The organism is Mesorhizobium sp. P2_B5, assembly GCF_056404775.1.
This window is the reverse complement of the sequence record NZ_JBFUDJ010000001.1, coordinates 610612-664565: the sequence shown is the minus strand read 5'-3', so window position 1 is coordinate 664565 and position 53954 is coordinate 610612. Positions and strand designations below refer to the sequence as shown.

Here is a 53954-nt window from a genome sequence, read left to right as displayed (position 1 = left end):
ACGGGTCTGCGGAAAACCTCCTCCGCTGCGCCCTGCCGTATCCATGCGCAGCCACCACAAGGGCGGCATGCAACAGCGAAACGTCAACCATTGGTCCCTGCCTTACCGACTGCGCAGCGAAAGCTGGTGGCTGGTCGATCCGCCGCGGCCGGAGACCCGCCATCGCCCGGAGGCAAGCCTGCTCCCCTTTATACCCAAGCATCCGCCCGTCGGCCGGATCCAGCCCACCAGGAAAGTCCGCGCATGACATCGTTCGTCAGCTTTTGCAGCCGCTTCGGCATTGCCGTCCTGCTCGTCGCGCTGGCGGATTTTCTCTTTTACGCCCAGCCTGCCGGCATTACCGTCCTTTTGTTCGCCATCGTGACTGCCGGCGCGGTTGTCGCCGTGCATCCCGCTGCCCTCAATTCCCCAATGCCGTGGCTCAAGCCGGCCTGCCTGTTGGTCGCGCTGCTGCCGCTGGCTGAAAATGTCAGCGCGCTGTCGGTCTCGGTCGCGCTCGTGGCCATGGTGGTGTTTGCATTGTCGCTGGCCGGGCGGTTGCAACACCGCATCGCCCGCATTGCCGGCCAGATCGCGCTGTTCCTGCTGGCGGTGCCACTGCGGTTCATCCGGGATTTCATCCGCTGGCGCAAGACGGCGCGTCGCTTCGGCCGGCGCCGGATCCGGTTCGCGTCCATCGCGGTCTGGGTGATGCCGCTGACGCTAGGCGCCGTCTTCCTCACGCTGTTCGGCGCCGCCAATCCGGTCATCGACTACTGGCTGTCGCTGATCGACCTGATGAAGCTCCTCGATCTCATCCAGCTGGCGCGGATTGCCTTCTGGCTGGTCGTGCTCGCCTGCGTCTGGGCCTTGCTGCGGCCACGTCTGCCGCGCTTCCGGCGTCTTATCCCGCGGCCGAGGCAGAACCTTGCCGGCGCCCAGCCGGCGGCCAAATCGGAGCGGCATGTCGTCGAGGATATCGTCTTCGGCAAAGGCGCCATCTTGCGCGCGCTGATCGTCTTCAACGCCCTGTTTGCGCTGCAGACCGGGCTCGACGCCGCCTATCTCTGGGGTGGGGTCGCCCTTCCCGATGGCATGAGCTATGCCGCCTATGCGCATCGCGGTGCCTATCCGCTAATCGTCACCGCGCTGCTCGCCGCCGGCTTCGTGCTGGCGGCGCTGCGGCCGGGCAGCGAAACATCAAGCGATCCGCTGATCCGCCGGCTGGTCTATGCCTGGGTGGCGCAGAACATCATGCTGGTCATCTCGTCAATCCTGCGGCTCGACCTCTATATCGGCGTCTATGCGCTGACCTACTGGCGCATCGCCGCTTTCGTATGGATGGGGCTGGTGGCATCAGGGCTTGCGCTGATCATCGCCCGCATTGCTCTCAGAAAATCCAACGAATGGCTGTTCTCGGCCAATCTTCTGACGTTATCGGCGACGCTTTATGCCTGCTGCTTCATCAACTTCGCCGCAATGATCGCCAACTTCAATGTCGACCACTCGCTTGAAATGTCTGGCTCCGGCACCCCGCTCGATGCCGAGTATCTGCGCTCATTCGGCGCCGTCGCCCTGCCGGCACTGGACCGCTATTACATGCATCAGACCGGACATCTGACCACCTGGGTGGTCGACCTGCAGACGGCCGACGACTATATCGCCGAACAGAAGAAGTGGCGCGCCTGGAGCTTTCGCGCCTGGAGGCTCGTGCAGGTTCTCGACAAAAGAGGCCCGCTCGTGCTTCCTCCACCTCAGCAACCTACCCAACCCTCGCAACCTTCAGTGCCGGACCGCTAGATTCATGCCGCATCAGATCCTGGTCGCCGACGACGATCCGCACATACGCGAGATCATCTGCTTTGCACTGGAAAAGGCCGGCATGAAGACTCAAGGTGTGTCTGACGGCGCGGCCGCCCTGCAGGCGATCGAACGCCGCGAGCCCGATCTCGTCGTGCTCGACATCGGCATGCCTGAGATGGACGGGCTGGAGGTCTGCCGGCGGCTCAGGCAACGCTCGGACGTGCCGGTGCTGTTCCTGTCGGCGCGTGACGAGGAAATCGACCGCATCCTCGGGCTCGAAATGGGCGGCGACGACTATGTGACGAAGCCGTTCAGCCCGCGCGAACTGGTGGCGCGTGTCAATGTCATTTTGCGCCGCGCCCGCGCCGTGCCGGAGCCGGCCGACGACAGGGCCTTTGCGCATGGCAAGCTCAGCCTGACACCGGCCAGCCATGGCGCCAGTTTCGACGGCAAGGCACTGGCGCTGACGGCGATCGAATTCTCGATCCTGAAAGGCTTCCTGGCACGGCCGGCGCATGTGCTGGGCCGCGACCTGGTGGTGGCCAGCGCCTATGCCGCCAACATCCATGTCGCCGACCGCACCGTCGACAGCCATATCCGCAACATCCGCGCCAAGCTGGCGGCGGCGGGCTGTCTCGACGCCATCGAGACCGTGCATGGTGTCGGCTTTCGGCTTGGCCGATGCGGCGCCTGAGCGACGCCAAATGGATCGGCACCAAATGGCGGCCAAGGCTGGCCACGGTGGTTCTCGCCATCCTCATCATGGTGCTGGCGCTGCCGCTGGTCGGCCTGTTTTTCTTCCGGCTTTATGAAAACCAGCTGATCCGCCAGACCGAGGGCGAGCTGATCGCGCAGGGCGCCGTCCTCGCCGCCATCTATGCGCAGGATGTCCGCGACGCCGGCATTTCTCCGGACAAGCTCGGCGCGCCGGTTGAGGCAGAGAGCGACGATGCCAGCCGCGGCGACGACTCCCCCTACCAGCCGATCGAGCCGAGTCTCGATCTCGCCTCCGACTATCTTCTGCCCACCCGGCCCGCCGGCATCGCGGCCGCCACCGATCCGGTCTTTGCGGCGATAGGGGCGCGGTTGTCGGGCATTCTCGACACGACGCAAAAGACCACGCTGGCCGGCTTCCGGCTGCTCGATCCCAAGGGCGTCGTCATTGCCGGGCGCGATGAGGTCGGCCTGTCGCTCGGCGGTGTCGAGGAGGTGCGGACAGCATTGTCCGGCCACTATGCCAGCGTTCTGAGACAACGAATCCCCGACCAGCCACCGCCGCCGCTCTATTCGGTCAGCCGCGGCACCAAAGTCCGCGTCTTCGTTGCCATGCCGATTGCAGTCGATGGCCGGGTTGCCGGCGTGATCTATCTGTCGCGGACGCCGAACAACATCGTCAAACACCTCTATGGCGAGCGCGGCAAGGTGACGCTGGCGGCCATCGCCATGCTTTGCGGCACGCTGCTGATCGCGCTGGTCTTCCTGCGCACCGTCAGCCGGCCGATCTACGCGCTGATGGAGCGAACAAGGCGCATTGCCGCTGGTGACCGTGATGCGATCCGGCCGCTCGACCACCACGGCACGCGCGAAATGGCCGAACTGTCCGCCGCTTTCCTCGACATGGCTGAAAAGCTGCAGGCGCGCTCCGACAGCATCCAGACCTTTGCCACTCATGTCTCGCACGAGCTCAAATCACCCCTGACGGCGATCCAGGGCGCGGCCGAGCTGTTGCGCGATTCCGGCGATGCGATGGACGCCGCCGAGCGCAAGCGGTTTTCCGGCAACATCGTCAACGATGCCGGAAGGCTCAATCTGCTGGTGCGGCGCCTGCTCGACCTGGCGCGCGCCGAAAACCTGGCGCCGAGCGGCGAAAGCACATCGCTCGATGCAGCGCTGGCGCTGCTGCCGGTGGACGGCAGGCTGGCGGTCAACGTCGAGGCGGGTGGCGCGATAGGTCTGCGCATCTCGGCCGAGAATGCGGCGATCGTCCTTGCCAACCTGATCGACAATTCGGCGAGGCATGGCGCGACGCGGGTTGTGCTGGCTGCGGCAGCCGCCGAAGACAAAGTGACGGTTACCGTCAGCGACGACGGCGCCGGCATTTCGCCGAGCAACAGGGCTCGCATTTTCGAGCCATTCTTCACCACGCGGCGCGAATCCGGCGGCACCGGCATGGGCCTCGGCATCGTGCTGGCCCTCCTGAAAGCGCATGATGGCACGATCGCGCTGGTTGACTCCGGGCGCGGCACGCGCTTCGAGATTTCCTTGCCGGCCGCGTAAGGCCAGCGGATTGGAGAACAAGAGTGCGCTACGACATCGTCATCATCGGCGGGGCCATCGTCGGCTCCTCGGTCGCCTACTATCTGCGCGAGGAAGGCTTTTCCGGTTCGATCGCGCTGGTCGAGCGCGATCCGCAATTCGCCCATGCGGCGACGACGCTGTCCATGGCCTCGATCCGTCAGCAATTCTCGATCCCGGAAAACATCCGGCTGTCGCAGTTCACGCTTACCCTGTTCCGGCGGCTGAAGGAGACCTTCGGCACTGATGCCGATATCGGCTTTCGCGAGGGCGGCTATCTGATCCTGGCCGGCGAGGCCGGGCTGCCGATCCTGAAGGCCAATCACGAGGCGCAGATCGCCGAGGGCGCCGATATTCTGCTCGAGGACGCCGACCAGCTGGCAAAGCGCTTTTCCTGGCTGTCGACGGAAGGCATCAGCGCCGGCGCCTTCGGCCGCACCGGCGAGGGCTGGTTCGACGCGCATGCCATGCTGACGCTGTTCCGCAAGGCGTTGCGCGACAAGAAGGTCGATTTCATCGCCGCCGATGTTACCGGTATCGAGCGGCAGGGTGGCCGCGTCACCGGCGTTACGCTCGACAATGGCGAAAAACTCGAGGCCGGCATCGTCGTCAACGCCGCCGGTCCAAACGCCGGCAAGGTCGCCGCTCTTGCCGGGCTCACGCTGCCCGTCGAGCCGCGCAAGCGCAACGTCTTTGTGTTCGAGGCGCGCGAAAAATATACCGACATGCCACTGCTGGTCGACCCTTCAGGCATCTATGTCAGGCCGGAAGGCTCGGTCTATCTCACCGGCGGTGCCGAGCCGGAAGAGGGCGGCGGCCCGGCCGACCCCAGGGATTTCAATGTCGATTGGCCGCTGTTCGAAGAGGTGATCTGGCCGGTGCTGGCGACGCGCATCCCCGCCTTCGAAGCGATCAAGGCGACACGCGCCTGGGCCGGCCATTACGACTACAACACGCTCGACCAGAACGCGGTGATCGGCCCACATCCCGAGGTCGGCAATTTCATCTTCGCCAACGGTTTTTCGGGCCACGGCCTGCAACAGGCGCCGGCGGTCGGCAAAGCGCTGGCGGAGCTGCTGGTGCATGGCGGCTACCGGACGGTGGATTGCTCGGCATTCGGGTACAGCCGCGTGGCCGAGGGACGGGCATTTCGGGAATTGAATGTGATTTGAGCGGCCTCTTTTCATAAGCGTGAGAGGGCAAAACGCGCTTTCATGCCGCCGGCTCCCCAGTCTCGACATAGGCCTGCAGCCACCCCAGCACCCGGCCCCAATCCTCGGCATGTTCAGCCGCCGCGTCGGTCAACCCGGCAAAGCCGCCATGGCAGATGGTGAGACGTGTGCCTCCGGCTATCGGTTCCAGCAAGTAGGCAACCGTCGTTTGCCGCCGGCCAAGTGTCGGATGGTCCCAGTCATAGGCCCGCGTCTGCACGATCCGGCGCGGCGCCTGGATCTCGAGGAACTCGCCGCCGGCGGGATGGTCCTCGCCAGCAATGGTCCTGGCGATGACTTGCCACCGGCCGCCGACGCGCAAGTCGGCCGTCCAATCGACCATCCGGTAGCTTTCGCAAGAGCCCCACCAGCGCTCGACTTCATCCGTAATCAGCGCGTGGAAGACGCGCTCCGGTGGCGCGACGATCTCGGCGCTTGCCATGATCGTCTCGCCATTGGTCATGCTTTGCGCCACCACTGGGCCGTGCATCATGGCAACCTCCCTACGCGATTGTTTCGTTATCGAAACGAGTTAAGCCGCCTTTGATGCCGGGCGCGACAGGCCCTTGCCGGTTTCGAGCAGGCTCTTCAGGCTCGACAGCACCAGCGGCCAGCCATTGCCGACATGTTCCAGAAGACGGTGCGGACCGTCCGCAGCATGGGTGACGGCGAGCTTCATCATGTCGCCTTCCTGTTCGATGACGAAGGTGCAATGCGTGTAACCATCGGCCTTCACGGCCGGCATGAACTCATTGCGCCATTTGATGACCAGGCGCCTTGGCGGATCGACATCGACAATCTCGCCGCTGTCGGTGACGCGGCCGTCGGGATAGACCATCTTCCATGCCGAGCCTTTCTTCCAGTCGCTCTGCATCTGGGCGCCGAGGAAATATTGCAGGTGGAATTCCGGTTCGGTCAGCGCCTCCCAGAGCTTCTCGGGCGTGGTGCGGATATAGGTCACATAGACGAAGGCATTGCTCATGGCTCTTCCCTTTCGAGGCGCTTCTTCAAGTCGCTGAGGGCGGTCAGCCGTCCTCGTTCGAATTTGCCGATCCAGCGTTCGGCGATCTCGCTGATGGGAACGGGATTCAGGTAGTGCTGCTTTTCACGTCCGTTGCGGACGGTGGTGACGAGGTTCGCCTCTTCCAGGATCGCCAGATGCTTGGTCACAGCCTGGCGTGTCATATCCGTCCGCTCGCACAGCGCGTTCAGCGTCTGCCCATTCCTGTGATGGAGGCTATCCAGCAATTGCCGGCGTGTCGGGTCGGCGAAGGCGCGAAAGACGGCATCCATGCTCATTCATTTAATATGCAACCAAATGGTTGCATGTCAAGAGGCGATGTCACAGCGAAGCGACCGCCTCGCTTGGGTTGGCTGGCGTCACCGCTTGCGCGAGAACCAGAAGGCGTCGGGCATGCGCATCATGCCGATGCGCTCATAGAAGCCGACGGCGTCGGGCATCGAGATCAGGCTGATGGCGACCGACGTGCCAAGCTGCCGGCGGGCCTCGTCCATCAGGCCCTTGCCGATGCCAAGCCCTTGCGCCGATCGGGATACGGCAAGCTCGGAAATGTAACACACCCAGGAAAAGTCGGTGATGGCCCTGATAACGCCAATCAGTGGTCGGCCTTCGACATTGAGCCGCGCTGTCAGCACCAGGTTCGCGCCTGAAAGCATCGCCTGCAGCCGCGCGTCATCTTCGACAGGCCGCGTGTCGCCGAGCCCGGATTCCACCAGCACGCGGCGAAACTCGGCAATGCCGAGTTCCGGCTCGCGGGCATAAAGGACGTGGGAATTCTCGCTCATGGCAGCCAGACTGCACCAGCGGCCAACGATTTCGAAGCCGTTTTTCCAGGGTTTCAGTTTTGACGTGTGGCATGATACAGCCGTCGCGGCGGCCCGTAGCTCAGGGGAAGAGCGCCAGCCACGTGCTGGAGGCCCCCGGTCGAGACGGGGCGGGTCCGCCGCCAGCATCGCGCACGAACAGTTGCCTTTTATTTGCCAGCGCCTTTGTGTAAACGGTGCGTCAGCAATCCCCGCAACAAGAATACGGGCAAAAGCCATGGACAAATTCACCAAGCTCACCGGCGTCGCCGCCCCCATGCCGATCGTCAATGTCGACACCGACATGATCATCCCCAAGGATTATCTCAAGACGATCAAGCGCACCGGGCTCGGCAGCGGGCTGTTCGCCGAAATGCGCTACAAGGATGACGGCTCGGAAAACCCGGATTTCGTGCTCAACAAGCCGGCCTACCGCAAGGCGCAGATCCTGGTCGCCGGCGATAATTTCGGCTGCGGTTCGAGCCGTGAACACGCGCCGTGGGCGCTGCTCGATTTCGGCATACGCTGCGTCATCTCGACCTCGTTCGCCGACATTTTCTACAACAACTGCTTCAAGAACGGCATTTTGCCGATCACCGTCAGCCCGGAAGATCTGGACAAGCTGATGGACGACGCTTCGCGCGGCTCCAATGCGACGGTGTCGGTCGACCTCGAGGCCAAGGAAATCCGCGGTCCGGATGGTGGCGTGGTCAAATTCGACCTCGACGACTTCAAGCGCCACTGCCTGCTCAACGGTCTCGACGATATCGGCCTGACCATGGAAAAGGCTGGCGCCATCGCCTCGTTCGAGAAGAAGAACGCCGCCGAGCGCCCCTGGGCCTGAGCAGTATGATTTAACCCGACCGTCAAAGGCCGGGTTCGTGGCGGCTGAACGGAGGGGACAGTCATGACACGTTCGCTTCTTGCCGGCGCCTGCGTGTTGGCGTGGATGCTGATGCCGGTGGCTGGCGCGCATGCACAAACCGACACGGTGCTGGTGCCGGCTGAAGATCCGTCCGGCGAGGCCGCCGACCCGGGCGCGTCGAGCAATACGGCCCTGGCCGGCGATGACAGCCAAGGGCCGATCCCGTTCGAGGGTGGGCAGCTGACCATCACCCAGCAGGAAGAGTATGGCGAGAAGGTGCTGGCCTATGACGGCAAGCAGCTGGCCAGCAACTACGACGTGTTCTTCGACAAGGTGGTCAAGGTCGGCGCCGTCAACGTGGCGCTGGTCAATGTCGGCGATGGCGGCAACCAGTGCGGCCCGGCCACGGTGATCGTCTGGAAGCCAGAGGGCGGCGAGATCCAGAGCCTTACTGTCGAGCAGGACGAATGCGGCGCTCCGCCGGCGGCGGTGGCCGATAATGCGATCTATTTCGTGCCCTATCTGTTGCCGGGCGCTGAGCAGCAGGCGCTGCAATGGTCGCCCAGCGAAGGGCTGACGATTTCAGGCGACCTGACATATGCGCCCGAGCCCGGCACCGACTGGAAAGATGTCGATCCGTCCAAGTGCCAGAACATCATCGACGCCTTCCACAACGAGGCCGTCTACAAGGCGGCGAAGACGCTGCTTGGCGACACCATGCCCGACATGGCGACCAGCCTGCTGGTCGGCGGCGGCACCGAAAAGACGGCGTCCGGCGCCTTCTATGCCAGCGGCTGCGTGCCGCATGATTGCGGCGGCAGCGATGGTTTCATGGCCGTCGATCCGGTCAAGCAGACGCTCTACTTCGCCCGCCGCGGCGACGATGGCCAGCCGCAGGCGTGGCCGGACGTGAAGACCTGGCCGGCGGATATCAAGGAAGCGTTTGACAAGGCGCAGGGGAACTAGGCGAGCGAGAGACCGCCGCGACTTCGTCATCCACGGGCGGAGCGACGCGCAGCGGAGCGCAGACCCGAGGATCCATGCCGTGACAGTTGCCGTAGAGTGCAACGTTGCAGAATTCTTCACCGTGGCAACGCACAGACGTCCCGGCATGGATCCTATGGTCTGCGCCGCGTCGCTTCGCTCCTTGCTTCGCCATAGGATGACGAAGCTGCGGAGGATTCGGCCAATCTCCGAAGTTGTGCATTACCTTCGTGACAACACTTCGCTCGGCTTGGCCCACGACCGGTTCGGCTCTCCTCTGCTAAACGAGCGCCTACGATTGCAAGGAGGCCCCCATGCGCAACCTCATCTCAACCGGTTCGCCCTTCGAAAAGACCGCCGGCTATTCGCGTGCGGTGGTGCAAGGCGACTGGTGTTTCGTGTCGGGAACCACCGGCTACGATTATGCGACGATGACCATGCCGGAGACGGTCGAGGCGCAGACGCGCAATTGTCTCGCCACCATCGCCAAGGCGCTTCGGGACGGCGGCTTCGAGATGGCCGATGTGGTGCGGGCGCATTATTACATCACCGACCAGGCCTTCGTGGATGTCGTCTTCCCGATCCTCGGCGAGGCATTCGGCGACATCCGCCCGGCGGCGACGATGATCGTGTGCCAGCTCAACAAGCCTGAGATGAAGATCGAGATCGAAGTCACGGCGCTGCGGCACACGGCATGAGGAGGCCAAAGCCATGACGGTCCGGCGCATCGTCGCCAATATCGGGACGCAGGACGCGGCAGCGGCGAAACGCTTCTATCAGGACGTGCTTGGCCTCGATGTGCTGATGGATCAGGGCTGGATCGTCACCTACGGTTCCGACGAACGGATGCAGGTGCAGATCAGCTTCATGGCTCAAGGCGGCTCGGGCACGCCGGTGCCGGACCTCTCCATTGAGGTCGATGATGTCGACGCGGCGCTCGACGCCATGAAGGCCGCCGGCTTCGCCATATCATACGGCCCGGCCGACGAGCCCTGGGGTGTGCGGCGCTTTTATGTGCGCGATCCGTTCGGCAGATTGGTCAATATTCTCTCGCATCGGTGATTGCGCTTCCAGGCTTGCATGCAGCCCGCTTGGCGTTTAGCAAGGCCGCGGTTTCTCCAAACAGTATCGGGACGGTTCTGATGGCTTCGAAAAATCTTCTCCTGCTCGCCGGCGACGGTATCGGCCCCGAGGCGATGGCCGAGGTGAAGAAGCTGATTGCGGCCATGAACGCCAAGCTGGGCAGCGGTTTTATCACCGATGAAGGCCTGGTCGGCGGCTGCGCCTACGATGCGCATGGCGCGGCGATTTCCGATGCCGACATGGCAAAGGCGATGGCGGCGGATGCCGTGCTGTTCGGCGCCGTCGGCGGACCGAAATGGGACAAGGTGCCTTATGAGGTGCGCCCCGAGGCCGGGCTTTTGCGGCTGCGCAAGGACATGGAGCTGTTCGCCAATCTGCGCCCGGCCATCTGCTATCCGGCGCTTGCCGCCTCGTCTTCGCTGAAGCAGGAGGTGGTCGAAGGCCTCGACATCCTGATCGTGCGCGAGCTCACCGGCGGCGTCTATTTCGGCGAGCCGAAGCAGATCATCGATCTCGGCAACGGCCAGAAGCGCGGCATCGACACCCAGGTCTACGACACGTTCGAGATCGAGCGCATTTCGGGTGTCGCCTTCGAGCTGGCGCGCACCCGCAAGAACCACGTCACGTCGATGGAAAAGCGCAACGTGATGAAATCCGGCGTGCTGTGGAACGAGGTCGTCACCCAGACCCACAAGGCCAGATACGTCGACGTCAAGCTCGACCACATGCTGGCTGATGCCGGCGGCATGCAGCTGGTGCGCTGGCCAAAACAATTCGACGTCATCGTCACCGACAATCTGTTCGGCGACATGCTGTCCGACATTGCCGCCATGCTGACGGGCTCGATCGGCATGCTGCCGTCGGCCTCGCTCGGCGCGCCTGACGTGAAGACCAAGAAGCGCAAGGCGCTGTACGAGCCGGTGCACGGTTCGGCGCCCGATATTGCCGGCCAGGGCATCGCCAACCCGATCGCCATGATCGCGTCTTTCGCCATGTGCCTGCGCTATTCCTTCGGGATGGTCGCCGAGGCAGACAAGCTCGAAGGCGCAATCGCTGCCGTGCTCGACGACGGCCTGCGCACCAAGGACATACTGTCCGAAGGCATGACCGAGGTCGGTACGGTCGAGATGGGCGATGCGATTATCGCCAAGTTCCTTGGCTGATCCGATGGCGGTCGACGTCCGCTGGGCGACGACCGACGACGCCGAAGCGCTTGCGACCGTACTTTGCGAGATGGCGACGCACTACCGGCAGGCGCCGCTCGATCATGGCCGGGCAAAGGCCACGGCGCGTAAATGGCTCGGCGATGAAAGCCCGGCCTATCCGCATTTCGCGCTTGCCTTCGCCGACGGCAAGGTTGCGGGCCTCGCCTCGGTAGCGATCGCCCATCCCGGCATCGATCTCGAACGACTGATGTTCCTGAAAGACCTGTTTGTGCGCGAGGATGCCCGCAACGCCGGCACCGGACGGGCGCTGCTCAGCTTTCTCGCCGGCCATTGCCTCAGGGAAGGAATCGGCCGCATAGACCTGACCACCGAAGACTGGAACGAGGGCGCGTTGCGTTTCTACGACCGGCTCGGCGCCGAACGGCACGGGCAGAAGGTGTTTCTCAGGCTGTCCGGTGATGCGCTAAGAAGAACTCTCTAAACTCTGACACCCTGCGGCACAGGCCCCCACTGGTTTTCGTGGCCCTGGGTCGGGATCAGTCCGAACACGATGATGGCCAGGGTGCCGAAGGTCGGCACGAGAATCAGCAGGACGAGCCAGCCGGTGAGGCCGATATCGTGCAGCCGGCGGACAATGAGGCCGAGCCAGGGCAGGAACGTCGCCAGCACAAACAGGCCCCAGACGCCGACCATCACGATCGGCCCGTTGCCGTCATTGAAATTGCCTATCGTCTGGTCGGTGAGGGCGCCGACCAGACCGACCAGGATGAAGCTGACGGTCCAGAATAGGCAGTAGGCCCAGAATTCCTTGCGGCGGGCGCGCTCGGCGAAGTTGATGTAGTTGCGCGTCACGCCCCGCCAGAAATAACCCGGCAGTCCGCTATCGTGGACCGCGCCACCTTCAGCCAGGCGGCCGAAATGCTGCGGCTGCGGCGCGGCTGAAGCGGCGGCGGGCTTGGGTGGCGCGGTGCTTGCCGCTGGAGCTGCGGTCGCCGCCGCGGCGGCCTGGGCACGGATTGAGAAAACGTCGCGCGCCTGGCCGCTGGCCGGCAGGAACTCGACCACCGCGCCCTTGGCAATCACCGTATCGCGGCGCAGATCCTCGCGCGCGAATGTATAGCGGTTGCCGTCGGCTCCGGTGATGAACCCGAAGCCTTGGGCCTCGTCATAGTGAAGAACTTCGCCGCGCATTTAGCCCACCCCCGTGTTGGGATAGACTGTTCAAAGTTGCGAAGGACTGCAAGGGGGTGGCTTCGCCTGTTCAGCGATGGCGCTGCCCCTCACCTGCCTGCCGGCATCCTCTCCCCGTAAACGGGGCGAGGGACGCTGTCATCGGTGATTTCGCCAATCGCCAGCGGTGCAAGGAGGGTGCCATGGCTGCAGCCAGCCCCTTCTCCCCGTCACTATACGGGGAGAAGTGCCCGGCAGGGCGATGAGGGGCGGCGCCGGCTTTCTGTAGTTGACGCCACGGCCCCTGCCCGTCTGGCTCCCGAGAGACTACTCCGGCCGCTTCTTCGGCTTCTTGTTCTTCGGCGGTCCAGCCTTGTCGAATTTCGGTTTGCCGGCCCACGGCTTTGCGTCGCCGGCGGGGCGCTTCTCGAATTTCGGCTTGTGCGCAGTTTGCGGCGCCTCGAACGGGCGCTTGCCGCGATGCGGCTTCTTGTCGGGCTTGGGCGCCTGGTAGCCGGCGCGCGACAGGTCGGGCGTGCCGTCCAGGCGCTTCACAACGATGTTGCCCTGCAGCTTTTTGTCAGGGCCGATGGCGGCGAGGAAGCGGTCGGCCCAATCGGCCGCAATCTGCACGAAGGTTTCTTCCTGCTGCATCTTGATGGCGCCGATTTCGCGCTTGGAGATGTTGCCGGTGCGGCACAGCATCGGGATCAGCCAGCGCGGCTCGGCGTTCTGCCGCCGTCCGATCGACAGCGAGAACCATACGCTGTCCCCGAAATCGTCGCGACGGCTGGGCGCCTCATCCCGGCGTTCGAACTTTTCGCCCGACGGTTTTTCACGCGATGGCGTGAACGGCGCTACGTCCATGAGATCCTCGGGCGCCGAGCGGCTGGCGCGGCACTGGCGCACGAAAGCGGCTGCCACCTGTTCGGCGCCGTGCTTGGCCAGAAGCGCGTCGATGAAGCCGCGCTCGTCATCGGCCACCGGCTCGTCGAAAGCCGGATCGGCAAGGATCCGCTCGTCGTCGCGCTTGATGACGTCGTCGGCCGAGGGCGGGCTCGCCCAAGTCGCCTTAAGCCCGGCATTCTGCAGCAGCCGCTCGGTGCGCTTGCGGGCGCCGTTGGGCACGATCAGCGCGCTGACGCCCTTGCGTCCGGCACGACCGGTGCGGCCGCTGCGGTGCAGCAGCGTTTCCGGATTGGTCGGCAAATCCGCGTGGATGACCAGTTCGAGATTGGGCAGGTCGATGCCGCGCGCGGCGACATCCGTTGCGATGCAGACCTTGGCGCGGCCGTCGCGCATCGCCTGCAGCGCATGGCTGCGCTCATTCTGGCTGAGCTCACCCGACAGCGCCACGACGGAAAAATTGCGGTTGTTGAAGCGCGCGGTCAGATGGTTGACGGCGGCGCGGGTGTTGCAGAACACCAGCGCGTTCTTCGCCTCGTAGAAGCGCAGCACATTGATGATGGCGTTCTCGCGGTCGGGGTAGGCGACATTCAGCGCCCGGTACTCGATGTCGAGATGCTGCTTTTCCTCGCCTCCGGCCGAGATGCGCACGGCATCGCGCTGATAGCCCTGCGCCAGCGTGGCGATCGAGCGCGGCACGGTGGCCGAAAACATCAGCGTGCGGCGCTGGGCAGGTGCTGCGTCGAGGATGAATTCGAGGTCTTCGCGAAAGCCGAGATCGAGCATCTCGTCGGCTTCGTCCAGCACCACGGCCTTCAGCGCCGACATGTCGAGCGAATTGCGGGTGATGTGGTCGCGCAGCCGGCCGGGCGTGCCGACGACGATATGGGCACCACGCTCCAGCACGCGCCGTTCGGAGCGCATATCCATGCCGCCGACGCAGGAAGCGACAGTCGCGCCGGTCGGCGCGTAGAGCCATTGCAGCTCGCGCGTGACTTGCAAGGCCAGCTCGCGGGTCGGCGCCACCGCCAATGCCAAAGGCACGCCAGCCGGGCCAAAGCGCTCGGCGCCTCCAAGCAGCGTCGGCGCCAATGCCAGGCCGAAGGCGACGGTCTTGCCGGATCCGGTCTGCGCCGACACCAGCGCGTCAGCCTCGCCGAGCTCGAGCACCGCCTTCTGCACCGGCGTCAGCTCGACATAGCCACGTTTTTCCAGCGCCTCTGCCAGCGCAGGAACGATACCTTCGAAATTGGACATGTTACTCTTTCGGAATTCGGATTCTGTATGCCCGGCAATGGGTCATCCGTCGGCGAGCGCCATCAGCGCCACAAGCCCAACGATCTTGGCCGTTCGTACTTCTTGCCGCCGCCAATGTACAGGGCACGCAAGTGCCTCGCTGCAATTGACTCCTGACGCAAACCGCGTAAAAGCCGGCATCGAACGGGATCATTTCGATGCGCGGCCTTCTGATGGCGCTTCTTGCATTCGACTTCCCCGGCTACAATCATCTGGCCGGGCGCGTTCGCGCGTCTTACCGTTCAACCAAAACCGCATTCTGGGCCGATAAAACTGGCAAAACCACCACCAAAACGGTGTGATTCCCTTGGCCTAACCACCCTCTCCCGGGTCCGGCCCGGGGGACGGAACCCGCATTGGCCGGCGGGTTTTCTCCAAAAACCAAGCGGAGAGGGACAGGAGATTTCGAATGAGTTTCAAGGTTGCAGTAGTCGGCGCCACGGGCAATGTGGGCCGCGAAATGCTCAACATACTGGAAGAGCGCGGCTTTCCGGTAAGCGAAGTCGTGGCACTGGCCTCGCGGCGCAGCCAAGGCACCGAGGTGTCGTTCGGCGACCGGACGCTGAAGGTCAAGACGCTCGACCAGTATGATTTTTCCGACACCGACATCTGCATCATGTCGGCCGGCGGCAATGTCTCCAAGGAATGGTCGCCGAAGATCGGCAAGCAGGGCTGCGTCGTCATCGATAATTCGTCGGCGTTCCGCTACGATCAGGACGTGCCGCTGATCGTGCCGGAAGTGAACCCGGACGCGATCTCGCTGTTTTCGCGCAAGAACATCATCGCCAACCCGAACTGCTCGACGGCGCAGCTGGTCGTGGCGCTGAAGCCGCTGCATGACTTCGCCACCATCAAGCGCGTCGTCGTCGCCACCTACCAGTCGGTGTCGGGCGCCGGCAAGGAAGGCATGGACGAGCTGTTCACGCAGACGCGCGCGGTGTTCGTCGCCGACCAGGTCGACGTCAAGAAGTTCACCAAGCGCATCGCCTTCAACGTCATTCCGCATATCGACGTCTTCCTCGACGACGGTTTCACCAAGGAAGAGTGGAAGATGGTCGCCGAGACCAAGAAGATGCTCGATCCCAAGATCAAGCTGACGGCGACCTGCGTGCGCGTGCCGGTGTTCATCGGCCATTCGGAAGCGGTCAACATCGAGTTCGAAAAGCCGATCACCGCCGACGAGGCGCGCGACATCCTGCGCGAAGCGCCGGGATGCCAGGTCTTGGACAAGCGCGAGGACGGCGGCTACATCACGCCGCTGGAATCGGCCGGCGAGGACGCCACCTTCATCTCGCGCATCCGCGAGGATTCGACCATCGACAACGGCCTGTCGATGTGGATCGTCGCCGACAATCTGCGCAAGGGCGCGGCGCTCAATGCGGTGCAGATCGCCGAACTGCTGGTCGAGCGCGGCCTGATCCAGCCGAAGAAGAAGGCGGCCTGACGGCGGTCTAGTTTTCGCTCACGGGCCGTATCGCCGCTGCCGCGGCGGGCCCTCCGCGGGGCGCCGGAAAGCCGGCGGCCCGCAGTCGCGGGCTCGGCCTTCGGCCGGGCAGCCTCTTCCTTCTCCCCTTGTGGGGTCCGAAGGACGGGGCGAGACCCGCGGCTCGCCCCCGGGCGGTGGATCGGCGCGCAGCGCCGAGACGGTTGAGGGGTGTTCCAGCGGAGTGAGACGTTGGCGTTCTCTTCATGACTAGCACTCAGCCTGCAGACATTATCCTGCGTCCCGCGGTTAGCCCCGACGCTGCTGCCATCGCCATTATCATGCGGGCAGCGCTTGGTTCGTTCGACTGGATGCCGGTCATCCACACGCCAGCCGAGGACCTTGCGTTCATCCGCGACATCGTGCTGCCGCGGCAGCAGGTGACGGTCGCCGAGGTCGACAAGGCAATTGTCGGCTTCATTGCCGCCAGCGGCGATTGGGTGGAGCAACTCTATCTCGACCCGGACTGGATGGGCCAAGGCATCGGCAACCGGCTGTTGACGCAAGCGACCGCCGCGCTGCCCGTGGTGAAGCTACACTGCTTCCAGTCCAACACCGGCGCCCGGCGCTTCTACGAGCGTCACGCCTTTCGCGCCGAGGCATTCGGCGATGGCACGACCAACGAAGAAGGCCTGCCGGATATTTTTTACGTGCGCCGAGCCTGATAGCTCAGCCGGCACTGTCCCTGGCCAATTGACGTAACAACTCCATCGCTTCCTCGGCCCGGTCGGCGGGCACGAACAGATGGTCGTGATAAAAGGCCGAGACCGGATTGACGCCCATGCCGGCGGCGGCCAGGCGGGCGGTGATGGCGGCGAGGAAGCCGACGGCGTCCAGCGACGAATGGATGTTCAGCGTGATCATCCGGCAGCGGAACGAAGCGGCCAGCCCTGCGGCACGGGCTGCATCCTCGGTGAGGATCAACGTCAGGCCTTCGCGCTCGCGAAAAATCATCACCGGGTCGAGGCCTTCCGGCTGCGCAGCGCCGGGTGCCAAGGTGACGAACACATAAACGCCTGGCAGCAATTGCGGCGTCATCGCCGCCAGCAGCTTTTTCAGATCGGTCTCGCCCGTCATTCGCTCGTCTCTCGCCCAGCCCATCAATACCCGTCACTGGCGAACGCCGATAGTCTGAGCGGCACACGTTCCGTGATCTAAGATGGAAGGACAGCACTCCCTCTGCCTGCCGGGCAGGCGGTGGAAAGAACCGGCGGAAAAACAAGACCTTGCCATCCTTCAGATCAAAAAGAATCCCTGTCCTGTAGGATCGCTGCCTCATGCAGCGTCCTTGGTTCGAAGCCAGCAAACGGCTCAAATCACCTAGGAGGGAACACCCGTGAGCATTTCTCAAACCACGCCCGTCTCGCCGGGCACCTTGTGGATCGGCCGCGTGCTCAGCGGTCTCATTATCCTGTTCATGATCTTCGATGGCGTCATCAAGCTGCCGCCGCTCGATGTCGTCACCCAGACCATGGTGCCGCTCGGCTGGCCGGGTGACGCCAATGTCGCGCGTATGCTCGGCATCATCGGGCTAATCTCGACGGCGCTCTACGCGCTGCCGCGCACCTCGGTGCTCGGCGCCATCCTGCTCACCGGCTATCTCGGCGGCGCCATCGCCACCAATATGCGCGTCGGCAGCCCGTTGTTCTCGCACACGCTGTTCGGCGTCTATCTCGGCATCATCCTGTGGAGCGGCCTGTATCTGCGCGACCCAAGGGTGCGCGCCCTGATCCCGTTCAGCGAATAAGCGCAAAGGAGAAAGAGATGTTCAGCACCATCCTCATCATCCTGGTCGTCATCATCGCCGCCGTCCTTGTCTATGCCGCGACACGGCCGAGTGATTTCGTCACCAGCCGCACGGCCAGCATCAAGGCCGCGCCGGAAGCGATCTTTCCGCTGATCAACGATTTCAAGCGCTGGCCCGAATGGTCGCCCTATGAAAAGCTCGACCCGGAGATGAAGCGCACGCTGTCCGGCGGCGAAAGCGGCAAGGGCGCGGCCTATGCCTGGGAAGGCAATGCCAAGGCCGGCAAGGGGCGCATGGAGATCGTCAATTCCGTGCCGTCCTCGCTGGTGTCGCTGAAACTCGACTTCGAGAAGCCGTTCCGGGCCAACAACAGCGTCGACTTCACCCTGAAGCCGGCCAGTGACACCACCAGCGTCACCTGGGCGATGCGCGGCAGCCGGCCCTTCATTGCCAAGCTGATGGGCTTGTTCATGAATTTCGACACGCTGATCGGCAAGGATTTCGAGACGGGCCTCGCCAACCTGAAAAGGGCGACCGAGAAATAGGACGAGCCGCACCGGCCGGATGGGCCGGAACGCATCGTTGCCTCCAATGGATCAATTCACGGTGTCATGCGTTGTCGAGCCAAGGCGCGTGGAGGCGCTTTCCGTTTGGAGGAACGACAATGAAGAAAATTCTTACCATTCTGGTCTTGGCAACGGCGCTCGGCGCCTGTTCGCAAACGGAAAAAGGCGCGGCTGTCGGCGGCCTGGGCGGAGCGGCCATAGGCGCTGCGGTCGCAAATGATCCCGTGGAAGGGGCCGTCGTTGGCGGCGCGGTTGGTGCCGTTGCAGGAGCACTGATCGGCCGGGCCAACGAACCGGACCGTTGCCGCTATCGGGACCGCTATGGGCGTGTCTATATCGCTCGCTGCCCGGATGGCTATTAAGCGGACGTCAACGAAAAACGGCGGGCCTTGGCCCGCCGTTTTCTTAAAGCGATGAAGCGAATGCTTACTCGGCGGTGGCGGCTTCCGCCTCGGCCGGGGCCGCGGCAGCGGCGGCAACGGCTGCTGCTGCGTCTTCCTGTGCCTTCTTCAGCAGAGCGGCGCGTTCCTGCGCCTTCTTGCCCGGCTCGGCCTTCTTCGGGTTGGAGCGGGCTTCGCGCTTGAGCAGGCCGGCCTCGTCGAGGAAGCGCAGAACGCGGTCGGTCGGCTGGGCGCCGTGCGACAGCCAGTGCTTGACGCGGTCGGCGTCGACCTTGACACGCTCGCCGTCCTTCGGCAGCAGCGGGTTCCACGAGCCGATCGACTCGATGAACCGGCCGTCGCGCGGCGAACGGGCGTCGGCGATGACGACGTGGTAGTAAGGACGCTTCTTCGAGCCCGCACGGGCCAGTCTGATCTTCAGTGCCATTTCATTTCTCCTAAAAGCTCTGATTTCATTGATAGGGTGTGGCTTTTGTCTTGTGCAGGTCGTTATCCCAAAACCGCTGCGCACTTTTGGGCGACATGCACTTACTTAGCCGGCTTTGCTTGCGCCGTTGGACGCGGCGATCTGCTCATGATGGCGGATCACTTCGCGGACGACGAAGTTGAGGAATTTTTCCGCGAAATCGGGGTCGAGATGGGCATCCTTCGCCAGCTGGCGAAGGCGGGTGATCTGCTGCTGCTCACGCGCCGGGTCGGCCGGCGGCAGGCCATGCTCGGCCTTCAGAACGCCGACCGCCTTGGTGCAGCGGAAGCGCTCGGCCAGCATGTGGATGAGGGCGGCATCGATGTTGTCGATCGAAGCGCGATAGCCGGCCAAGATGATGCGGGCGTCGGCCATGTCCTTTTCTTCGTTCATAGCGTCCTCACTTCTTCTTCCCAAGCCCGGGCAGTCCGCCGCCGCCAAGGCCGGGAAGCCCCGGAAGTTTCATGCCACCAGGCAGACCCGGCAGGCCACCGCCGCCAGGAAGGCCACTGGGCAGGCCCTTCATGCCGCCAAGGCCGGCGGCCTGCGCCTGCTTCTGCAAGGCTTCGAGCTGCTTGGGGTCCATCTTGGAGAGGTCTGGCATGCCGCCACCCATCATACCCCCGGGGCCACCAGGCATCATGCCGCCGAGGCCCATCTTGGAGGCCAGGCCGCCCATCATGCCGCGCATCAGGCCGCCGCCTTTGCCCTTGCCGCCCATCGCCTTCATCATGTCGGCCATACCGCGATGCATCTTCAAGAGCTTGTTGATTTCGGCGGCGTCGGTGCCGGAACCGGCGGCAATGCGCTTCTTGCGCGAGTGTTTCAAAATATCGGGATTGGCGCGCTCGGCCTTGGTCATCGACGAGATGATGGCGAGTTGGCGGCCGAACATCTTGTCGTCGAGGCCGGCGGCGGCCATCTGGTCCTTCATCTTGCCCATGCCGGGCATCATACCCATGATGCCGCCCATGCCGCCCATTTTCGACATTTGCTGAAGCTGGCCGGCAAGGTCGTTCAGATCGAACTTGCCCGACTGCATCTTCTTGGCCATCGCCGCCGCCTGCTCGGCGTCGATGTTTTCAGCAGCCTTTTCGACCAGCGAAACGATGTCGCCCATGCCGAGGATGCGGTCGGCAATGCGCTTGGGATGGAATTCCTCCAGCCCGTCCATCTTTTCGCCGGTGCCGATCAGCTTGATCGGCTTGCCGGTGACGGCGCGCATCGAAAGGGCGGCACCGCCACGGCCGTCGCCATCCATGCGGGTCAGCACCAGGCCGGTTATGCCGACGCGTTCGTCGAAGCTCTTGGCCAGGTTGACGGCGTCCTGGCCGGTCAGCGAATCTGCGACCAGCAGGATCTCGTGCGGGCTCGACACCTTCTTGATGTCGGCCATCTCGACCATCAGCGGCTCGTCAATGTGGGTACGGCCGGCGGTGTCGAGGATGACGACGTCGTGGCCGCCGAGCTTGGCCGCCTGCACGGCGCGCCGTGCGATGTCGACCGGGTTCTGGCCGGATATGACCGGCAGCGTCGCCACCTTGACCTGCTCGCCGAGCTGGCGGAGCTGCTCCTGCGCGGCGGGACGCCGCGTGTCGAGCGAGGCCATCAGGACCTTCTTGTTCTGGCGCTCGGTCAGCCGCTTGGCGATCTTGGCCGAGGTCGTCGTCTTGCCGGAGCCCTGCAGGCCGACCATCATGATGACGACGGGGGCCGGCGCGTTGAGGTCGATGGCGACGCCCTCGGCGCCCAGCATGTCGACCAGCTCGTCATGGACGATCTTGACGACCATCTGCCCCGGCTTGATCGACTTGACGACGGCGGCGCCGACGGCCTTCTCGCGCACCTTGTCGGTGAAGGAACGCACCACTTCCAGTGCCACGTCCGCCTCGAGCAGCGCACGGCGCACCTCGCGCAGCGCTGCCGAGACATCAGCCTCCGACAGTGCGCCGCGGCCGGTCAGGCCGTTCAGGATGGAGCCAAGGCGCTCCTGAAGTGATTCAAACATTCTGTTTCCTTTTCTCAGGCACCCGGATGGTGCCCGAGAGGTAATGCGTTCGCGCCAAGTGTCCAAACAAAAGAGCTTGTCCAAACAAAAGCCGGGCAAGCGCAAAGCCAAAAAGCACCCGGGGGCGCTCAGCGCTGCCGGGTGTTGGCCTCCAGGATCTGTTTATAGCACCCACCTCAAAGAGGTTTTGGCGTCCTGGTCGGCTTGCTCGGAGGGATACTCGTCGCGGAATTCGGGGCGTGTAGACAGGAAATCGGCGGAAGAGTCAAGACTTGGGCGGCCTGCCGGGTCTCTGCGCCGATCCTGGCTCAGTTCACCCTGGCTGCATCCCGAAGGTCTGTCGTGACCTTCAGCGGCGAGCGCGGGTGCAGGAGCAGCAGGATCGTCAGCAAGGTGCAGACGATGCCGATCGCGGCGATGATGACCGCATCCGTCGTCGTCCAGTCGGGGCCTTCCAGCGGCTTGGCGTTGAACAGGGCGAAGGAATTGTAGCTCTGCTGGTGCGAGATTAGCAGGAAACCGGTGAGATTGTTGCCGAGATGGGCACCGAAGGCGGTGCCGAGATTGCCGGTGACATAGACCACCAGCGTCAACAGCAGAGCGAAGGCGGCGATCGAGGCGAGCACACAGGCGTTGATGGCGGGGCTCGAATCCGGGCTCCAATGCAAGGAGGTGAACAGCAAGGCGGGCAGCAGTGCCCAGACGTACGGGCTCTCGAAGCGCCTGGCCAGGCCGCGCAGCAGATAGCCGCGAAACAGCATCTCCTCGGACGAAGTCTGCAGCAGCGCCAGCGCCACGATCGGGATCAGGAACAGCAGCCAGGTCGACAGGCTGATCGCGCCGCGCGCGATTTCGGGCTGCAGGAAATAGAGCAGGACTTCGGAGAGCGCCGAGGTGATCAGCACCGCGATCAGGCCCTTGACGAAGCCTTGCCGGGAGACGCGGCGGCTGGCGCCAAAGAGCGCGGTCAGCGGCTCGCCATGGACGAAGCGCATGGCAAGCCACAGGCCGAGCCAGATACCGGCAAACGAGGTGAGCGCGGTGAGTATCCCGATGGGCGAGGCCAGAAAGCCCTGTAGCGGCCCGCGCGGATCGCCCGGCAATACACGCCAAATGATGGCGAGATAGGTGCCGCCAAGCACCACCACCAAAGTGATCGCCACCCAGAACAGGACGACGATGGCCGTTCCGATTATCAGGCGCGGCAGGTTGGTCTTTTCGGTAGCCGTGTTGCGATAGCGCTCGAAGGCGGTTGGATCTGATATCACGCGAATTCCTCTGCCGAACGCATCGGGTCGCATGATCTAGGGGATCGGCGTCTTGCGCGCAATTGCTCCCGCATTCCTGCCGGCAGGACGACATACGAAACATCTATGGGATCGGCGAAAGCCGCTATTGCCGACGCGATCTGCCGTTCGCAAGCCGCCTTACCTGAAATATCCGCGCATCCGGAGTCAGCGTTTGCAGGTCACCGGCGTCTTCCCACCCTTCATCACCAGCGCCTCGCGTCCGTCGATCACGATTGCGTCATGGGCCGCGCCATACCGGCTGTTCTGGTTGGCGGGGGAGGCCGGCAGATCCTCGGCAGTGCCGTCGGGGCTGAGCACGTGCAGCGATGTGCCGAGATTCTCGATGGTGATCCTGCCGCCACCGGCGCAATTGTAGGTCGCGGTGCGCGGTTGCGGCGCGGCTGTTTCGACAGCGATGGGGGCAGCGGTCACAGGTGCGCCGGGGGCCATCGAGACGGCGGGAGCGGCAGCGCTTGCGGCCTTCGGCGCGTTGTTTTGCGGCACGCAGGCAACTGTGCTCAGCAAGGCAACAAGCGCGAGCGTTATCCGATAGGCCCGGCGTAACGCCATGTGATTGTCCTCCGCGCGGGAAACTAGCCGCGATGCTGCGCCAGGATCAAGCTCACCGGGCGTCGTTCCAATTTCCGGTCGATGGTGCGGTCAAGCATGGCCGAAAGATGGCCGGCGGGTTTTCCAACCCGTCGGATATTAACCATGTTTGACGAGAGATCGCCGTTGGAAGCACCTGCCCTCTTAACAAAGGTTAATAAAAGGTTAATTTCCGATTCGAACGGGTCCAGAGCAGAGAGGACACCATGCTTTCGAATTCAGGAAGAACGCGCCTTGCGGTGCTTGTGCTGGCGACAGCCAGTCTCGGCTTCGCTGCCCCGGCAATGGCCTGGTCGCGTCATCATGACCGCGTCTATGCCGATTCCTTCGGCAATCTCGTCATCGACAGCGCCGCCGGCTACAAGCGCATCATCGTCGGCGAAGGCAAACTGGCCAAGAAATTGTCCGACTACACGAGCGCCGACCAGCCGGAAGCAGAACCGGAAGTCCTTTATGAAGATGAGGCAGATCACATCTCCAGACGTGGCTGCTATCAGCCGCCGGTGTTCGTGAAGGGCCGCTCCTATATGTACGGCCTCTCCGACGGCGAGATGCCCAACCTCAGCCCTTGCCGCTAGACCAATCGCTATGGTCGGCCTTTGTGGCCGGCTGTCGTACGATGGTTAGCCCGGTCGAGACGCGGACGCAGTTGCGGCCGCTGCCTTTGGCCTGATAGAGCGCATCGTCGGCGCGCCGTAGCAGGTCGGAGAAATATTCCCCCGCATGAAGTTCGGCGACGCCGAAGCTGGCGCTGCAGCGGTGGTCGGCTGGCAGGCCCTCGATCGGCAAAGCGCCGAAGGCGCTGCGCGTTCCCTCGGCAAACAGCCTAGCGGCGGCAAGGTTGGTGCCCGGCAGGATAATGGCGAACTCCTCGCCGCCGATGCGGCCGGCGACATGATGGTCGGCAGCGGCATCGCGCAGGAATCCCGCAAAGGTCTCGATGACGCGGTCGCCGAAGGCATGGCCAAAACTGTCGTTGATGCCCTTGAAATAATCGAGATCGGCAATGACCAGCGCCACAGGAACGCCGCGGCGCGTGGCGTCGCGCAACGCCAGCTTGGCATGGCGCTCGAAGCCGCCGCGATTGAGCAGCTGCGAGAGCATGTCAGTTTCCGACTTGGACGTCGCCTCGGCCAGCACGTCGCGAACCAGCACGGCCAGTATTAGAAGCGCGAGCGCCAGCGCAAACACGGTACCCAGCGACTGCGAGACCAAGGCGTAGCTGCTCTGCAGATAGGACTGCGGGTTGGCGCCCCAGCCGCCCAGAACCCCGGCAATGAATGGCTTTGAGGCGAACTGCACCGCACTGGCGGCCAGGACAGTCATCAAAATGGTGTCGAGCCACCCGCGCCTTTGCCTGGACGACCAGACGATGGCCAGCCCGGTGAATTGCATGGCGGCATAGGGAAGCTGGTAGGCCATCATGCGGACAAGCGATTGCCGCGGCAGGTCCTGCACGAAATAGACAGCGACGGTGGCGAAGACCAGGAAGAACAGCATCGGCACCCAAGGCGGCGTCACACCGTATTTGCGGGCGAGCCCGCCATTGAAGGCGATGGTGGCGGCGAGGAAAACAGCAAAGGCGGCGACAACTGGGGGCCGCGCATTGGCGAAGGCCGGGATGCTGAACTCGATGACACAATAGACTATGCCCAGGACATAGCCGAACGCCAGCCAGCGCGCCGCCGCACGACCGACGCCATGAACAGCGATCGTCATGAAGGCCGCGGCCAGCAGGGCGGCAACGCACATGTTGATGACAAGAATGACGTCTGCGCTGCTCATGGCCTCTTTCGCGCCCGGGCCGACAGCAAATCATCGACGGGCGAAAAAGACGTTAACGCCGCCCTTTCGAGCATGATCCCGAAAAGTGGCATCCGGTTTTCGGCTAAGATCATGCTCAAACAAATAGATAGAGCGCCTCGCCGTTTCCGTGAAACGGCGAGGCGTTCTAGCTGGCGCTGCCTGTATCCGGGATGAACACCGTTTCGGCCCGCTCATAGGACAGCCGCACGCTGTCGCGGCCGTTCTTCTTGGCCTTGTAGAGCGCCTCGTCGGCACGCCGCATCAGCGGCTCCAACCCTTCGTCGCCGGTGCGCGCCGCGACGCCGAAGCTCGCGGTCACTCTGGTGCCCGGCGGCAGACCGTCGACGCAGCCGGCCGAATAGTGCGTGCGCACGGCCTCGGCAAAGAGCCGCGCCGTGGCAAGGTCGCTCAGCGACAAAAGCACGGCGAACTCCTCGCCGCCGATGCGCCCGGCAACGGCGCGCGCGCCGGCGGCGGTACGAAGCTTGGCCGCGAAGTCGGCGATCACCTGGTCGCCCGCGGCGTGTCCGTACCTGTCGTTGAGCGCCTTGAAGTGATCGAGATCGGCCAGCACCAGTGCGACCGGCACCTTGGCGGCGGCGCAGTGTTGCAGCACCAGCAAGGCGCGCTCCTCAAACCCCCTGCGATTGAGCAGGCCGGACAGCGGGTCGGTATGCGTCTCGGTCTTCAGCGCCTTCATCACGTCGAGTGCTGCGGCCGAGAACAGGCAGAGCGCGATCAGCAACGACAGCAGCGCGTGCGTCAGCAGTGCCGTCGTCCAGTAGGACGAGCCATAAAACCCGTCATAGCTGGTGAAGGGCCCGTGCGAGATGACGACGAGCAGCGTCCGGCCGATGAAGTTCAGCCCCGACAGCAGCGACAGCACGAACAGGATCTTTTCGGTCGGGCCATTGTCGCGCACGGCGCGCAGCTCGGCGGCGACCAGCAGACTAAGTCCGCCAAAACCGAAATTGATGGAAAGGATGCGCCAGGTGAGGTCCGGCTCCACAAACAAGAACCAGCAAAACGCAGCCAGCCCGCCACCCGCCAGAATGCCGATCGCGACGTAGGGCACGCGCCTGCCGTAGCGCGCGATGATCGCGCCGACGAGGCAGCACGCGGCGAAGGTGAAGCAGAGGTTGGAGGCGAGCTTGGTCAGCACCATGCCGACGGGCAAGGTAAAATACTGCAGCAGGAAGCCGGGCGCGGATACGCAATAGCTTACGCCCAGCACCGCCAGATAGGGCCGGTGGCGCTGGTAGAACCATAGCACGAGAAACGCCGCGCCGAGCGCCAGCGCGATCGTCGGATTGAGCAGCGCTATGAACAGACCGGTGTCCAAAGGACGGTGACTTCCCCGCGTGACGTCGGGGAAGACCATAGAGCGCAAGCCCCAACAAGCGGTTAAGCCAGAGCGAATATGCGGGCAGAGCGGATGAAAAAAGGCCCCGGAACCGCGATGCGGTCCGGGGCCTGATATGGATTATGAGCTGCGCGCCGGAAACTATTTCCAGTCGCGGATGTCGACGAAATGGCCAGCGATCGCCGCCGCCGCCGCCATTGCCGGCGACACCAGATGGGTGCGGCCCTTGAAGCCCTGCCGTCCTTCGAAGTTGCGGTTCGATGTCGAGGCGCAGCGCTCATGCGGCTTCAGCCGGTCGTCGTTCATGGCGAGACACATCGAGCAGCCCGGCTCGCGCCAGTCGAAACCGGCCGCGATGAAGATCTTGTCGAGACCCTCGGCCTCCGCCTGTTCCTTGACCAGGCCGGAACCCGGCACGATCATCGCGTCGACATGCGCACTCACGGTCTTGCCTTCGACCACCTTGGCCACGGCGCGCAAATCCTCGATGCGGCCATTGGTGCAGGAGCCGATGAAGACGCGGTCGAGCGTGATGTCGGTGATCTTGGTTCCAGGCGTCAGCCCCATATAGTCGAGCGCGCGGATCTTTGAGCTGCGCTTGTTCTCGTCCGTGATCTCTTCCGGGTTGGGAACGACGCCCTGCACCGAAACCACATCCTCGGGCGACGAGCCCCAGGAAACGATCGGCGGCAGCTTGGCCGCGTCGAGCACGATCACCTTGTCGAAATGCGCACCCTCGTCGGACTGCAGTGTCTTCCAGTATTCGAGAGCGGCATCCCAGGCAGCGCCTTTCGGGGCACGCGGCTTGTCCTTGACGTAGGCGAAGGTGGTTTCGTCGGCCGCGATCAGGCCGGCGCGCGCGCCGCCCTCGATCGACATGTTGCAGATCGTCATGCGGCCTTCCATCGACAGCGCGCGGATCGCCTCGCCGGCATATTCGATGACATAGCCGGTGCCGCCGGCGGTGCCGATCTCGCCGATGATGGCAAGGATGATGTCCTTGGCGGTGACGCCTTCCGGCAGTTGGCCGTCGACACGCACCAGCATGTTCTTGGCCTTGCGCTGGATCAGCGTCTGCGTCGCCAGCACATGCTCGACCTCTGACGTGCCGATGCCATGCGCCAGCGCGCCGAAGGCGCCATGCGTGGAGGTGTGGCTGTCGCCGCAGACGATGGTCATGCCCGGCAGCGTAAAGCCCTGCTCCGGCCCGATGATGTGGACGATGCCCTGGCGGATATCGTTTTCGGAATAATACTCGACGCCGAAATCCTTGGCGTTCTTGGCCAAGGCCTCGACCTGGATGCGGCTTTCCTCGTTCTTGATGCCGAACTTGCGCTCAGGCGAGGTCGAGACGTTGTGGTCGACCACGGCCAGCGTCTTTTCCGGATGCCGGACCTTGCGGCCGCTCATGCGTAGGCCTTCGAAGGCTTGCGGGCTGGTCACTTCATGGACGAGGTGGCGGTCGATGTAGAGCAGGCAGGTGCCGTCGTCCTGGCGATCGACGACATGGTCGTCGAATATCTTGTCGTAGAGGGTGCGCGGTGCGCTCATGTGCGTAAATCCGTCGATTTGAAATAGGGAAGGGCAGACGCGCCGGAGGCCTTCGGCCCGGCGAAAGCGGCCTAGCTAAGTCGGCTGGTGAGCGCGCCCGAAACGCGCGCAGAAAAGCGCGACGGCAGGCGTTTTCTGTCCTGCAGCACGAAACCCTTGTAGGCCGGATCGCCAAAAAGCTCTTCCATGGCGTGGCTCATACCAATGTTTTGGCTTTTCGGCAATTGCAGAGAGCGGCGCGGCTTCCCCTTCCCCCCTTGTGGGGGAAGGTGGATCGGCGCGCAGCGCCGAGACGGATGAGAGGTGTTGGAAGGATCGCCGTCCTTGCCAAGCTGGAACACCCCTCATCCGACCTCGCTTCGCGAGGCCACCTTCTCCCACAGGTGGAGAAGGGGAAGAGGGCTGTGCTCAAAGCACCTCGAACACAAACGTCTTCACCAAGGCATCCGGCTCGGCGATGGCGTAGCAGCGGAACCACGAGCTTTGCTCTACCGGTCGCCATTTCCCGTTCTGCTCCAGCGCGTCGAACACGGCCTGGAAGCCGCCGCTTTCGAACACCTGGTCGCGCACGGTGAAAATGGCATGGCCACCCTTCCTGGTGATGCGCACAAGCTCGTGCAGGCCGGAGGCCGGCGCGTGGCTGATGGTGAACACCCCGGTCGAGAAGAAAGCGCGGAAATGTCCGCCCGGCCAAGGCAGCGGACCGCCGAGCATGGCCTGTTTCAGCTCGTTGTAGGCATTGCGGCTGCCGGCGATCTTCAGCATGTCGTCGGAGAGGTCGAGCCCGGCAATGTCGTGATAGCCAAGCGCCTTGAGCGAAGGGCCCGACAGGCCGGTGCCGCAGCCGGCATCGAGAAGCGGGCCTTCGCCAGCCGGCACATGGCGCGCCACCCAGGCGGTAATCAGGAACGGCAGCAAATAGCCGAGCGAAGCGGTCTCGCTGTCATAGGTCGCGGCCCAGTCGGCATAGGCTTGCGCCAGCGTTTCTGGCGTGTCGGCCGAATAGACGGAGTCCAGCGCTGCATTGGCCTTGTCGACATTCATCGCTTGCATCCTCCCGGCACTATCTGGTCTCGATCGTAGCCCGATCTCCGCGGGACTTCTATTCCTCGAGCGCGCGGCGCAGCCGCTTCTCCAGCGCCCGCAGCGCCAGCGACAGGCCGACGGTCAGGATGAGATAGATATAGGCGACGATCGAATAGGTCTCGAAGAAGCGGAACGAGCCGGCGGCGTAGATTTTGCCCATCTGGGTGATGTCGGCGACGCCGAGCACCGAGACCAGCGAGGAATCCTTGACCATGGCGACGAAGTCATTGCCGAGCGGCGGCAATATGGTGCGGATCGCCTGCGGAAACACGATCAGCCGGAAACGTTGCGTGCGCGAAAGACCCAGCGCCTTGGCCGCCTCGATCTGGCCTTTCTCGACAGACTGGATGCCGGCGCGAAAGACCTCGGAGATGAAGGCGGAATAGCCGATGGTCAGCGCCATGATGGCCCGCCACAACAGCGAGACGTCGCGCACCAAAAGCTCGCCCATCAGGCCGGCATTCTGCAGCGGCGCGGTCAGCGCATTCCAGGCGGCGACGAAGGCCGGCGCACCGGCAAAGGCGATCCAGAACAGCAGCACCAGGATCGGCACGCCACGGATGATCTCGACATAGAAGCGGGCGATTTGCCTGAGCCAGCGCGACCCAGACAACCCCATCAGCGCAATGCCGAGGCCGATGGCCGACGCCAGCGCAAAGGCGACCACGGTGACAAAGACGGTGATGCCGATGCCCTTGGCGACGGTGGCGAAGACCTGGGCATAGAGATCGCTGGTGGCAATGTAGAGCGCGGCGATCACCGCGAGAACGATCGCGGCGGCAAGCCACCAGGGGAAGTCGGATTTGGGGGTGGAGACGGGGGACATCAGTCCCCAACGCTGGCGAACAGCTGCCTTCGCAAGATCTGCTGATCTCCCCCCTTGCGGGGGAGATGTCCGGCAGGACAGAGGGGGGTGCTGTCCCTCCAGCCTTTCAGCCGATCACGGTCGCGGCCCTTGGCCAGGTTCTCTTTGGAGAAGCTCAAAATAAAAGGGGAGCGATCCTGCACATCCCCCTCTGCCCTGCCGGGCATCTCCCCCGCAAGGGGGGAGATTGGCAGCTTTACCGGCCCTAACGCCAAGATGGCCTACTGCCCCATCTTGTAATCAAGAAACCACTTCTTGTTGAGCGCCTCGATCGTCCCATCCGCCTTGAGCGCGGCGATCGCGGCGTTGACCGGCTTCACGAGGTCCGAGCCTTTCGAGAAGATGAAGCCGAAATCCTCGGTGCCGAGCGGGCCGCCGATCAGCTTGAGCTTGCCGCCGGAGGCGTCGACATAGCCCTTGCCGGCGGTGCCGTCGGTCAGCACGACATCGACATCACCGGACTTCAGCGCCTGCACCGAGGCTCCAAAAGTCTCGAACTGCTTGATGCGCGGGTTCTGCTCATTGCCGTCGAGCACGCTGTAGACCGCGGTGTAGAACGGCGTGGTGCCGGCCTGTGCGCCGATCAACCCGTCCTTGAAGTCGGCGAAGGTCTTGGCGTCGGTGAAGCGGCTTTCGTCGCCGCGCACCAGCATGAACTGTTCCGAACGCATGTAGGGGTCGGAGAAATCGACCTTCTCCTTGCGGTCGTCCTTGATGGTGATGCCGGTCATGCCGATGTTGTACTGATTGTCGGAAACCGCCTGGATCATCGCATCCCAGGAGGTGTTCTGGTACTCGACCTTGAAGTTCAGCCGCTTGGCGATCTCGTCCATCGCGTCATATTCCCAGCCGATCTGCTTGCCGGTCTTGGGGTCGATGAACTGCAGCGGCGGATAGGCGTTTTCGGTCACCACCACCACCTTCTTGCCGCCGAGGTCGGGCAGCGCATCGGACGCCCATGCAGCAACGGGCGCGAGGAAACAGGCCAGCAGGCCGGCCAGCAGCAGTTTCGATTTGGTCATGATACACTCCAGGATGAGAAGCCCGCTTGCAGCCGGGCTCACATGAAAATCCAGGCGCGACTTTAGCCGTCCGCAGACGGCTTGCAAGCCGGTCCGGTGCTCAGCGTCCGGTGAAAGTGGATTCCAATGCCTTCAACCGGCGCGGTTTTAGAACGCTTCGCGGTCGGCATTTCTTCCGTGACCCGCTATGGCTAGCTAGGCCGCTTTCGAGCACAAGGGAAACCGTCAAACGACGGGTCAGGATGATGACGCTGCGTCACGCAATTTTGCGACAAACCCGGTCAAGGTCCGGTGCAGCGACCTCAGCTCCTCGACTTCCAGCGGCATGGCGCAGGCAAGGCCGGCGGATACATCCTTGATGCGTGCGCGCAGCGCCTGGCCCTTTGCGGTCGGTTCGACCAGCACGCGGCGCTCGTCGGCTGGGTCGCGTCGGCGGGTGACCAGGCCACCCACCTCAAGCCGCTTGAGCAGCGGCGTCAGCGTCGCCGAATCCAGCCCCAGCGCCTCGCCGAGCTCGCCAACCGTGCTCGGCGCATGCTGCCACAGCGCCAGCATCGCCAGATATTGCGGATAGGTGAGGCCGAGCGGGTCGAGCAGGGGTCGGTAAAATTTGGTCATCAGCCCGCTCGCGGAATAGAGCGCGAAGCAGAGCTGCTGGTCCAGGCGCGGAACAGCGATCGTCCCGGCGGTATCCGCCGGGACTTCTGTGGCTCTGGTTTCGGTCTTCGTCGTCATGCTGCCTTTGCCGCAAGCGCCACTGTCGAAAGCGCCACCTCGACATTGCCCTTGATCGCGTTCGAATAGGGGCAGATCTTGTGCGCTTCCGATACAAGCGCTTCCGCGGCCTCCTGATCAAGGCCCTTCGTCTCGGCGGCGAGCGCGACACCGAGCTTGAAGCCTTCGCCGTTGGGAAGCAGGCTGACGGTCGAGGTCACCGACGCATCGGTCAGCGGCAGCTTTTGCTTGCGCGCGACGAAGCGGATGGCGCTTTCGAAGCAGGCGGCATAGCCGACCGCGAACAGCTGCTCGGGATTGGTGGCGCCACCCTGTCCACCGAGTTCCCTAGGCAAAGCCAGGTCGACCTTGAGCAGGCCGTCGCTGGTTTCGCCATGGCCGGCGCGGCCGCCGGTGACGCGAGCCTGTGTGGTGTAGAGTGCCATTTCAGTTCTCCATTTAATTTGTGTACGATTATTTAGTACACAAGATAATGTGCGGTCAACAGCCGAGCCCCAATTTCTCGGCCGACAATCGTTCACAGTCTGGTGAAACGAAAAAAGGCGGCCGAAGCCGCCTTTCCAAAATCCTTGGTCGAGATCTTATTCGGCCGGGGTGGCTTCCGCAGCGGCCTTGGCTGCCGCTTCAGCCTCGTCGGCGGCCTTCTTCTCGGCGGCTTCCTTGGCGGCCGTCTCGGCGGCCAGCGCCTGGGCGGCGGCGACCTTCTCGGCTTCGATGCGGGCCTTCTCGGCGTTCAGCGCATCGCGCTCCTCATCGTTGAGCTTGCGGGCGCGCACGCCGGTGTTTTCCGAAATACGGGCCGACTTGCCGCGACGGTCGCGCAGATAATAGAGCTTGGCGCGGCGCACCTTGCCGCGGCGCACGATCTCGACGCCCTCGACCATCGGCGAGAAGACCGGGAAAACGCGCTCGACGCCTTCGCCGTAGGAGATCTTGCGGACGGTGAAGTTTTCCTGGAAGCCGGCGCCGGAGCGGGCGATGACGACGCCCTCATAGGCCTGGACACGGGTGCGGGTGCCTTCGGTCACGCGGACCTGGACGCGCACGGTGTCGCCGGGCTGGAATTCGGGAAGCTTGCGCTTGGCTTCGATCTTGGCGGCCTGTTCGGCCTCGAGCTGACGGATGATATCCATCTCAATAGTCCACTTCTTGTTCTTCCGACAGTCAGAGCGTCCGACACTCGCCTTGCAGTTCCATTGACCGCTCGGCTATGCCCTTTGTCTCCGAGACATCTGTCTTCTGGACATCGGGCAGGGGCGACTACACCGTCATTGTTGACGGGTCTGGGAGATTTTTCTCGCCAGTACAGGCGGGCACATACAGCTATTTCACTCACTTGTCACGCCTTGGCCCTGTCTTTTTTGGTCGCATGCCACCACGCAATCGTCCAGTGCAGGGTTGCGCCTGCCCTCCAAGCTTCCTAAGCCGGACGACGCATACTTGTCCGGCGCCACTCTCATGACGATTTTCGACATGTCCGTTCTCGACGCTGCCCTGCTGTTTGCGGCAGGCTTTCTGTCGGGCGCATGCAACGCGGTCGCCGGCGGCGGCACCTTCATTACTTTCGGCGCCATGTCGCTGGTCGGCGTACCGCCGATCGTCGCCAACGCCACCTCCTCGGTGACGCAGTTTCCGGGCTACATCACCTCGACGCTCGCCTACTGGACCGACATCGAGCATTTCTGGCGCGGCGCGCTGCTGCTCTGCCTGATTTCGGCCGCCGGCGCGCTGGCCGGCGCCTTCATCCTTCTGGCGCTTTCCAACCCGTCCTTCCGCGTCATGGTGCCGTGGCTGCTTTTGGCCGCCACAGCGCTTTTCGCCGCCGGACCGTGGCTGAAGCCCGCGCCCAAGCCGGGACACGAGGCCGCGGTCGGCTCGCTCGCCGGGTCGCTGGCGCAGTTCCTCACCGCGGTCTATGGCGGCTTCTTCGGCGCCGGCATGGGCGTGATGATGCTGGCGACGCTCGGCCTGACACAGGCCGGCGACTACCACCGGCTGAATGCGCTGAAGAACATGCTGGCCGTGGTCATCGCGGCAGTAGCGATCATCGTCTTCGTCTCCGGCGGCGTCGTCGCCTGGCCGCAAGCGATCGTCATGATCCCCGGCGGCGCGCTGGGCGGCTACGCCGGCGTGTGGATCGCCAAGCGCGTGCCGCAAAACGCAGTACGCGGCTTCGTCATCGCCGTCGGCCTGTTTCTGGCGTTTTATTATTTTGCCAAGGGCTGAGCGGCGAGCAAATCCGGTCGCCGATCCCTGGTCAGCTTCTCGGACTCCGCGCGGCGCCAGGCGGCGATCTTCTTGTGATTGCCTGACGTCAGCACGTCGGGGATCGGCCTGCCCTCGAATTCCTGTGGCCGCGTGTAGTGCGGATGTTCGAGCAGGCCGTTCTCAAAGCTTTCCTCTTCGCCTGACACCGCATTGCCCATCACGCCGGGCAACAGCCGCACCACGGCGTCGAGCAGCACAAGTGCGGCCGGCTCGCCGCCGGAGAGGATGAAATCGCCGATGGACACCTCCTCCAGGTTCCGCGCCTCGATCAGCCGTTGGTCGACGCCTTCGAAGCGGCCGCAGACGATGACCGCGCCCGGTCCGGCGGCCAGTTCGCGCACACGCGCCTGGGTCAGCGGTTTTCCGCGCGGGCTCATCAGCAACCTTGGCCGCGGATCGCCGGCCGGCGACGTGTGGTCGATCGCCTTGGCCAGCACATCGGCGCGCATCACCATACCGGCGCCGCCGCCGGCCGGTGTGTCGTCCACCGTGTGGTGGCGGTCCTCAGCAAATTCGCGGATCTGGACCGCGTCCAGTGACCACGTACCTGCCTCCAGCGCCCGCCCGGCCAGCGACAGGCCGAGCGGACCCGGAAACATCTCGGGATAGAGCGTCAGCACCGATGCCTTGAACGTCACCGGTTGCCTCCGGCGTCCTTGGGCCCGCGCGGCCGGCCCTTCGCGTCGAAATTGTCTTCACGCGGCGTCTCGCCATCCTCGTCCTCGATCAGACCGGCGGCGGCCGGATCGACGCGGACAAACCCCTCGGCAACCGACACCTGCGGCACGGCGGCCTGGGTGAACGGGATCAGCACGCCTTTGCGCCCGCCGAGTGTGACGTCGAGAATGTCGCCGCCGCCGAAATTGTGCACGGCGACCACCTTGCCAATGACCGCGTCCTTATCGTCGCGGACCTCGAGCCCGACGAGATCGGCGTGGTAGAACTCGTCCTCCTCGCCATCGTCCGGCAGCATCGAGCGGTCGACGAACAGCTCCGTGCCAGCCAGCGCCTCGGCGGCATTGCGGTCGGCAATGCCCTTGAAGCGCACCACGACGACGGTGTTGGCGGGCCGAATGTCGATGATCTGGAAGGCGCGGCCGTCCTTGGCATAGAGCGGCCCATAATCGGCCAGCGCCAGCGGCTCGCCGGTGAAGGTTTTGACCCTGAGCTCGCCCTTGATGCCGTGGGCGGCGCCGATCACGGCCATCTGGACAGGGTTTTGGGGCTTGCTCATGGCTGATGTCCTTTGCCCTGCTCTAACGCCCTCCCGTGGCCATTTCAATGACAGCTTCTTCACTGCTTCCTAACCCGGCTGCCTGACAATGGCCGCATGCAGGAATTTCTCATCCCGGCAAAACCCGACCTCCAGGCGGCGCGCGAGAGCTGGCTGAAGATGCTGGCGCGCGAACGCCGGCTGTCGCCGGCGACAGTCGAAGCCTATGAGCGCGACACGCGCCAGTTCCTGCATTTCCTGACCGGACATTGCGGCGGCTCGCCCGGCATTTCCGACATCGCCACTTTGCGTCCGGCCGATCTGCGCGGCTTTCTTGCCGCGCGGCGCAACGCCGGCGCCGGCGCCCGTACGCTCGGCCGAGGTCTTGCCGGCATCCGCTCACTGCTGCGTTTCCTCGAACGGCGCGGTCTCGCCAACGCGGCGGGAGCAGCAGCGCTGCGCGCCCCGCGCCAGCCGAAATCGCTGCCCAAGCCACTCACCGCCAGCGACGCCAAACATGTCGTCTCGGTGGAAGGCCAATTGGCGGAGGAGCCCTGGATCGCCGCCCGCAACGCCGCCGTGCTGACGCTGCTCTACGGTTCGGGCCTGCGCATTTCCGAAGCGCTTGGCCTCAGTGCCGCCGACCTGGCCTCGGAAGGCGACACCGTGCTGCGCGTCACCGGCAAGGGCGGCAAGACGCGGCTGGTGCCGGTGCTGCCGGTGGCGCTGCGCGCCATCGCCGAATACCGCAAACTGTGCCCTTACCATCTCGACCCCAAGGGCCTTTTGTTTCGTGGCGCTCGCGGCGGACCGCTCAATCCGGCCATCGTCCAGCGCGACATGGCCAAACTGCGCTCGGCGCTCAACCTGCCGGATACCGCCACCCCGCACGCCTTGCGCCACTCCTTCGCTACCCATCTGCTTGGCCGCGGCGGTGACTTGCGCACCATCCAGGAGCTTCTCGGCCATGCCAGCCTGTCGACGACGCAGGTCTATACCGGCGTCGACACCGCAAGGCTGCTCGAAATATATGAGTCCGCCCACCCAAGGGCGTGAACTCTTCAAATTTGCGCCGCCGATTAACCGTTTCGCCGCTTTTCGGTCCTAGAAAAGCGATCATGAAACGCGTCATCGCCATCGCCGACCGCGCGGCCCTTGCGTCGCTGAAGCTGCTTGTCGCGCTCAACACGCTGTTTTTCCTGTCTTTCCTCATCGTGCTGCTGCTCGCCGCCGGTAAGGCGCATGCCGACGTCCCGGTCTGCACCGGCGCTGATCTGCTGTCGGCCCTGCAGAAGGACGACCCCGCCACCCATGCCAGGATCGAGGCGCAAGCGGCGGCGACGCTGAACGGCAAGGGCCTATTGTGGAAGCTGGAAAAATCAGGCGAAAAGCCATCCTTCCTGTTCGGCACCATGCACATGACCGACCCGCGCGTGACCGCGCTGCCGCCGGCCGCCAAGCGGGCCTACGACGCCGCCGGCACCATCATCATCGAAACCACCGACGTGCTCGACAAGCAGAAGATGATGGAGGCCATGCTCAAGGAGCCCGAGCTGATGATGTTCACCGACAGCACGACGCTGTCGTCGCTATTGTCGCCGGAGGATGCGGCGGTGGTGAACAAGGGGCTCGATGCGCGCGGCATTCCGCCGGCGAGCGTCTCCAAGATGAAGCCGTGGCTGCTGTCGGCCATGGTCGCGCTGCCGGTCTGCGAGGTCGCCCGCCAGGCAGGCGGCGCGCCGGTTCTCGACGTCAAGCTGGCTGAGGACGCCAAGGCTAATGGAAAGCCGGTGGAAGGCCTGGAAACCGCCGCCGGCCAGCTCCGCGCCATGGCTTCGCTGCCGATCGCCTTTCACATCAAGGGGCTGGTTGAAACCTTGAAGCTCGGCGACAAGATAAACGACATCAACGAGACCATGATCGTGCTCTACCAGCGCGGCGACACCGGCACGTTCTGGCCGCTCCTGCGGTCAATGTCCCCAGGCGAAGAGGACGACGCTGCAGGGTACGCCGCCTTCGAGCAGGCCATGATTACCGACCGCAACAAGGTGATGGTCGACCATGCCCAGCCGATCCTGGCCAAGGGCAACGCCTTCATGGCGGTCGGCGCCCTGCATCTTCCCGGCCCCGAAGGCCTGGTGGAGGATTTTCGCAAAGCCGGCTATACTGTCACTGCCGTCGACTGATCTGCGCGGCTCCTTGCCTGCCGAATCATGCAAGGCTCGGTTGTGTCTGGGTCCGCAGCTGATTCGCGGTCTGAAGACCGGTTGGCCCTATTCTTGGCGAAAAAGGACAGGTAAGCTCATTTTTGCTCACTCGCGATTGATTTTGCGGGGGAAATACAGGCCACCGAGCGGTTGTAAATCAGAATTTTCCTGCGTTCGGCGATTTCCAGGCCTAGTATGAAACCCGTTCAACGGTTGCGCGTTGATGGGTGTTGTTTGATGCTTTTCATCCATGGAGGACACTTTTATGTCGAACCCTAACGACCCGGGCCCGGCGCCCAAATCGGGCGGTGGCAGCGGCTGGCTGATTGCGCTGGTCGTCGTCATCCTTGCGATTGTCGCGTACTATGTTTTTGGAAGAAGCGGCGAGCCTCCGGCACCCGCCGAGCCGCCGGCAGCCAGCACACCGGCACCTGCGCCTGCACCGGCTGAGCCGATGAAGCCCGCCGAACCGGCTCCCGCGCCAGCCCCGGCGCCCGCACCTGCGCCTGAGCCCGCTCCGGCACCAGCCCCGGCTCCCGCGCCTGCTCCGGCTCCGGCTCCCGCACCGGCCCAGTAATCAGGCCACTGAATTTAATAACGAACGGCCCGCTGCGAAGCGGGCCGTTTTGTTTTGGGGCCTGTTGTTGGCGAGGGTAGCGATCCTTCACCGCCGACGTGCCGCAAACTTCCCTGTCGAAATTAGATATGGATCGGCTTGAAGAACGTGGCCAGTGCCGCTTCCTTGACCGCTTCCGACATTGTCGGGTGCGCGTGGCAGGTGCGGGCGAGGTCTTCGGACGAGCCGCCGAACTCCATCAGTACCGCAGCCTCATGGATCATCTCGCCGGCGCCGAAGCCGACAATGTGGACGCCGAGCACGCGGTCGCTGACCTTGTCAGCGAGGATCTTCACGAAGCCGTCGGTGTGCAGCATGGCGCGCGCGCGGCCGTTGGCGGTGAACGGGAATTTGCCGATCTTGTAATCGATGCCGGCCTTCTTCAGCTCCTCCTCGGTCTTGCCGACCGAAGCGATTTCCGGGCTGGTGTAGACGACGCTCGGGATGACGTCGTAATTCACATGACCGGCCTGGCCGGCAATGGTCTCGGCCACCGCCACGCCTTCGTCCTCGGCCTTGTGCGCCAGCATCGGTCCGGCGATGACATCGCCGATGGCGTAGATGCCCGCCACATTGGTCCGCAGATGCACGTCGGTCTTGACCCGGCCGCGCTCATCGACCTCGACGCCGGCCTCCTTCAGCCCGAGACTGTCGGAATAGGCCCGGCGTCCGGTCGAGATCAGCACCGCATCGGCCTCGATGGTCTCGGCCGCACCGCCGTTGATCGGCTCGAAGGTGACGGTCGCGCCCTTCTTGGTCTTGGACACGCCGGTGACCTTGGCGCCGAGCTTGAACTCGAAGCCCTGCTTGGACAGCAGCCGCTGGAACTGTTTGGAAACCTCGCCGTCCATGCCGCCCAGAATGGTGTCGAGGAACTCGACCACGGTGACCTTGGCGCCGAGCCGCGCCCATACCGAGCCGAGTTCCAGCCCGATGACGCCGCCGCCGACCACCACCAGTCGCTCCGGCACCTTGGCCAGCGATAGGGCGCCGGTCGACGACAGGATCACCTTCTCGTCGATGTCGACCTTAACGCCGGGAATGCCGGCGACATCCGAGCCGGTGGCAATGACGATGTTTTTCGTCTCGATCTCCTCGACCTTGCCGTCCTCAGCCGTCACCGAGACCTTGCCGGCGGCGACCACCTTGCCGGTGCCGCGGAACGAGTCGATCTTGTTCTTCTTGAACAGGAAGGCGACGCCGTTGACGTTGGCCGAAACGGTCGCGTCCTTGTGCGCCATCATCTTCTTCAGATTGAGTTTTGGCGCCGGTATCTCGACCCCCAGCGTATCGAAGGAATGGCCGGCCTCGGCGAACATCTCCGAGGCATAAAGCAGCGCCTTGGAGGGGATGCAGCCGATGTTGAGGCAGGTGCCGCCGAAGGTGGCGTTCTTCTCGACCACCGCGACCTTCAGCCCGAGCTGCGCCGCCTTGATGGCGCAGACATAGCCGCCCGGTCCCGATCCGATGATAACGACGTCATAAGCCATGATGGGTGTCCTTCTTGCCTAGAGCATGATGCCGAAAAGTGTGAAGCGGTTTTCGGAGACCATCATGCTCTATCCCTTTGATTTGTGGCCTTCAGCGGCCGCCGCTAACATTCAGGATCGCGCCCGTCGTATAGGACGCTTCATCCGACAAAAGATAGAGAACGGCATGCGCGACTTCATCCGCCGTGCCGGCGCGCTTCATCGGCAGCATGTCGCGGAACCGCTCGACCCGGTCTGGCTGGCCGCCCGAAGCATGGATCTCGGTGTCGATGATGCCTGGCCGTATCGCATTGACACGCACACCTTCAGTCGCGACTTCGCGCGCCAGCCCGAGCGTGAAGGTGTCGATCGCCGCCTTGGACGCGGCATAGTCGACATATTCGCCGGGCGAGCCGTGTATCGACGCCGCCGACGAAATGTTGACGATGGCGCCGCCCTGGCCGCCATTCTTGCTCGACATGCGCCTGACCGCTTCGCGGGCGCACAGAAACGAGCCGATGACATTGATGCGCATCATGCGCTCCAGCCGCGCCAGGCTCATTTCGTCGACACGCGCCTTGACGTCGACGACGCCGGCATTGTTGACGAGGCCATCGAGCCTGCCGAAGCGGTGGTCGACCGCCTCGAACATTGCCACGATGTCGCCTTCGTTGCCGACGTCACCCTTGACCGCAAAGGCGTCACCGCCCATCGCCTCGACTTCGGCAACCAGCGCCTTGGCGGCGGCCTCGTTCGCGGCATAGTTGACCGCGACCCGGTAGCCGGCCTTCGCCGCAAGCCGGCAGGTGGCCGCGCCAATGCCGCGGCTGCCGCCGGTGACCAGAAGAACCTTCTTGGCCGCGCTCATTCCTGGCAGCCTTTCAACAGAAACACGTCCCACGGCAGTTTCGAGAAACCGTTGGCGCCGAAGGCCGACGACATCTGCAGCGATGGCCCGAGATCGGGGAAGATCAGGCTCTGCGGTGCGTCCGTGCCCTCCGCCGCCATGAGCGCGATGTTGCCCTTGTCGTCGGCGCTGTAGACGACACCTTGCCAGACCGTGCAGGCGGCAAGCTCGTCGCCGGTGACGTCGCCGGTCGGGCATTTGTACATCAGCGATCCGTGCGGCCGCGAAACGCCTGATGTCCACATGACGATGCCGTCGAGCACGACGCCCTTGTCGAGCACCATCTTGAAGGAGTTGGTGACGGTGGCCGCACCCGTCGTCGGCCGAAAATCGATGCCGGCCTCGCTCTCGGCATCGCCATAGACGGCGAGCGCCAGCGGGCAGGCGGCGTGGGCTGTAGATACAGCTTGCGTGACGCCGACCGCACACACTGCCATGAAAACCATTCGGGACCGGAAGCGCGAGGAACGGGTCGTCATGCGGCGGCGCAGTCCTTTCCCCGGCTCAAAACCGACCAGCCTCTAGAGATCAAGCACCAGCCGTTCCGGATCCTCCAGGCTGTCCTTGACGCGGACCAGGAAGGTCACTGCTTCCTTGCCGTCGACGATGCGATGATCGTAGGAGAGCGCCAGGTACATCATCGGCCGGATCACGATCTGGCCGCCGACCACGACGGGGCGGTCTTGGATCTTGTGCATGCCCAGAATGCCCGACTGCGGCGCATTCAAGATCGGCGTCGACATCAGCGAGCCGTAAACGCCGCCGTTGGAGATGGTGAACGTGCCGCCCTGCATGTCGGCGACCGACAGCTTGCCGTCACGCGCGGCAATGCCCAGCCGGCCGATGTCCTTCTCGATCTCGGCGATCGACATCTGGTCGGCGTCGCGCACCACCGGCACGACGAGGCCCTTTTCCGTGCCGACGGCAACGCCGATATGGGCATAGTTCTTGAAGATGATGTCGGTGCCGTCGATCTCGGCATTGACCGAGGGGATTTCTTTCAAGGCATGGGTGACCGCCTTGGTGAAGAAGCCCATGAAGCCGAGCTTCACGCCATGCTTCTTCTCGAAGATGTCCTTGTACTTGGTCCTGAGCGCCATCACCGCTGACATGTCGACCTCGTTGAAGGTGGTCAGCATGGCGGCGGTCGACTGCGCTTCCTTCAGCCGGCGCGCGATAGTCTGGCGCAGCTTGGTCATGCGCACGCGTTCTTCACGCGAGGCATCGTCACCGGAGGACGGCGCGCGCACCGCGACGGCTCTCGGCGTTTCGGCCGGCTGCGACGGTGCGCCCTTGGAAATCGCGTCGAGCACATCGCCCTTCAGCACCTGGCCGCGCTTGCCCGAGCCGGACACCTGGTCGACGGACAGATTGTTCTCGGCGATCAGCTTTGCGGCAGCCGGCGCCGGCGGCATAGAGCGCGGCTCGACCGCGCCGGCATCACCGGCGATCTTGGCGGTCTCGGCCGCGGCCTGCTTGGTCGTATGGGCCGCGTCGGGGCTCGACGCTTGCGAGACGGTTTGCGGCTTGGCCTCCTGCTTGTTTGCAGGTGCGGCGGCGACTCCGCCGGCCGAGATCGACCCGAGAAGGGCGCCGACGCCGACGGTCTCACCTTCCTTGGCGGTGATCTCGCCCAGCGTGCCGGCAGCAGCAGCGGGCACTTCCACCGTCACCTTGTCGGTTTCGAGCTCGACCAGCGGCTCGTCGACGGCAATGGCATCGCCGACCTTCTTGAACCACTTGCCGATGGTCGCCTCGGTGACGGATTCGCCGAGAGTGGGAACGCGGATTTCGGTAGCCATTGTGCCTGTCCGTTTCTTCTCTGTCTGTTCTGTGTGCCGAATTCTATTCGCCCAATGCTGCTTTACTCACCGAGCGCGTCTTCGAGCAGGGCGGCGAGCTGCGCCAAATGCTTCGACATCAACCCGGTCGCCGGCGATGCCGCCGCCGGACGTCCGGTGTAGCGCACCCGCTGATGCTTGGCGTCGATATGCGCCAGCACCCACTCCAGATACGGATCGATGAACGACCAGGCGCCCATGTTCTTCGGCTCTTCCTGGCACCACACCATCTCGGCGTTGCGGAAACGCGACAGTTCGGTGATCAGCGCCTTGGCCGGGAACGGATAGAGCTGTTCGACGCGCAACAGATAGATGTCGTTGATGCCGCGCTTCTCGCGCTCCTCATAGAGGTCGTAATAGACCTTGCCCGAGCACAGCACGACGCGGCGGATCTTGGAATCCTTGACCAGCTTGATCGCCTGGTTCTGCAACAGCTGGGCATCGTCCCACAGCAGCCGGTGGAACGAGCTTTCGCCCGAAATCTCAGGCAGCGTCGACACTGCCCGCTTGTGGCGCAGCAACGACTTCGGCGTCATCAGGATCAGCGGCTTGCGGAAGTCTCGCTTCAGCTGCCGGCGCAGGATGTGGAAATAGTTGGCCGGCGTGGTGCAGTTGGCGACTTGCATATTGTCTTCGGCGCAGAGCTGCAGGAAGCGTTCGAGACGCGCCGAGGAATGCTCCGGACCCTGGCCCTCATAGCCATGCGGCAGCAGGCAGACCAGCCCCGACATGCGCAGCCACTTGCGCTCGCCGCTGGAGATGAACTGGTCGAACACCACCTGGGCGCCGTTGGCGAAATCGCCGAACTGCGCTTCCCATAGCGTAAGCGCCTTCGGTTCGGCCAGGCTGTAGCCATATTCGAAGCCGAGCACCGCCTCTTCCGAAAGCATCGAGTTGATGACTTCGTAGCCCGCCTGCGCCGCAGACAGATTGTTGAGCGGGATATAACGGGTCTCGTCGCGCTGGTCGTAGAGCACGGAATGGCGCTGCGAAAAGGTGCCGCGTTCGGAATCCTGGCCGGAGAGCCGGATCGGATTGCCGTCGAGCAGGATGGCGCCGAAAGCCAGCGCCTCGGCCGTCGACCAATCGATGCCTTCGCCGGATTCGATCGCCTGGCGGCGGTTCTCGAGGAAGCGGATGATGGTCTTGTGTGCCTCGAAACCCTTCGGCACCTCGGTCAGCTTCTTGCCGATCTCCTTCAGCACCTTGACCGGCACGGCGGTCTTGCCGCGGCGCTGTTCGTCCTGGTTGTCGGCGGTGCGCAGGCCTGACCATGCGCCATCCAGCCAGTCGGCCTTGTTGGGCTTGTAGTGCTGGCCGACTTCCCATTCGGATTCCAGATGCGCGCGCCAGTCGGCCTTCATCTTGTCGAGTTCGGCCTGGGTGATATGGCCCTCGGCGATCAGCCGGTCGCCATAGATCTGCACCGTTGTCTTATGATTGCGGATGTTGGCGTACATGATCGGCTGGGTGAATGCCGGCTCATCGCCCTCATTGTGGCCGAAGCGGCGGTAGCAGAACATGTCCACCACCACCGGCTTGTGGAACTTCATGCGGAATTCGATCGCCACCTTGGCGGCATGGACCGTGGCTTCAGGATCGTCGCCATTGACGTGGAAGATCGGCGCCTCGATCATCTTGGCGACGTCGGACGGATAGGGCGACGAACGCGAGAAGCGCGGATTGGTGGTGAAGCCGATCTGGTTGTTGATGATGAAGTGCAGCGTGCCGGCGACGCGATGGCCGCGCAGGCCCGACAGGCCGAGGATCTCGGCAATCACGCCTTGGCCGGCGAAGGCGGCGTCACCATGCAGCAGCAGCGGCAGCACCTTGGCGCGTTCTTCCAGCGGCACGATCTCCTCGCGGCTGCGGCCAAACAGATAGTCCTGCTTGGCGCGCGCCTTGCCCATCACGACCGGATCGACGATTTCCAGATGCGAGGGATTGGCGGTCAACGACAGGTGCACCTTGTTGCCGTCGAACTCGCGGTCCGACGAGGCGCCGAGATGGTACTTGACGTCGCCTGAGCCCTCGACCTCGTCGGGAGCGGCCGAGCCGCCCTTGAACTCGTGGAAGATGGCGCGGTGCGGCTTGGCCATCACCTGGGAGAGCACGTTGAGCCGGCCGCGATGCGCCATGCCGAGCACGATCTCCTTCATGCCGAGCTGGCCGCCGCGCTTGATGATCTGCTCCAGCGCCGGGATCAGCCCTTCGCTGCCATCGAGACCGAAGCGCTTGGTGCCCTTGTACTTGACGTCGATGAACTGCTCGAAGCCTTCGGCCTCGACCAGCTTCTGCAGGATCGCCTTCTTGCCGGTAGCGGTGAAGGATATCTCCTTGTCGGTGCCTTCGATGCGGGCCTGGATCCAGGCCTTCTCCTCGGGATCGGAGATGTGCATGAACTCGACGCCGAGGGTCGAGCAATAGGTGCGAGTGAGAATCTCCAGCATCTGCCGGATGGTGCCGAATTCGAGGCCGAGCACATTGTCGAGGAAGATCGGCCGGTCGTAATCGGCTGATGTAAAACCGTAGTTCTCCGGCGACAGCTCGTTATAGTCCTCGAGCGGCTTGGCGATGCCGAGCGGATCCAGATTGGCGTGCAGATGGCCGCGCATGCGGTAGGCGCGGATCATCATGATAGCGCGCACCGAATCGCGCGTCGCCTGATGCACGTCGGCATCCGACAGCACGACGCCGTTGGTGACGGCCTTGTCCTTGACCTTCTTTTCGACCGTCCTCTCGACCAGGCCCCAATTGCCGTCGAGCGCCGATACCAGCTCGCCATTGGCCTGCAACGGCCAGGAGGGCCTTGCCCAGGAGGCGCCCTTGGCGTTCTTGCGCACATCGCCGGCGTCGTCCTTCAGCGCCGCGAAGAAGTCCTGCCATTCTGGGTTTACCGACTCCGGATCATCCTCATAGGACGCGTAGAGCGCGTCGATGTAGTCGGCGTTCCCGCCGTACAGGAACGAGGTGAGTGAAAACTGGTCGTTGGCCTGATCTTGTCTTGCCATTTTTGTCTGCGGAGCCTGGCTCCGTCTCCTTACGTTTGGAGGGGAGTAGGGCAGAAGCCCTACTCCCTTACTGCCCTAACCCTTGATCGCCTCGACCAGCGTCGTGCCCAGCCGTGCCGGCGATGGCGATACTTTGATGCCGGCCGATTCCATTGCCGCGATCTTGTCTTCCGCGCCGCCCTTGCCGCCGGAGATGACCGCGCCCGCATGGCCCATGGTGCGGCCGGCCGGCGCGGTGCGCCCGGCAATGAAGCCCGCCATCGGTTTCTTGCGGCCGCGCTTGGCTTCGTCCTTGAGGAACTGCGCGGCGTCTTCCTCGGCCGAACCGCCGATCTCGCCGATCATGATGATCGACTTGGTCTCGTCGTCGGCGAGGAACATCTCCAGCACATCGATGAACTCCGTGCCTTTGACGGGGTCGCCGCCAATGCCGACGGCGGTGGTCTGGCCGAGGCCGACATTGGTGGTCTGGAAGACCGCCTCATAGGTAAGCGTTCCCGAGCGCGAAACAACGCCGACGGAGCCCTTTCGGAAGATGTTTCCGGGCATGATGCCGATCTTGCATTCGTCGGGGGTGAGCACACCCGGGCAGTTCGGCCCGATCAGCCGCGAGGTCGAGCGGTCGAGCCGCGCCTTGACCCTGACCATGTCCATCACCGGAATGCCTTCGGTGATGCAGACGATCAGCGGGATCTCGGCCTCGATCGCTTCCAGGATGGCTTCGGCGGCACCTGCCGGCGGCACATAGACGACCGAGGCATTAGCGCCGGTCTTGGCCTTGCCCTCGGCAACGCTGGCAAAGATCGGCAGGCTTTCGCCCTTAGCGCCGGTCCAGGTCTCGCCACCCTTCTTGGGATGGATGCCGCCGACCATCTTGGTGCCGTAATAGGCCAGCGCCTGTTCGGTGTGGAACGTGCCGGTCTTGCCGGTCAGGCCCTGCACCAGCACCTTGGTGTTCTTGTCGATGAGAATGGACATCGGAGCCCTTTTCTAAAAACCGTTGATCGAGGAAGGCGAGACGCGCCGGTAGACGCCGCTCACCATGTCTTGCCAGCTGTCGCCGCCGGCAGGTTTGAAATGCAGTCGCATGCGGTAGGCATCGGCATTGTCGAAAACATATGTCACGCGCGCGGAGCCGCGTGGCGACGCCCGCTCCAGAGTGAGCTCCGCGCCGTTCCATGCGCCTGTGGCCGGCGAGGCCGGCACAAAGCCCATCGAATCGAATTGATGCATGGTGACGACGCTGTTCTGCTGGTCGAAGCCGAACACACTGTGCGACCCGAACGAGACGGTGCCGTCGCGGCGCTGGCGATAGCGCTGCACCACGAACAGCCCGCCGAACTGTGCCTCCGCCAGCACGTCCGATGTCGCTGCGCCGCCATCGGCCCATTGTGTTTCCGCCACCTCTTCCTCGCCGCGCCACGCGCCGACCAGCGCCTGCAGGCGCTGGTGATCGGCCGAGAGCGAGGAGAAGGACGCAGCGTTCATGGTCAGAGCCGCTTCAGATCGGAGACGGTGAGATCGCTCTTGGCATTGCCGGTGTTGAGCGTCGTTGCCGGCTCGAACATCAGCACGATCGGCTCCGCGGTCAGCGACCGTGGCCGGTGCTCGACGCCCTTCGGCACGACGATGAAATCGCCCTCGCCGAGCTCGACCGGACCGTCGCGGAAATCGATGGCGATGCGGCCGCGCAGCACCAGGAAGGCTTCGTCCTCATGCTCATGCGCATGCCAGTCGAAGGTCTCGCCGAACTTGGCGACCTTGGCTTGGCTGTCATTGACGTCGCCGGCAATGTGCGGATCGAAGACCTTGCTGATCTTCTGATCCGCCGCCTCGACGAGGTTAATCTTGCGCGGAGGCATCCGCTCAGCCCTTCACCGCTGCCACGATCTTCTTGGCTGCGTCGTCGAGGTCATCGGCCGACACGACATTCAAGCCGCTGTCGTTGATGATCTTCTTGCCGAGCTCGGCATTGGTGCCTTCGAGACGCACCACCAGCGGCACTTGCAGGCCGACTTCCTTGACCGCGGCAATCACGCCCTCGGCAATGATGTCGCACTTCATGATGCCGCCGAAGATGTTGATCAGGATGCCTTTGACGGCCGGGTCCTTGGTGATGATCTTGAACGCCGCCGTCACCTTCTCCTTGGACGCGCCGCCGCCGACATCGAGGAAGTTGGCGGGTTCGGCACCATAGAGCTTGATGATGTCCATCGTCGCCATGGCAAGGCCTGCGCCGTTGACCATGCAGCCGATATTGCCGTCGAGCGCGACATAGGCGAGGTCGTATTTCGACGCCTCGATCTCCTTTTCGTCCTCTTCGGTGGTGTCGCGCAGTTCCATCAGCTCGGGGTGGCGGAAGAGAGCGTTGTTGTCGAACGACACCTTGGCGTCGAGCACGCGCAGTCGGCCGTTCTTCATCACGATCAGCGGATTGACCTCGAGCAGGCTCATGTCCTTTTCGACAAAGGCCTTGTAGAGGATCGGGAACAGCGTTGCGGCATCCTTGGCGGCGTCGCCAGTGAGCCCCAGCGCTTCCACCAATATGTCGACGTCGATGCTCGTTACGCCGGCCAGCGGATCGATGGCGCGGGTGATGATCTTTTCCGGCGTGTCGTGGGCGACGCCTTCAATGTCCATGCCGCCTTCGGTCGATACGACGAAGGCGATGCGGCCAACCGCGCGGTCGACCAGGATCGACAGATAAAGCTCGCGCTCGATGTCGGCGCCGTCCTCGATGTACAGCCGATTGACCTGCTTGCCGGCCGGTCCCGTCTGCTTGGTCACCAGCGTGTGGCCAAGCATCTCATTGGCGTTGGCGACGACATCGGCCACCGACTTGGCCAGCCGCACGCCGCCCTTGGCGTCCGGGCCAAGCTCCTTGAACTTGCCCTTGCCGCGGCCGCCGGCATGGATCTGGCTCTTCACCACATAGAGCGGGCCGGGCAGCGCCTTGGCGGCGGCTTCCGCCTCGCTCGCCTTGAACACCGGCACGCCTTCGGCCACCGGCGCGCCAAAGCTCTTCAGCAGCGCCTTGCCTTGATATTCATGGATGTTCATCTGGATGGTCTCCGGGGATCACTTCGAGGCGAGATGCGGGGCGATCTTGACGCAGGCCTCGGTCAGGCCCTGCACCGTCGCCACCGAAGCGTCGAACATCTTCTGCTCGCTCTTGTTGAGGTCGATCTCGATGATGCGCTCGACGCCGCCGGCGCCAATGACCACGGGAACGCCGACATAGGTGCCCTTGACGCCATACTGGCCCGAGAGATGCGCAGCGCAAGGCAGCACGCGCTTCTTGTCCTTGAGATAGGATTCGGCCATCGAGATCGCGGAAGCCGCCGGCGCATAGAAGGCCGAACCGGTCTTCAAGAGGCCGACGATCTCGGCGCCGCCGTCACGGGTGCGCTGGACGATCTGGTCGAGCTTTTCCTTCGAGGTCCAGCCCATTTTGATGAGGTCGGGCAGCGGAATGCCCGACACCGTCGAATAGCGGATCATCGGCACCATGGAATCGCCGTGGCCACCGAGCACGAAGGCGGTGACGTCTTCGACCGAGACCTTGAACTCTTCAGCGAGGAAATAGCGGAAGCGCGCGCTGTCGAGCACGCCGGCCATGCCGACGACATGCGTCTTGGGCAGGCCGGAGAACTTCTGCAGCGCCCAGACCATGGCGTCGAGCGGGTTGGTGATGCAGATGACGAAGGCCTTCGGCGCGTACTTCTTCAGGCCGGCACCGACCTGTTCCATGACCTTGAGGTTGATGCCGAGCAGGTCGTCGCGGCTCATGCCCGGCTTGCGCGGCACGCCGGCAGTGACGATGCAGACGTCGGCGCCCTCGATGCCGGCATAGTCATTGACGCCGGTCAGCCTCGAATCGAAGCCGTCGACCGGCGAAGACTGCGCGATATCGAGCCCCTTGCCTTGCGGAATGCCCTCGGCAATATCGAACAGCACCACGTCGCCGAGGTCCTTGAGGCCGATCATGTGAGCGAGAGTGCCGCCGATCATGCCGGAGCCGATGAGCGCTATCTTGTTGCGTGCCATGTGAGGAAATTTTCCCTTTGTCTGTGACGACGCCCAAATCTGTGGCGATCTGGTTGACGGCGTCGAGGAAGAGGCCGGAAGGCTGCGGGATCCGCGAGATTTCGCCGCATCCAGTAGCCCTGGTGGAAAATATATTCAATCGATTATTTTCGAGTGAATAATTTCAATCGGTTAGAAACATCGGGATTTACGTAAACGTCAAAGTTTGTAAGCCGACTTGAGAGGTTTTACACAATGAACGTGGAAATCAGAAGACTATATGCCGGCGATGACGCCCTTGTGAAGCGGATCGCCGAAGACGTGTTCGACGAGCCGGTGCGCCCCGACAGGCTTGCCGCCTACCTCACCTCGCCAGGTCATTTCCTGATTGTCGCGCTGGACGATGGCATCGTGGTCGGCCAGTGCGCCGCCGTCATCCACCGCCACCCCGACAAGGTCAGCGAACTCTACATCGACGAGGTCGGTGTGTCCCCGGCCTTCCAGCGCCAGGGCATCGCCCGAAAGATGCTGGATGCGATGTTCATGATCGGGCGCGAACAGGGCTGTGAAGAGGCATGGGTCGGCACCGAGCCGGACAATGTTGCGGCGCGCTCGCTTTATGAGTCGCGCGGTGCAGTAGCCGAGCCATTCGTGATGTATGTCTACAGGCTCTAGAATGCCCCACGACAACAGGGAGGTTAGCCATGACTGAGACAGAACCGCTCATTCTGCGTCGCTGGTCGTCCGTCATCCGTACACAGGATCGCGTTGCCTATGCCGCCTATGTCGAGAGGACGGGAGGCCTCGACTACGGGGCTACGGCCGGCAATCGCGGTTTCCAGATGCTTATGCGCGATCGCGACGATGACTCGACGGAGGTCGTCACATTGAGCTGGTGGTCATCAATGGACGCCGTGCGAAGCTTTGCCGGGGATGCACCCGAACTGGCCCGCTACTATCCCGAAGACGATCGCTACCTTCTGGAAAAGCCCGAATTCGTCGACCACTACACGGTTGTTGCCGGAACCTTGCCGCCCATTTGAAGGCTTAGGCCATCGCGACCGGAGGCTCGCTATGCCTGCCTTCGGGCTTCTGCGCCTTCTGCCGTTCCGCCCAGTCTTCCAGCCAGTCGCGGCTTTGCATCTCGATCAGCCGTGAGGCGGTGCGTTCGAATTCGAACACCTCGACGCCGCGCTTGGCCGTATAAAGCTCAGACGGCGCGGCCTCGGCGCTCACCACCAGCCGCGTATGGTGATCGTAGAGCGTATCGATCAACAGGATGAAGCGCTTGACCTCGTTGCGCCTGCCTTCGCCGAGCACCGGCACGCGATCGACGAAGATGGTCGAGAAGCGGCCGGCAATGGCCAGGAAATCGCGGGCGCCAAGCGGCTTTTCGCAGAGATCGGCGAAGGAAAACCGCGCCGTGTCGCCCGCAGCGGCCGGCACCACCACCTGCCTGCCCTTCACCGCCACGGTGGTTTCGACGACGGGCGCGCCGCGTGTCATCGCCTGCCAGGCCTCGTCCAGCATACGGTCGGCCTCGGCATCCGCCGGGGTGACATAGACAGGCGTGCGCGCCAGTTTTTCCAGACGGTAGTCCTTGTCGGCATCGAGCGTCAGCACCTGGGCGTGACGCTCGAGAATGCTGATGAAGGGCAGGAAGAGCTGGCGGTTCAGCCCATCGCGATAGAGATTTTCGGGCGCGACATTGGAGGTGGCGACCAGCACCACGCCATTGGCAAACAGCGCCGAAAACAGCCGCGACAGGATCATCGCATCGGCAATGTCGGTGACCGAAAACTCGTCGAAGCACAGCACCCAGGCCTGTTCGGCTAGCTGGAGTGCTACCGGCGGGATCGGATCGTCCTCCTTGGCGTCGCCATTCTTGCGCGCCTGCCGGTGCTTCTGGATGCGATCCTGCACATCGGCCATGAAGTCGTTGAAATGGACACGGCGCTTGCGGCGGACCGGCAGCAGTTCGAAGAACATGTCCATCAGCATGGTCTTGCCGCGGCCGACGCCACCATGGATGTAGAGGCCTTTGACGACCTCGCGCGTCTCGCGCTTGCGGGCAAACAGCCAGCCGAGCGCACTCGACTTGTGCGCCAGCCGCTTGACCGAGATCTCATCGGTCAGCCGGTCGAGTGCGGCGGCGATGCGCACCTGCGCCGGATCGCGTTCGATAGCGCCGGTGTCGACCAGATGGTCGTAGCGCTGCCTGACGGTCGCATGGGTCTGGAGGCCGTCACGCAGATGCATCGGTCACGTCGCTGTCTAGGGATAGGCAGCTTATCTTGTAAGCGAAATCGGCAAGCCGGTGGAAGTCTGGCCGTCGAATTTCGAACCGCCCGACGAATAAAGCCGCGCCAGGGTGCCGCCATTCTCGTCATAGAGCGTCAGCTGCTTGCCGGCGACGTTCCACGACTTGATGCCGTCGATGGGTGCCGGGCAATGCAATGGTCCGGCGCGATAGCCGGCGCCGAATTTGGTCTGTGGCGTCGCCACCTTGCAGCTCTGTCCGGAAACGCTGGCGTTCCAGACGCCGGCGACGCTGGCCGCGGTGAGGTCGGTGGCGCCCGCAGGCGCCGATCCATCCGGCGGCAGCGCGGCGACCTGAGTGCCGGCCGGTGCCGTCGGGAATTGCGACGGGTCGGTTGTGCCCGGCGCTGCCGGCGGCGGCAGCTGGCTTCCGCTCACCGTACCGGCGGGCGCGGGCTGCAGTGGCGCCGGCTGCTGGTCATCCATCGATGAAAAACGCGAGGTCGAACAGCCGCTTGCAAACAGCGCTGCCAGCGATACGGCCACCAGGCCGCTTCTCGAAAAAGTCATTTCAACCTCCGTCGGATCCGGCTGGGGGGAAGCCGTCCGCACACTCTCACCCTCACCAAGATGGAGAAGGTGGCGAAATTTCAACCCGATATGGTTAAAATAGGGTTTGCAGCAAGAATTGTTGCAAATTTATCGCAAAATTCCTGGCGGACGAGGGCGTGCCTTGGCTCTAGCGCGGTTCGAACCGGTAGATTGGTTGCGAGAGCGGCACCTGCTTGCGCCGGAGGCCCTCGTCCCTATCTAGCAAGGACAGAAACCTGCCGGAGCCGAAACCTTGGCCGCGAGAAAGAGAGCCGCCAACCGCTATTACAGCGGCCCGCCCAGCGACCATTTCGACGGTACTCTCTTCTTCAATCCCGACGGCCAGATGCCCGGACGCTTCACAGATCTGCTCAAATGGCAGCTGAGCGGCGAGCGTTCGAAATGGCCGGCAGCCAATCCGAGTCCGTTTGAACCAACGGAGCCGGCGGCGCGCATCGACAGCGACGGGCTGCGGCTGACCATGGTCGGTCATGCGACGCTGCTGATCCAGATCGCCGGCCTCAACATCCTGACCGACCCGGTGTGGTCGCCGCGCGTCTCGCCGCTCTCCTTTGCCGGGCCTAGGCGCGTCAATGCGCCAGGCATCGCGTTTTCCCAGCTGCCGCCGATCGACCTGGTGCTGGTCAGCCACAATCACTACGACCATCTCGACCTTGCCACGCTCAAGCGGCTGAAGGCGAAGCACGATCCGCTTGTGCTGACGCCGCTCGGCAACGACGCCATCATCGATAGCGCCGTGCCGGGCATGCGAACGACGGCGCATGACTGGGGCGAGCGTGTCGAGATTACCAAGGACATCGCCGTCCATGTCGAGCCGGTGCATCACTGGTCGGCGCGTGGCGCGCGCGACCGCCGCATGGCGCTGTGGGCTGGCTTCGTCGTCGAAACCCCCGCCGGAAAGATCTATTTCGCTGGTGACACCGGTTTCCATGGCGGCGCCAATTACCGGCTGATGGCTGAGAAACATGGCGGCTTTCGCCTCGCCATCCTGCCGATCGGCGCCTACGAGCCGCGCTGGTTCATGGCGCCACAGCACCAGAATCCGGAGGAGGCGGTGCAAGGCATGCAGCTGTGCAACGCGGCTCACGCCGCAGGCTGCCACTGGGGCACGTTCCATCTCACCGACGAACCGGTCGACGAGCCGGTTCGAAAACTGGCCGAGGCGCTGGAGGCAGAGGGTGTTCCGCACGAGCGCTTCCGCGCCTTGCGGCCGGGTGAAATCTGGGACGTGCCGGAGGTCTAGGGAAGGAACCCAACGGGCCAAAACGCGTTGTTTGCGCAACGCAATTTGGCCGGGAGCCTTTCCATGATCAAATGGATCATCATTCTCCTGATCGTCGCCGCCGCCGCGAGCCTGCTCGGCATGCCGGCGCTGGCGGGCGCCGCCGCAACCGGCGCGCGCGTCCTTATCGGCATCGTTCTAGTCATCTTCCTGCTGATCGTGCTCGGCGTCTTTGCCGTGACCTGAGACCCCGTCGCACTGGTAATTCCCGCCCGTTTCCGCCATATAGCGGCAAAACGGACAGGAACTACTGGAAGCTATGGCAGGCACGGCCCCCTTCGCCAAGATGAACGGCATCGGCAACGAGATCATCGTTGCCGACATGCGCGGCCGTGCCGATCGAGTGACGGCAGCGTCGGCTGTCGCGCTCAACGCCGATGCGGCGACCAAGTTCGACCAGATCATGGCCATCCATGACGCCCGCACGCCCGGCACCGCCTACTACATCGACATATTGAATTCCGACGGCTCGGGCGCACAGGCCTGCGGCAACGGCATGCGCTGCGTCGTCCAGGCGCTGGCCGCCGAAACCGGCCAGAAGAACTTCACCTTCGAGACCCGCGCCGGCATCCTCAACGCCGTCGAGCACGCTGACGGCACCATATCGGTCGACATGGGCACGCCGCGCTTCGGCTGGCAGGATATTCCGCTGGCGGAAGAGTTT

61 protein-coding genes (1 of these 61 running past the window's edge) are annotated in these 53954 nt (G+C 63.7%); 25 read left to right on the top strand and 36 right to left on the bottom strand.

What is annotated here, in order from left to right; translation table 11 throughout:
• The first annotated feature begins 243 nt into the window (after positions 1-243).
• The 4 genes from AC1D1N_RS03405 to AC1D1N_RS03390 are packed head-to-tail and all read left to right on the top strand — an operon-like array spanning position 244 to position 5249.
• A complete protein-coding gene (locus AC1D1N_RS03405; RefSeq protein WP_477346605.1) occupies positions 244-1779 on the top strand; it encodes a DUF4153 domain-containing protein in 1536 nt (511 codons plus the stop codon).
• Between the two features lie 4 nt (positions 1780-1783).
• Positions 1784-2476 carry a response regulator gene (locus tag AC1D1N_RS03400; protein WP_477346603.1) on the top strand — a complete coding sequence of 231 codons (693 nt, stop codon included), beginning with the start codon at positions 1784-1786 and terminating at the stop codon, positions 2474-2476.
• A complete protein-coding gene (locus AC1D1N_RS03395) occupies positions 2464-4059 on the top strand; it encodes a sensor histidine kinase (protein WP_477346601.1) in 1596 nt (531 codons plus the stop codon). The genes AC1D1N_RS03400 and AC1D1N_RS03395 overlap by 13 nt, the downstream gene beginning before the upstream one ends.
• A gap of 23 nt (positions 4060-4082) precedes the next feature.
• Positions 4083-5249: an NAD(P)/FAD-dependent oxidoreductase gene (locus AC1D1N_RS03390; protein ID WP_477346599.1), complete on the top strand. Its 1167-nt coding sequence runs from the start codon at positions 4083-4085 to the stop codon at positions 5247-5249.
• Between the two features lie 40 nt (positions 5250-5289).
• On the opposite strand, the gene AC1D1N_RS03385 is transcribed toward AC1D1N_RS03390, so the two are convergent.
• The 4 genes from AC1D1N_RS03385 to AC1D1N_RS03370 all read right to left on the bottom strand — a co-directional run bounded on the left by AC1D1N_RS03385 (position 5290) and on the right by AC1D1N_RS03370 (position 7094).
• The gene (locus AC1D1N_RS03385) at positions 5290-5781 is read right to left on the bottom strand and encodes an SRPBCC family protein (RefSeq protein ID WP_477346597.1); all 492 of its coding nucleotides are present in this window, start codon (positions 5779-5781) and stop codon (positions 5290-5292) included.
• A gap of 39 nt (positions 5782-5820) precedes the next feature.
• Positions 5821-6270: an SRPBCC family protein gene (locus AC1D1N_RS03380; protein ID WP_477346595.1), complete on the bottom strand. Its 450-nt coding sequence runs from the start codon at positions 6268-6270 to the stop codon at positions 5821-5823.
• Entirely contained in the window at positions 6267-6581 is a 315-nt protein-coding gene (locus AC1D1N_RS03375) for an ArsR/SmtB family transcription factor (protein ID WP_477346593.1), read from the bottom strand. The genes AC1D1N_RS03380 and AC1D1N_RS03375 overlap by 4 nt, the downstream gene beginning before the upstream one ends.
• A gap of 87 nt (positions 6582-6668) precedes the next feature.
• On the bottom strand, positions 6669-7094 hold the full coding sequence (locus AC1D1N_RS03370; RefSeq protein ID WP_477346591.1) for a GNAT family N-acetyltransferase: 426 nt from the start codon (positions 7092-7094) through the stop codon (positions 6669-6671).
• Positions 7095-7350: 256 nt separating this feature from the next.
• On the opposite strand from AC1D1N_RS03370, the gene leuD reads away from it, so the two are divergent.
• From leuD to AC1D1N_RS03340, 6 genes are all read left to right on the top strand, one after another.
• A complete protein-coding gene (leuD, locus tag AC1D1N_RS03365) occupies positions 7351-7956 on the top strand; it encodes a 3-isopropylmalate dehydratase small subunit (RefSeq protein WP_477309012.1) in 606 nt (201 codons plus the stop codon).
• Positions 7957-8019: 63 nt separating this feature from the next.
• The gene (locus AC1D1N_RS03360; RefSeq protein WP_477346589.1) at positions 8020-8943 is read left to right on the top strand and encodes a hypothetical protein; all 924 of its coding nucleotides are present in this window, start codon (positions 8020-8022) and stop codon (positions 8941-8943) included.
• Between the two features lie 332 nt (positions 8944-9275).
• A complete protein-coding gene (locus AC1D1N_RS03355; RefSeq protein WP_477346587.1) occupies positions 9276-9659 on the top strand; it encodes a RidA family protein in 384 nt (127 codons plus the stop codon).
• A 13-nt stretch (positions 9660-9672) separates the two neighbouring features.
• Positions 9673-10023, top strand: a complete 351-nt coding sequence (locus tag AC1D1N_RS03350; protein ID WP_477346585.1) for a VOC family protein — start codon at positions 9673-9675, stop codon at positions 10021-10023.
• 80 nt (positions 10024-10103) lie between these two features.
• Positions 10104-11207 carry a 3-isopropylmalate dehydrogenase gene (leuB, locus tag AC1D1N_RS03345; RefSeq protein WP_477346583.1) on the top strand — a complete coding sequence of 368 codons (1104 nt, stop codon included), beginning with the start codon at positions 10104-10106 and terminating at the stop codon, positions 11205-11207.
• A gap of 4 nt (positions 11208-11211) precedes the next feature.
• Entirely contained in the window at positions 11212-11691 is a 480-nt protein-coding gene (locus tag AC1D1N_RS03340) for an N-acetyltransferase family protein (RefSeq protein ID WP_477346581.1), read from the top strand.
• On the opposite strand, the gene AC1D1N_RS03335 is transcribed toward AC1D1N_RS03340, so the two are convergent.
• Together AC1D1N_RS03335 and AC1D1N_RS03330 are read right to left on the bottom strand one after the other, a co-directional pair.
• On the bottom strand, positions 11688-12401 hold the full coding sequence (locus AC1D1N_RS03335) for a DUF805 domain-containing protein (protein ID WP_436262115.1): 714 nt from the start codon (positions 12399-12401) through the stop codon (positions 11688-11690). The two genes, AC1D1N_RS03340 and AC1D1N_RS03335, sit on opposite strands and share 4 nt — an antisense overlap.
• A 306-nt stretch (positions 12402-12707) precedes the next feature.
• Positions 12708-14543 (bottom strand): DEAD/DEAH box helicase, encoded by a 1836-nt coding sequence (locus AC1D1N_RS03330; protein ID WP_477346579.1) that lies wholly within the window; start codon positions 14541-14543, stop codon positions 12708-12710.
• Between the two features lie 197 nt (positions 14544-14740).
• On the opposite strand from AC1D1N_RS03330, the gene AC1D1N_RS03325 reads away from it, so the two are divergent.
• The 3 genes from AC1D1N_RS03325 to AC1D1N_RS03315 all read left to right on the top strand — a co-directional run bounded on the left by AC1D1N_RS03325 (position 14741) and on the right by AC1D1N_RS03315 (position 16730).
• The gene (locus AC1D1N_RS03325; RefSeq protein ID WP_477346577.1) at positions 14741-14884 is read left to right on the top strand and encodes a hypothetical protein; all 144 of its coding nucleotides are present in this window, start codon (positions 14741-14743) and stop codon (positions 14882-14884) included.
• Between the two features lie 107 nt (positions 14885-14991).
• Positions 14992-16026 carry an aspartate-semialdehyde dehydrogenase gene (locus AC1D1N_RS03320; RefSeq protein ID WP_192251342.1) on the top strand — a complete coding sequence of 345 codons (1035 nt, stop codon included), beginning with the start codon at positions 14992-14994 and terminating at the stop codon, positions 16024-16026.
• Between the two features lie 245 nt (positions 16027-16271).
• Positions 16272-16730, top strand: a complete 459-nt coding sequence (locus tag AC1D1N_RS03315; RefSeq protein WP_477346575.1) for an N-acetyltransferase family protein — start codon at positions 16272-16274, stop codon at positions 16728-16730.
• A gap of 4 nt (positions 16731-16734) precedes the next feature.
• Here the strand turns inward: AC1D1N_RS03315 and AC1D1N_RS03310 are convergent, their stop codons facing one another.
• Positions 16735-17142 (bottom strand): ACT domain-containing protein, encoded by a 408-nt coding sequence (locus AC1D1N_RS03310; protein ID WP_477346573.1) that lies wholly within the window; start codon positions 17140-17142, stop codon positions 16735-16737.
• A gap of 259 nt (positions 17143-17401) precedes the next feature.
• Between AC1D1N_RS03310 and AC1D1N_RS03305 the strand changes: the two genes are divergently transcribed.
• From AC1D1N_RS03305 to AC1D1N_RS03295, 3 genes are all read left to right on the top strand, one after another.
• Complete coding sequence (locus AC1D1N_RS03305) at positions 17402-17812, top strand: DoxX family protein (protein ID WP_477346571.1); 411 nt, start codon at positions 17402-17404, stop codon at positions 17810-17812.
• Between the two features lie 17 nt (positions 17813-17829).
• A complete protein-coding gene (locus AC1D1N_RS03300; RefSeq protein WP_477346569.1) occupies positions 17830-18357 on the top strand; it encodes an SRPBCC family protein in 528 nt (175 codons plus the stop codon).
• Positions 18358-18476: 119 nt separating this feature from the next.
• Positions 18477-18740 (top strand): glycine zipper domain-containing protein, encoded by a 264-nt coding sequence (locus tag AC1D1N_RS03295; protein WP_352586425.1) that lies wholly within the window; start codon positions 18477-18479, stop codon positions 18738-18740.
• A gap of 64 nt (positions 18741-18804) precedes the next feature.
• Here AC1D1N_RS03295 and rpsP read toward each other — a convergent pair whose 3' ends face one another.
• The 5 genes from rpsP to AC1D1N_RS03270 all read right to left on the bottom strand — a co-directional run bounded on the left by rpsP (position 18805) and on the right by AC1D1N_RS03270 (position 23112).
• A complete protein-coding gene (gene rpsP, locus AC1D1N_RS03290; RefSeq protein WP_112560130.1) occupies positions 18805-19206 on the bottom strand; it encodes a 30S ribosomal protein S16 in 402 nt (133 codons plus the stop codon).
• 105 nt (positions 19207-19311) lie between these two features.
• Entirely contained in the window at positions 19312-19638 is a 327-nt protein-coding gene (locus AC1D1N_RS03285; RefSeq protein ID WP_112560129.1) for a chorismate mutase, read from the bottom strand.
• 7 nt (positions 19639-19645) lie between these two features.
• A complete protein-coding gene (gene ffh / locus AC1D1N_RS03280) occupies positions 19646-21253 on the bottom strand; it encodes a signal recognition particle protein (protein WP_112560128.1) in 1608 nt (535 codons plus the stop codon).
• A 308-nt stretch (positions 21254-21561) separates the two neighbouring features.
• Positions 21562-22521 (bottom strand): lysostaphin resistance A-like protein, encoded by a 960-nt coding sequence (locus tag AC1D1N_RS03275; protein ID WP_477346567.1) that lies wholly within the window; start codon positions 22519-22521, stop codon positions 21562-21564.
• A 186-nt stretch (positions 22522-22707) separates the two neighbouring features.
• Complete coding sequence (locus tag AC1D1N_RS03270) at positions 22708-23112, bottom strand: hypothetical protein (RefSeq protein ID WP_436262105.1); 405 nt, start codon at positions 23110-23112, stop codon at positions 22708-22710.
• Positions 23113-23357: 245 nt separating this feature from the next.
• Between AC1D1N_RS03270 and AC1D1N_RS03265 the strand changes: the two genes are divergently transcribed.
• Positions 23358-23729, top strand: a complete 372-nt coding sequence (locus AC1D1N_RS03265) for a hypothetical protein (protein ID WP_352556922.1) — start codon at positions 23358-23360, stop codon at positions 23727-23729.
• Here the strand turns inward: AC1D1N_RS03265 and AC1D1N_RS03260 are convergent.
• The 10 genes from AC1D1N_RS03260 to rplS all read right to left on the bottom strand — a co-directional run bounded on the left by AC1D1N_RS03260 (position 23713) and on the right by rplS (position 32712).
• The gene (locus AC1D1N_RS03260) at positions 23713-24936 is read right to left on the bottom strand and encodes a GGDEF domain-containing protein (RefSeq protein ID WP_477346564.1); all 1224 of its coding nucleotides are present in this window, start codon (positions 24934-24936) and stop codon (positions 23713-23715) included. The genes AC1D1N_RS03265 and AC1D1N_RS03260 overlap by 17 nt on opposite strands.
• 166 nt (positions 24937-25102) lie before the next feature.
• Positions 25103-26299, bottom strand: coding sequence for a GGDEF domain-containing protein (locus AC1D1N_RS03255; RefSeq protein ID WP_477346562.1), 1197 nt, complete (start codon positions 26297-26299; stop codon positions 25103-25105).
• 162 nt (positions 26300-26461) lie between these two features.
• Positions 26462-27871, bottom strand: a complete 1410-nt coding sequence (leuC, locus tag AC1D1N_RS03250) for a 3-isopropylmalate dehydratase large subunit (protein ID WP_112560122.1) — start codon at positions 27869-27871, stop codon at positions 26462-26464.
• A gap of 71 nt (positions 27872-27942) precedes the next feature.
• Positions 27943-28212 (bottom strand): hypothetical protein, encoded by a 270-nt coding sequence (locus tag AC1D1N_RS03245; RefSeq protein WP_477347391.1) that lies wholly within the window; start codon positions 28210-28212, stop codon positions 27943-27945.
• A gap of 67 nt (positions 28213-28279) precedes the next feature.
• Positions 28280-28915: a class I SAM-dependent DNA methyltransferase gene (locus AC1D1N_RS03240; RefSeq protein WP_477346559.1), complete on the bottom strand. Its 636-nt coding sequence runs from the start codon at positions 28913-28915 to the stop codon at positions 28280-28282.
• 58 nt (positions 28916-28973) lie between these two features.
• Positions 28974-29783: an amino acid ABC transporter permease gene (locus AC1D1N_RS03235; RefSeq protein WP_477346557.1), complete on the bottom strand. Its 810-nt coding sequence runs from the start codon at positions 29781-29783 to the stop codon at positions 28974-28976.
• Between the two features lie 260 nt (positions 29784-30043).
• Positions 30044-30844 (bottom strand): transporter substrate-binding domain-containing protein, encoded by an 801-nt coding sequence (locus AC1D1N_RS03230; protein WP_477346555.1) that lies wholly within the window; start codon positions 30842-30844, stop codon positions 30044-30046.
• Between the two features lie 237 nt (positions 30845-31081).
• The gene (locus AC1D1N_RS03225; RefSeq protein ID WP_477346553.1) at positions 31082-31579 is read right to left on the bottom strand and encodes a MarR family winged helix-turn-helix transcriptional regulator; all 498 of its coding nucleotides are present in this window, start codon (positions 31577-31579) and stop codon (positions 31082-31084) included.
• Positions 31576-32004, bottom strand: a complete 429-nt coding sequence (locus AC1D1N_RS03220) for an organic hydroperoxide resistance protein (RefSeq protein WP_436262430.1) — start codon at positions 32002-32004, stop codon at positions 31576-31578. Before AC1D1N_RS03220 ends, AC1D1N_RS03225 begins: the two co-directional genes overlap by 4 nt.
• Positions 32005-32160: 156 nt before the next feature.
• Positions 32161-32712: a 50S ribosomal protein L19 gene (gene rplS, locus AC1D1N_RS03215; protein WP_142867183.1), complete on the bottom strand. Its 552-nt coding sequence runs from the start codon at positions 32710-32712 to the stop codon at positions 32161-32163.
• 340 nt (positions 32713-33052) lie between these two features.
• Between rplS and AC1D1N_RS03210 the strand changes: the two genes are divergently transcribed.
• Positions 33053-33805, top strand: coding sequence for a sulfite exporter TauE/SafE family protein (locus AC1D1N_RS03210; RefSeq protein ID WP_192251380.1), 753 nt, complete (start codon positions 33053-33055; stop codon positions 33803-33805).
• On the opposite strand, the gene trmD is transcribed toward AC1D1N_RS03210, so the two are convergent.
• Both trmD and rimM read right to left on the bottom strand, forming a co-directional pair.
• Positions 33787-34485 (bottom strand): tRNA (guanosine(37)-N1)-methyltransferase TrmD, encoded by a 699-nt coding sequence (trmD, locus tag AC1D1N_RS03205; protein WP_477346551.1) that lies wholly within the window; start codon positions 34483-34485, stop codon positions 33787-33789. The genes AC1D1N_RS03210 and trmD overlap by 19 nt on opposite strands.
• Positions 34482-35081 carry a ribosome maturation factor RimM gene (rimM, locus tag AC1D1N_RS03200; RefSeq protein WP_477346549.1) on the bottom strand — a complete coding sequence of 200 codons (600 nt, stop codon included), beginning with the start codon at positions 35079-35081 and terminating at the stop codon, positions 34482-34484. The genes trmD and rimM overlap by 4 nt, the downstream gene beginning before the upstream one ends.
• Before the next feature lie 96 nt (positions 35082-35177).
• Between rimM and AC1D1N_RS03195 the strand changes: the two genes are divergently transcribed.
• Positions 35178-36116 (top strand): tyrosine recombinase XerC, encoded by a 939-nt coding sequence (locus tag AC1D1N_RS03195; RefSeq protein ID WP_436262427.1) that lies wholly within the window; start codon positions 35178-35180, stop codon positions 36114-36116.
• A 62-nt stretch (positions 36117-36178) separates the two neighbouring features.
• Entirely contained in the window at positions 36179-37246 is a 1068-nt protein-coding gene (locus AC1D1N_RS03190; RefSeq protein ID WP_477346547.1) for a TraB/GumN family protein, read from the top strand.
• A gap of 720 nt (positions 37247-37966) precedes the next feature.
• On the opposite strand, the gene lpdA is transcribed toward AC1D1N_RS03190, so the two are convergent.
• The 10 genes from lpdA to mdh all read right to left on the bottom strand — a co-directional run bounded on the left by lpdA (position 37967) and on the right by mdh (position 49158).
• Positions 37967-39373, bottom strand: a complete 1407-nt coding sequence (gene lpdA, locus AC1D1N_RS03185) for a dihydrolipoyl dehydrogenase (protein ID WP_477346545.1) — start codon at positions 39371-39373, stop codon at positions 37967-37969.
• 91 nt (positions 39374-39464) lie between these two features.
• On the bottom strand, positions 39465-40220 hold the full coding sequence (locus tag AC1D1N_RS03180; RefSeq protein WP_436262423.1) for an SDR family oxidoreductase: 756 nt from the start codon (positions 40218-40220) through the stop codon (positions 39465-39467).
• Entirely contained in the window at positions 40217-40696 is a 480-nt protein-coding gene (locus tag AC1D1N_RS03175) for a hypothetical protein (protein ID WP_436262422.1), read from the bottom strand. Before AC1D1N_RS03175 ends, AC1D1N_RS03180 begins: the two co-directional genes overlap by 4 nt.
• A gap of 84 nt (positions 40697-40780) precedes the next feature.
• Positions 40781-42061 (bottom strand): 2-oxoglutarate dehydrogenase complex dihydrolipoyllysine-residue succinyltransferase, encoded by a 1281-nt coding sequence (odhB, locus tag AC1D1N_RS03170; RefSeq protein ID WP_436262421.1) that lies wholly within the window; start codon positions 42059-42061, stop codon positions 40781-40783.
• 62 nt (positions 42062-42123) lie between these two features.
• Positions 42124-45111, bottom strand: a complete 2988-nt coding sequence (locus tag AC1D1N_RS03165; RefSeq protein WP_436262420.1) for a 2-oxoglutarate dehydrogenase E1 component — start codon at positions 45109-45111, stop codon at positions 42124-42126.
• A 75-nt stretch (positions 45112-45186) separates the two neighbouring features.
• Positions 45187-46089, bottom strand: coding sequence for a succinate--CoA ligase subunit alpha (gene sucD / locus AC1D1N_RS03160; protein ID WP_477346542.1), 903 nt, complete (start codon positions 46087-46089; stop codon positions 45187-45189).
• 12 nt (positions 46090-46101) lie between these two features.
• A complete protein-coding gene (locus AC1D1N_RS03155) occupies positions 46102-46599 on the bottom strand; it encodes a DUF1579 family protein (protein WP_477346540.1) in 498 nt (165 codons plus the stop codon).
• 2 nt (positions 46600-46601) lie between these two features.
• On the bottom strand, positions 46602-46973 hold the full coding sequence (locus AC1D1N_RS03150) for a cupin domain-containing protein (protein WP_436262417.1): 372 nt from the start codon (positions 46971-46973) through the stop codon (positions 46602-46604).
• A gap of 4 nt (positions 46974-46977) precedes the next feature.
• Positions 46978-48171, bottom strand: a complete 1194-nt coding sequence (sucC, locus tag AC1D1N_RS03145; protein ID WP_436262416.1) for an ADP-forming succinate--CoA ligase subunit beta — start codon at positions 48169-48171, stop codon at positions 46978-46980.
• Positions 48172-48189: 18 nt separating this feature from the next.
• A complete protein-coding gene (mdh, locus tag AC1D1N_RS03140) occupies positions 48190-49158 on the bottom strand; it encodes a malate dehydrogenase (RefSeq protein ID WP_112560100.1) in 969 nt (322 codons plus the stop codon).
• 234 nt (positions 49159-49392) lie between these two features.
• Between mdh and AC1D1N_RS03135 the strand changes: the two genes are divergently transcribed.
• Positions 49393-49812 carry a GNAT family N-acetyltransferase gene (locus tag AC1D1N_RS03135; protein WP_436262415.1) on the top strand — a complete coding sequence of 140 codons (420 nt, stop codon included), beginning with the start codon at positions 49393-49395 and terminating at the stop codon, positions 49810-49812.
• Positions 49813-49841: 29 nt separating this feature from the next.
• Entirely contained in the window at positions 49842-50180 is a 339-nt protein-coding gene (locus AC1D1N_RS03130) for a hypothetical protein (protein WP_436262414.1), read from the top strand.
• A gap of 4 nt (positions 50181-50184) precedes the next feature.
• On the opposite strand, the gene zapE is transcribed toward AC1D1N_RS03130, so the two are convergent.
• Both zapE and AC1D1N_RS03120 read right to left on the bottom strand, forming a co-directional pair.
• Positions 50185-51396 carry a cell division protein ZapE gene (gene zapE / locus AC1D1N_RS03125; protein WP_436262413.1) on the bottom strand — a complete coding sequence of 404 codons (1212 nt, stop codon included), beginning with the start codon at positions 51394-51396 and terminating at the stop codon, positions 50185-50187.
• Between the two features lie 30 nt (positions 51397-51426).
• Positions 51427-51966, bottom strand: a complete 540-nt coding sequence (locus AC1D1N_RS03120) for an AprI/Inh family metalloprotease inhibitor (RefSeq protein ID WP_436262412.1) — start codon at positions 51964-51966, stop codon at positions 51427-51429.
• A gap of 274 nt (positions 51967-52240) precedes the next feature.
• Here AC1D1N_RS03120 and AC1D1N_RS03115 point away from each other — a divergent pair, with 274 nt between their 5' ends.
• From AC1D1N_RS03115 to dapF, 3 genes are all read left to right on the top strand, one after another.
• Entirely contained in the window at positions 52241-53251 is a 1011-nt protein-coding gene (locus tag AC1D1N_RS03115) for an MBL fold metallo-hydrolase (RefSeq protein WP_477346536.1), read from the top strand.
• Positions 53252-53314: 63 nt separating this feature from the next.
• The gene (locus tag AC1D1N_RS03110; RefSeq protein WP_023683859.1) at positions 53315-53476 is read left to right on the top strand and encodes a DUF1328 family protein; all 162 of its coding nucleotides are present in this window, start codon (positions 53315-53317) and stop codon (positions 53474-53476) included.
• A 73-nt stretch (positions 53477-53549) separates the two neighbouring features.
• Positions 53550-53954, top strand: the start of a protein-coding gene (dapF, locus tag AC1D1N_RS03105) for a diaminopimelate epimerase (protein ID WP_477346534.1). Its footprint extends 480 nt past the window's final position; only the first 405 of its 885 coding nucleotides appear in the window; the start codon lies at positions 53550-53552; its stop codon lies off the right edge, out of view.

Coding starts and splice junctions, on each gene's coding strand:
- AC1D1N_RS03405 (WP_477346605.1), top strand. CDS start 244: ATGACATCGTTCGTCAGCTTTTGCAGCCGCTTCGGCATTGCCGTCCTG.
- AC1D1N_RS03400 (WP_477346603.1), top strand. CDS start 1,784: ATGCCGCATCAGATCCTGGTCGCCGACGACGATCCGCACATACGCGAG.
- AC1D1N_RS03395 (WP_477346601.1), top strand. CDS start 2,464: ATGCGGCGCCTGAGCGACGCCAAATGGATCGGCACCAAATGGCGGCCA.
- AC1D1N_RS03385 (WP_477346597.1), bottom strand. CDS start 5,781: ATGATGCACGGCCCAGTGGTGGCGCAAAGCATGACCAATGGCGAGACG.
- AC1D1N_RS03380 (WP_477346595.1), bottom strand. CDS start 6,270: ATGAGCAATGCCTTCGTCTATGTGACCTATATCCGCACCACGCCCGAG.
- AC1D1N_RS03375 (WP_477346593.1), bottom strand. CDS start 6,581: ATGGATGCCGTCTTTCGCGCCTTCGCCGACCCGACACGCCGGCAATTG.
- AC1D1N_RS03370 (WP_477346591.1), bottom strand. CDS start 7,094: ATGAGCGAGAATTCCCACGTCCTTTATGCCCGCGAGCCGGAACTCGGC.
- leuD (WP_477309012.1), top strand. CDS start 7,351: ATGGACAAATTCACCAAGCTCACCGGCGTCGCCGCCCCCATGCCGATC.
- AC1D1N_RS03360 (WP_477346589.1), top strand. CDS start 8,020: ATGACACGTTCGCTTCTTGCCGGCGCCTGCGTGTTGGCGTGGATGCTG.
- AC1D1N_RS03355 (WP_477346587.1), top strand. CDS start 9,276: ATGCGCAACCTCATCTCAACCGGTTCGCCCTTCGAAAAGACCGCCGGC.
- AC1D1N_RS03350 (WP_477346585.1), top strand. CDS start 9,673: ATGACGGTCCGGCGCATCGTCGCCAATATCGGGACGCAGGACGCGGCA.
- leuB (WP_477346583.1), top strand. CDS start 10,104: ATGGCTTCGAAAAATCTTCTCCTGCTCGCCGGCGACGGTATCGGCCCC.
- AC1D1N_RS03340 (WP_477346581.1), top strand. CDS start 11,212: ATGGCGGTCGACGTCCGCTGGGCGACGACCGACGACGCCGAAGCGCTT.
- AC1D1N_RS03335 (WP_436262115.1), bottom strand. CDS start 12,401: ATGCGCGGCGAAGTTCTTCACTATGACGAGGCCCAAGGCTTCGGGTTC.
- AC1D1N_RS03330 (WP_477346579.1), bottom strand. CDS start 14,543: ATGTCCAATTTCGAAGGTATCGTTCCTGCGCTGGCAGAGGCGCTGGAA.
- AC1D1N_RS03325 (WP_477346577.1), top strand. CDS start 14,741: ATGCGCGGCCTTCTGATGGCGCTTCTTGCATTCGACTTCCCCGGCTAC.
- AC1D1N_RS03320 (WP_192251342.1), top strand. CDS start 14,992: ATGAGTTTCAAGGTTGCAGTAGTCGGCGCCACGGGCAATGTGGGCCGC.
- AC1D1N_RS03315 (WP_477346575.1), top strand. CDS start 16,272: ATGACTAGCACTCAGCCTGCAGACATTATCCTGCGTCCCGCGGTTAGC.
- AC1D1N_RS03310 (WP_477346573.1), bottom strand. CDS start 17,142: ATGACGGGCGAGACCGATCTGAAAAAGCTGCTGGCGGCGATGACGCCG.
- AC1D1N_RS03300 (WP_477346569.1), top strand. CDS start 17,830: ATGTTCAGCACCATCCTCATCATCCTGGTCGTCATCATCGCCGCCGTC.
- AC1D1N_RS03295 (WP_352586425.1), top strand. CDS start 18,477: ATGAAGAAAATTCTTACCATTCTGGTCTTGGCAACGGCGCTCGGCGCC.
- rpsP (WP_112560130.1), bottom strand. CDS start 19,206: ATGGCACTGAAGATCAGACTGGCCCGTGCGGGCTCGAAGAAGCGTCCT.
- AC1D1N_RS03285 (WP_112560129.1), bottom strand. CDS start 19,638: ATGAACGAAGAAAAGGACATGGCCGACGCCCGCATCATCTTGGCCGGC.
- ffh (WP_112560128.1), bottom strand. CDS start 21,253: ATGTTTGAATCACTTCAGGAGCGCCTTGGCTCCATCCTGAACGGCCTG.
- AC1D1N_RS03270 (WP_436262105.1), bottom strand. CDS start 23,112: ATGGCGTTACGCCGGGCCTATCGGATAACGCTCGCGCTTGTTGCCTTG.
- AC1D1N_RS03265 (WP_352556922.1), top strand. CDS start 23,358: ATGCTTTCGAATTCAGGAAGAACGCGCCTTGCGGTGCTTGTGCTGGCG.
- AC1D1N_RS03260 (WP_477346564.1), bottom strand. CDS start 24,936: ATGAGCAGCGCAGACGTCATTCTTGTCATCAACATGTGCGTTGCCGCC.
- leuC (WP_112560122.1), bottom strand. CDS start 27,871: ATGAGCGCACCGCGCACCCTCTACGACAAGATATTCGACGACCATGTC.
- AC1D1N_RS03240 (WP_477346559.1), bottom strand. CDS start 28,915: ATGAATGTCGACAAGGCCAATGCAGCGCTGGACTCCGTCTATTCGGCC.
- AC1D1N_RS03235 (WP_477346557.1), bottom strand. CDS start 29,783: ATGTCCCCCGTCTCCACCCCCAAATCCGACTTCCCCTGGTGGCTTGCC.
- AC1D1N_RS03230 (WP_477346555.1), bottom strand. CDS start 30,844: ATGACCAAATCGAAACTGCTGCTGGCCGGCCTGCTGGCCTGTTTCCTC.
- AC1D1N_RS03225 (WP_477346553.1), bottom strand. CDS start 31,579: ATGACGACGAAGACCGAAACCAGAGCCACAGAAGTCCCGGCGGATACC.
- AC1D1N_RS03220 (WP_436262430.1), bottom strand. CDS start 32,004: ATGGCACTCTACACCACACAGGCTCGCGTCACCGGCGGCCGCGCCGGC.
- rplS (WP_142867183.1), bottom strand. CDS start 32,712: ATGGATATCATCCGTCAGCTCGAGGCCGAACAGGCCGCCAAGATCGAA.
- AC1D1N_RS03210 (WP_192251380.1), top strand. CDS start 33,053: ATGTCCGTTCTCGACGCTGCCCTGCTGTTTGCGGCAGGCTTTCTGTCG.
- rimM (WP_477346549.1), bottom strand. CDS start 35,081: ATGAGCAAGCCCCAAAACCCTGTCCAGATGGCCGTGATCGGCGCCGCC.
- AC1D1N_RS03195 (WP_436262427.1), top strand. CDS start 35,178: ATGCAGGAATTTCTCATCCCGGCAAAACCCGACCTCCAGGCGGCGCGC.
- AC1D1N_RS03190 (WP_477346547.1), top strand. CDS start 36,179: ATGAAACGCGTCATCGCCATCGCCGACCGCGCGGCCCTTGCGTCGCTG.
- lpdA (WP_477346545.1), bottom strand. CDS start 39,373: ATGGCTTATGACGTCGTTATCATCGGATCGGGACCGGGCGGCTATGTC.
- AC1D1N_RS03180 (WP_436262423.1), bottom strand. CDS start 40,220: ATGAGCGCGGCCAAGAAGGTTCTTCTGGTCACCGGCGGCAGCCGCGGC.
- AC1D1N_RS03175 (WP_436262422.1), bottom strand. CDS start 40,696: ATGGCAGTGTGTGCGGTCGGCGTCACGCAAGCTGTATCTACAGCCCAC.
- odhB (WP_436262421.1), bottom strand. CDS start 42,061: ATGGCTACCGAAATCCGCGTTCCCACTCTCGGCGAATCCGTCACCGAG.
- AC1D1N_RS03165 (WP_436262420.1), bottom strand. CDS start 45,111: ATGGCAAGACAAGATCAGGCCAACGACCAGTTTTCACTCACCTCGTTC.
- sucD (WP_477346542.1), bottom strand. CDS start 46,089: ATGTCCATTCTCATCGACAAGAACACCAAGGTGCTGGTGCAGGGCCTG.
- AC1D1N_RS03155 (WP_477346540.1), bottom strand. CDS start 46,599: ATGAACGCTGCGTCCTTCTCCTCGCTCTCGGCCGATCACCAGCGCCTG.
- AC1D1N_RS03150 (WP_436262417.1), bottom strand. CDS start 46,973: ATGCCTCCGCGCAAGATTAACCTCGTCGAGGCGGCGGATCAGAAGATC.
- sucC (WP_436262416.1), bottom strand. CDS start 48,171: ATGAACATCCATGAATATCAAGGCAAGGCGCTGCTGAAGAGCTTTGGC.
- mdh (WP_112560100.1), bottom strand. CDS start 49,158: ATGGCACGCAACAAGATAGCGCTCATCGGCTCCGGCATGATCGGCGGC.
- AC1D1N_RS03135 (WP_436262415.1), top strand. CDS start 49,393: ATGAACGTGGAAATCAGAAGACTATATGCCGGCGATGACGCCCTTGTG.
- AC1D1N_RS03130 (WP_436262414.1), top strand. CDS start 49,842: ATGACTGAGACAGAACCGCTCATTCTGCGTCGCTGGTCGTCCGTCATC.
- zapE (WP_436262413.1), bottom strand. CDS start 51,396: ATGCATCTGCGTGACGGCCTCCAGACCCATGCGACCGTCAGGCAGCGC.
- AC1D1N_RS03120 (WP_436262412.1), bottom strand. CDS start 51,966: ATGACTTTTTCGAGAAGCGGCCTGGTGGCCGTATCGCTGGCAGCGCTG.
- AC1D1N_RS03110 (WP_023683859.1), top strand. CDS start 53,315: ATGATCAAATGGATCATCATTCTCCTGATCGTCGCCGCCGCCGCGAGC.